General features: G+C 35.8%; 54 protein-coding genes, 6 pseudogenes and 2 riboswitches (2 of these 62 only partly in view). Of the genes and pseudogenes, 54 read left to right on the top strand and 6 right to left on the bottom strand.

The window, feature by feature from the left end; genetic code table 11:
- The 22 genes and pseudogenes from comGA to AC1RNS_RS03265 all read left to right on the top strand — a co-directional run.
- On the top strand, positions 1-183 hold the 3' end of the coding sequence (comGA, locus tag AC1RNS_RS03370; protein ID WP_492990761.1) for a competence type IV pilus ATPase ComGA. Its footprint begins 837 nt before the window's first position; 183 of the gene's 1,020 nt are visible here — the last part of the coding sequence; its start codon lies off the left edge, out of view; it ends in the stop codon at positions 181-183.
- Positions 161-1,234: a competence type IV pilus assembly protein ComGB gene (gene comGB / locus AC1RNS_RS03365; RefSeq protein ID WP_492990759.1), complete on the top strand. Its 1,074-nt coding sequence runs from the start codon at positions 161-163 to the stop codon at positions 1,232-1,234. Before comGA ends, comGB begins: the two co-directional genes overlap by 23 nt.
- Before the next feature lie 10 nt (positions 1,235-1,244).
- Entirely contained in the window at positions 1,245-1,586 is a 342-nt protein-coding gene (gene comGC, locus AC1RNS_RS03360; RefSeq protein WP_492990757.1) for a competence type IV pilus major pilin ComGC, read from the top strand.
- A gap of 2 nt (positions 1,587-1,588) precedes the next feature.
- Positions 1,589-2,029 (top strand): competence type IV pilus minor pilin ComGD, encoded by a 441-nt coding sequence (comGD, locus tag AC1RNS_RS03355; RefSeq protein WP_492990755.1) that lies wholly within the window; start codon positions 1,589-1,591, stop codon positions 2,027-2,029.
- Positions 2,022-2,339: a hypothetical protein gene (locus AC1RNS_RS03350; protein ID WP_492990753.1), complete on the top strand. Its 318-nt coding sequence runs from the start codon at positions 2,022-2,024 to the stop codon at positions 2,337-2,339. The genes comGD and AC1RNS_RS03350 overlap by 8 nt, the downstream gene beginning before the upstream one ends.
- Complete coding sequence (comGF, locus tag AC1RNS_RS03345) at positions 2,332-2,757, top strand: competence type IV pilus minor pilin ComGF (protein ID WP_492990751.1); 426 nt, start codon at positions 2,332-2,334, stop codon at positions 2,755-2,757. The genes AC1RNS_RS03350 and comGF overlap by 8 nt, the downstream gene beginning before the upstream one ends.
- Complete coding sequence (locus AC1RNS_RS03340; RefSeq protein ID WP_492990749.1) at positions 2,735-2,935, top strand: hypothetical protein; 201 nt, start codon at positions 2,735-2,737, stop codon at positions 2,933-2,935. The genes comGF and AC1RNS_RS03340 overlap by 23 nt, the downstream gene beginning before the upstream one ends.
- Positions 2,936-2,954: 19 nt before the next feature.
- The gene (locus AC1RNS_RS03335) at positions 2,955-3,470 is read left to right on the top strand and encodes a shikimate kinase (protein WP_492990747.1); all 516 of its coding nucleotides are present in this window, start codon (positions 2,955-2,957) and stop codon (positions 3,468-3,470) included.
- Positions 3,471-3,614: 144 nt separating this feature from the next.
- Positions 3,615-3,707, top strand: a riboswitch (glycine riboswitch).
- Between the two features lie 260 nt (positions 3,708-3,967).
- Positions 3,968-5,071, top strand: coding sequence for a glycine cleavage system aminomethyltransferase GcvT (gcvT, locus tag AC1RNS_RS03330; protein WP_492990746.1), 1,104 nt, complete (start codon positions 3,968-3,970; stop codon positions 5,069-5,071).
- 25 nt (positions 5,072-5,096) lie between these two features.
- Positions 5,097-6,443: an aminomethyl-transferring glycine dehydrogenase subunit GcvPA gene (gene gcvPA, locus AC1RNS_RS03325; RefSeq protein ID WP_492990745.1), complete on the top strand. Its 1,347-nt coding sequence runs from the start codon at positions 5,097-5,099 to the stop codon at positions 6,441-6,443.
- The gene (gcvPB, locus tag AC1RNS_RS03320) at positions 6,436-7,899 is read left to right on the top strand and encodes an aminomethyl-transferring glycine dehydrogenase subunit GcvPB (protein ID WP_492990744.1); all 1,464 of its coding nucleotides are present in this window, start codon (positions 6,436-6,438) and stop codon (positions 7,897-7,899) included. The genes gcvPA and gcvPB overlap by 8 nt, the downstream gene beginning before the upstream one ends.
- A gap of 283 nt (positions 7,900-8,182) precedes the next feature.
- A pseudogene (locus tag AC1RNS_RS03315) lies at positions 8,183-9,118 on the top strand (phage minor capsid protein); the annotation flags it as partial.
- A 150-nt stretch (positions 9,119-9,268) separates the two neighbouring features.
- Positions 9,269-9,732, top strand: a pseudogene (locus AC1RNS_RS03310) (LXG family T7SS effector ribonuclease toxin YxiD); the annotation flags it as partial.
- Positions 9,729-10,172: an SMI1/KNR4 family protein gene (locus AC1RNS_RS03305; RefSeq protein ID WP_492990743.1), complete on the top strand. Its 444-nt coding sequence runs from the start codon at positions 9,729-9,731 to the stop codon at positions 10,170-10,172. The pseudogene AC1RNS_RS03310 and the gene AC1RNS_RS03305, both read left to right, overlap by 4 nt.
- Positions 10,173-10,853: 681 nt before the next feature.
- Positions 10,854-11,408 (top strand): hypothetical protein, encoded by a 555-nt coding sequence (locus AC1RNS_RS03300; RefSeq protein WP_492990741.1) that lies wholly within the window; start codon positions 10,854-10,856, stop codon positions 11,406-11,408.
- 27 nt (positions 11,409-11,435) lie between these two features.
- Positions 11,436-11,651, top strand: coding sequence for a hypothetical protein (locus AC1RNS_RS03295; protein ID WP_492990739.1), 216 nt, complete (start codon positions 11,436-11,438; stop codon positions 11,649-11,651).
- 595 nt (positions 11,652-12,246) lie between these two features.
- Positions 12,247-12,936: an Imm3 family immunity protein gene (locus tag AC1RNS_RS03290; RefSeq protein WP_492990738.1), complete on the top strand. Its 690-nt coding sequence runs from the start codon at positions 12,247-12,249 to the stop codon at positions 12,934-12,936.
- A 284-nt stretch (positions 12,937-13,220) separates the two neighbouring features.
- A pseudogene (locus AC1RNS_RS03285) lies at positions 13,221-14,171 on the top strand (phage minor capsid protein); the annotation flags it as partial.
- A 93-nt stretch (positions 14,172-14,264) separates the two neighbouring features.
- Positions 14,265-14,906, top strand: coding sequence for an HNH endonuclease (locus AC1RNS_RS03280; RefSeq protein WP_492990855.1), 642 nt, complete (start codon positions 14,265-14,267; stop codon positions 14,904-14,906).
- Between the two features lie 17 nt (positions 14,907-14,923).
- The gene (locus AC1RNS_RS03275) at positions 14,924-15,391 is read left to right on the top strand and encodes a DUF6985 domain-containing protein (protein WP_492990737.1); all 468 of its coding nucleotides are present in this window, start codon (positions 14,924-14,926) and stop codon (positions 15,389-15,391) included.
- Positions 15,392-15,666: 275 nt separating this feature from the next.
- Positions 15,667-15,753 (top strand): annotated as a pseudogene (locus tag AC1RNS_RS03270) (ribonuclease toxin immunity protein CdiI); the annotation flags it as partial.
- 279 nt (positions 15,754-16,032) lie between these two features.
- Positions 16,033-16,722: an Imm3 family immunity protein gene (locus AC1RNS_RS03265; RefSeq protein WP_492990736.1), complete on the top strand. Its 690-nt coding sequence runs from the start codon at positions 16,033-16,035 to the stop codon at positions 16,720-16,722.
- Between the two features lie 320 nt (positions 16,723-17,042).
- Here the strand turns inward: AC1RNS_RS03265 and AC1RNS_RS03260 are convergent, their stop codons facing one another.
- Complete coding sequence (locus tag AC1RNS_RS03260; RefSeq protein ID WP_492990735.1) at positions 17,043-17,360, bottom strand: hypothetical protein; 318 nt, start codon at positions 17,358-17,360, stop codon at positions 17,043-17,045.
- A 353-nt stretch (positions 17,361-17,713) separates the two neighbouring features.
- Here AC1RNS_RS03260 and AC1RNS_RS03255 point away from each other — a divergent pair, with 353 nt between their 5' ends.
- Positions 17,714-20,884, top strand: a complete 3,171-nt coding sequence (locus AC1RNS_RS03255; RefSeq protein WP_492990734.1) for a hypothetical protein — start codon at positions 17,714-17,716, stop codon at positions 20,882-20,884.
- A gap of 63 nt (positions 20,885-20,947) precedes the next feature.
- Here AC1RNS_RS03255 and AC1RNS_RS03250 read toward each other — a convergent pair whose 3' ends face one another.
- Positions 20,948-21,871 (bottom strand): DMT family transporter, encoded by a 924-nt coding sequence (locus AC1RNS_RS03250; protein WP_492990733.1) that lies wholly within the window; start codon positions 21,869-21,871, stop codon positions 20,948-20,950.
- 237 nt (positions 21,872-22,108) lie between these two features.
- Between AC1RNS_RS03250 and AC1RNS_RS03245 the strand changes: the two genes are divergently transcribed.
- Positions 22,109-22,600, top strand: a complete 492-nt coding sequence (locus AC1RNS_RS03245; protein ID WP_492990732.1) for an Lrp/AsnC family transcriptional regulator — start codon at positions 22,109-22,111, stop codon at positions 22,598-22,600.
- 98 nt (positions 22,601-22,698) lie between these two features.
- Here AC1RNS_RS03245 and AC1RNS_RS03240 read toward each other — a convergent pair whose 3' ends face one another.
- On the bottom strand, positions 22,699-23,334 hold the full coding sequence (locus tag AC1RNS_RS03240; protein ID WP_492990731.1) for a hypothetical protein: 636 nt from the start codon (positions 23,332-23,334) through the stop codon (positions 22,699-22,701).
- A gap of 360 nt (positions 23,335-23,694) precedes the next feature.
- Between AC1RNS_RS03240 and comX the strand changes: the two genes are divergently transcribed.
- From comX to AC1RNS_RS03200, 8 genes are all read left to right on the top strand, one after another.
- Entirely contained in the window at positions 23,695-23,853 is a 159-nt protein-coding gene (gene comX / locus AC1RNS_RS03235) for a competence pheromone ComX (RefSeq protein WP_492990729.1), read from the top strand.
- A 92-nt stretch (positions 23,854-23,945) separates the two neighbouring features.
- Complete coding sequence (locus tag AC1RNS_RS03230) at positions 23,946-26,177, top strand: sensor histidine kinase (protein WP_492990727.1); 2,232 nt, start codon at positions 23,946-23,948, stop codon at positions 26,175-26,177.
- A 143-nt stretch (positions 26,178-26,320) separates the two neighbouring features.
- The gene (locus tag AC1RNS_RS03225; protein ID WP_492990726.1) at positions 26,321-27,022 is read left to right on the top strand and encodes an endonuclease V; all 702 of its coding nucleotides are present in this window, start codon (positions 26,321-26,323) and stop codon (positions 27,020-27,022) included.
- A 65-nt stretch (positions 27,023-27,087) separates the two neighbouring features.
- Positions 27,088-27,612 (top strand): SMI1/KNR4 family protein, encoded by a 525-nt coding sequence (locus AC1RNS_RS03220; RefSeq protein WP_492990724.1) that lies wholly within the window; start codon positions 27,088-27,090, stop codon positions 27,610-27,612.
- 14 nt (positions 27,613-27,626) lie between these two features.
- Positions 27,627-29,162, top strand: a complete 1,536-nt coding sequence (locus tag AC1RNS_RS03215; protein WP_492990722.1) for an SMI1/KNR4 family protein — start codon at positions 27,627-27,629, stop codon at positions 29,160-29,162.
- Between the two features lie 149 nt (positions 29,163-29,311).
- Positions 29,312-32,164 (top strand): hypothetical protein, encoded by a 2,853-nt coding sequence (locus AC1RNS_RS03210; protein WP_492990720.1) that lies wholly within the window; start codon positions 29,312-29,314, stop codon positions 32,162-32,164.
- Positions 32,165-32,906: 742 nt separating this feature from the next.
- Complete coding sequence (locus tag AC1RNS_RS03205) at positions 32,907-33,065, top strand: hypothetical protein (protein ID WP_492990718.1); 159 nt, start codon at positions 32,907-32,909, stop codon at positions 33,063-33,065.
- 79 nt (positions 33,066-33,144) lie between these two features.
- Entirely contained in the window at positions 33,145-34,113 is a 969-nt protein-coding gene (locus AC1RNS_RS03200; protein WP_492990717.1) for a glutaminase, read from the top strand.
- Positions 34,114-34,241: 128 nt separating this feature from the next.
- On the opposite strand, the gene AC1RNS_RS03195 is transcribed toward AC1RNS_RS03200, so the two are convergent.
- Positions 34,242-35,591, bottom strand: coding sequence for an amino acid permease (locus AC1RNS_RS03195; protein WP_492990716.1), 1,350 nt, complete (start codon positions 35,589-35,591; stop codon positions 34,242-34,244).
- A 158-nt stretch (positions 35,592-35,749) separates the two neighbouring features.
- Positions 35,750-35,826, bottom strand: a riboswitch (glycine riboswitch).
- 718 nt (positions 35,827-36,544) lie between these two features.
- On the opposite strand from AC1RNS_RS03195, the gene AC1RNS_RS03190 reads away from it, so the two are divergent.
- On the top strand, positions 36,545-37,459 hold the full coding sequence (locus tag AC1RNS_RS03190) for a tetratricopeptide repeat protein (RefSeq protein WP_492990714.1): 915 nt from the start codon (positions 36,545-36,547) through the stop codon (positions 37,457-37,459).
- A 191-nt stretch (positions 37,460-37,650) separates the two neighbouring features.
- Here AC1RNS_RS03190 and AC1RNS_RS03185 read toward each other — a convergent pair whose 3' ends face one another.
- Entirely contained in the window at positions 37,651-38,034 is a 384-nt protein-coding gene (locus AC1RNS_RS03185) for a rhodanese-like domain-containing protein (protein WP_492990713.1), read from the bottom strand.
- Between the two features lie 254 nt (positions 38,035-38,288).
- Here AC1RNS_RS03185 and AC1RNS_RS03180 point away from each other — a divergent pair, with 254 nt between their 5' ends.
- From AC1RNS_RS03180 to AC1RNS_RS03120, 13 genes and pseudogenes are all read left to right on the top strand, one after another.
- Complete coding sequence (locus AC1RNS_RS03180; RefSeq protein WP_492990712.1) at positions 38,289-39,119, top strand: lipoate--protein ligase family protein; 831 nt, start codon at positions 38,289-38,291, stop codon at positions 39,117-39,119.
- 203 nt (positions 39,120-39,322) lie between these two features.
- Positions 39,323-40,120, top strand: a pseudogene (locus AC1RNS_RS03175) (ribonucleotide reductase barrel domain-containing protein); the annotation flags it as partial.
- A 93-nt stretch (positions 40,121-40,213) separates the two neighbouring features.
- A complete protein-coding gene (locus tag AC1RNS_RS03170) occupies positions 40,214-41,095 on the top strand; it encodes an endonuclease domain-containing protein (RefSeq protein WP_492990710.1) in 882 nt (293 codons plus the stop codon).
- Positions 41,096-41,322: 227 nt separating this feature from the next.
- Positions 41,323-43,104, top strand: a pseudogene (locus AC1RNS_RS03165) (vitamin B12-dependent ribonucleotide reductase); the annotation flags it as partial.
- A 373-nt stretch (positions 43,105-43,477) separates the two neighbouring features.
- The gene (locus AC1RNS_RS03160; RefSeq protein ID WP_492990709.1) at positions 43,478-44,056 is read left to right on the top strand and encodes a TetR/AcrR family transcriptional regulator; all 579 of its coding nucleotides are present in this window, start codon (positions 43,478-43,480) and stop codon (positions 44,054-44,056) included.
- A 255-nt stretch (positions 44,057-44,311) separates the two neighbouring features.
- Positions 44,312-44,839: a sigma-70 family RNA polymerase sigma factor gene (locus AC1RNS_RS03155; protein WP_492990708.1), complete on the top strand. Its 528-nt coding sequence runs from the start codon at positions 44,312-44,314 to the stop codon at positions 44,837-44,839.
- Entirely contained in the window at positions 44,829-45,854 is a 1,026-nt protein-coding gene (locus AC1RNS_RS03150; RefSeq protein WP_492990706.1) for an LCP family protein, read from the top strand. Before AC1RNS_RS03155 ends, AC1RNS_RS03150 begins: the two co-directional genes overlap by 11 nt.
- Positions 45,855-46,044: 190 nt before the next feature.
- Complete coding sequence (locus tag AC1RNS_RS03145) at positions 46,045-46,758, top strand: MraY family glycosyltransferase (RefSeq protein ID WP_492990705.1); 714 nt, start codon at positions 46,045-46,047, stop codon at positions 46,756-46,758.
- An 807-nt stretch (positions 46,759-47,565) separates the two neighbouring features.
- Positions 47,566-48,492 carry an alpha/beta hydrolase fold domain-containing protein gene (locus tag AC1RNS_RS03140; protein ID WP_492990704.1) on the top strand — a complete coding sequence of 309 codons (927 nt, stop codon included), beginning with the start codon at positions 47,566-47,568 and terminating at the stop codon, positions 48,490-48,492.
- Positions 48,493-48,800: 308 nt separating this feature from the next.
- Positions 48,801-49,247, top strand: a complete 447-nt coding sequence (locus tag AC1RNS_RS03135) for a LytTR family DNA-binding domain-containing protein (protein WP_492990703.1) — start codon at positions 48,801-48,803, stop codon at positions 49,245-49,247.
- A 9-nt stretch (positions 49,248-49,256) separates the two neighbouring features.
- Positions 49,257-49,724 (top strand): DUF3021 domain-containing protein, encoded by a 468-nt coding sequence (locus tag AC1RNS_RS03130; RefSeq protein ID WP_492990702.1) that lies wholly within the window; start codon positions 49,257-49,259, stop codon positions 49,722-49,724.
- The gene (locus tag AC1RNS_RS03125; RefSeq protein ID WP_492990700.1) at positions 49,714-50,439 is read left to right on the top strand and encodes an ABC transporter ATP-binding protein; all 726 of its coding nucleotides are present in this window, start codon (positions 49,714-49,716) and stop codon (positions 50,437-50,439) included. Before AC1RNS_RS03130 ends, AC1RNS_RS03125 begins: the two co-directional genes overlap by 11 nt.
- Positions 50,436-51,161, top strand: a complete 726-nt coding sequence (locus tag AC1RNS_RS03120; protein WP_492990699.1) for an ABC transporter permease — start codon at positions 50,436-50,438, stop codon at positions 51,159-51,161. Before AC1RNS_RS03125 ends, AC1RNS_RS03120 begins: the two co-directional genes overlap by 4 nt.
- A gap of 56 nt (positions 51,162-51,217) precedes the next feature.
- On the opposite strand, the gene AC1RNS_RS03115 is transcribed toward AC1RNS_RS03120, so the two are convergent.
- Positions 51,218-52,150, bottom strand: coding sequence for a DUF1385 domain-containing protein (locus AC1RNS_RS03115; RefSeq protein ID WP_492990697.1), 933 nt, complete (start codon positions 52,148-52,150; stop codon positions 51,218-51,220).
- Positions 52,151-52,322: 172 nt separating this feature from the next.
- Between AC1RNS_RS03115 and AC1RNS_RS03110 the strand changes: the two genes are divergently transcribed.
- From AC1RNS_RS03110 to AC1RNS_RS03075, 8 genes are all read left to right on the top strand, one after another.
- Positions 52,323-52,748, top strand: a complete 426-nt coding sequence (locus AC1RNS_RS03110; RefSeq protein WP_492990696.1) for a hypothetical protein — start codon at positions 52,323-52,325, stop codon at positions 52,746-52,748.
- 61 nt (positions 52,749-52,809) lie between these two features.
- On the top strand, positions 52,810-53,244 hold the full coding sequence (gene aroQ, locus AC1RNS_RS03105) for a type II 3-dehydroquinate dehydratase (protein ID WP_492990695.1): 435 nt from the start codon (positions 52,810-52,812) through the stop codon (positions 53,242-53,244).
- Between the two features lie 2 nt (positions 53,245-53,246).
- Positions 53,247-54,308 (top strand): M24 family metallopeptidase, encoded by a 1,062-nt coding sequence (locus tag AC1RNS_RS03100; protein ID WP_492990694.1) that lies wholly within the window; start codon positions 53,247-53,249, stop codon positions 54,306-54,308.
- A 17-nt stretch (positions 54,309-54,325) separates the two neighbouring features.
- Positions 54,326-54,883: an elongation factor P gene (gene efp, locus AC1RNS_RS03095; RefSeq protein WP_283868609.1), complete on the top strand. Its 558-nt coding sequence runs from the start codon at positions 54,326-54,328 to the stop codon at positions 54,881-54,883.
- A gap of 202 nt (positions 54,884-55,085) precedes the next feature.
- Positions 55,086-56,093, top strand: coding sequence for an NAD(P)H-dependent flavin oxidoreductase (locus AC1RNS_RS03090; protein WP_492990693.1), 1,008 nt, complete (start codon positions 55,086-55,088; stop codon positions 56,091-56,093).
- A gap of 133 nt (positions 56,094-56,226) precedes the next feature.
- Entirely contained in the window at positions 56,227-56,436 is a 210-nt protein-coding gene (locus AC1RNS_RS03085) for a hypothetical protein (RefSeq protein WP_012295089.1), read from the top strand.
- A gap of 6 nt (positions 56,437-56,442) precedes the next feature.
- Positions 56,443-56,820 (top strand): hypothetical protein, encoded by a 378-nt coding sequence (locus tag AC1RNS_RS03080; protein ID WP_492990690.1) that lies wholly within the window; start codon positions 56,443-56,445, stop codon positions 56,818-56,820.
- Positions 56,821-56,832: 12 nt separating this feature from the next.
- Positions 56,833-57,671, top strand: partial view of a stage III sporulation protein AE gene (locus AC1RNS_RS03075; protein WP_492990688.1) — the 5' portion only. It continues 73 nt past the right edge of the window; the window shows 839 of its 912 coding nt (coding positions 1-839); it begins with the start codon at positions 56,833-56,835; its stop codon lies beyond the right edge, outside the window.

Here is a 57,671-nt window from a genome sequence, read left to right as displayed (position 1 = left end):
CAGTCGCCAATCATTCAGGAAGAACGCCGTGCATTGTTTGAAATATTAAGCGATGTTCATCTTCAGGAGGCCCTCCAAGCAATCATGCAAAATATTAGCTATAAGCTACCACATGATTTAACACTTGCAGGTCAAAGAGATTTAATAGAGGGGCAAAAATATGCAGCTACGAAAATACACTGACAAGATGATAGTGGAATACAAAAAGGCTACAAAATGGCGGGTAAAGGAGCAAGCACATTTCTTCAATCGATTAAGTGTGCTAATGCAGGAGGGTTATTTATTTCCTCAAGCGATTTCAATTCTTTTACCACACCATATTGAGGCACATGAGGAAATCCAGCAACGAATCGATGAAAAGCTTAGACAAGGGATAGGTGTTACAGGGATTTTGGAAACATTACGGCTTGCAAAGCATCATTTAGTGGCAATTGCGGTTGCAGAAAATAATGGTCATATGATTGAGGCCTTAAAAGGAGTAGCAAAGCAAATGGCTGTAAGTGAGGCAACTAAGAAAAAATTAATGAAGCTGCTCTTATACCCAGTAGTACTCATTGTATTTTTGTTGCTATTATTTTTTGTATTTCGTACAGTATTTTTTCCAAATATAGAAAAGATGATTTCAAGTCGAACTACTAGCAATGATCAAACAATGATTGGGCTATCAAAAATGTTCTTGCATTTCCCAGATGCTCTTGTCCTATTAGGTATAGCTTCGATTGGAAGTATTTTGTTTTTTCAGCTCTATCTTAAACGTCAGTCAATTGCCCGTCAGCTTACAATCATCTCAAAAATCCCATTTGTCCAAATTTATGTGCGACTATCTTTGACGAGGCAATTTGCTGCCTATTTAGGGAGTTTGCTAGAAAGTGGTTTTTCATTACAGGCTAGTCTGCAAATCTTGGAAGAGCAGCGATTACAGCCATTTTTACAGTATCTGGCTCGATGTTTAAAGGAGCGTGTTGTTTTTGGAGATACATTGACACAGGCTGTTCAATTAATAGCTGTTTGGCAGAGGGACTTCTCCACATTTGTTGAGCATGGTGAGAAAAGTGGCTATCTAGGAAAAGAGCTTTTACTCTATAGCGAATTATTGACAGACAAGCAGGAGCAACTATTGCACAGAATGCTTGCATTTGTACAGCCAACTTTTTTTATCATCATTGCTGTCTGTATCGTTGCTGCATATATCAGTTTGTTATTACCAATTTATCACATGATTGAACTAGTATAGGAGGGTCATAATGAAAAAAATAAAAAAGCAAGCTGGATTCACGTTAATCGAAATGTTAATTGTGCTTCTCATTATCTCGGTTTTAATATTAATTTCAATCCCAAATGTTACCAAGCATTTTGCCACAATCGATGAGAAGGGCTGTAAAGCATATATTTCCATGGTACAAGGGCAGGTAGAAGCGTATCGTGTGGATTTTATGGCTTATCCAACAGTCGAGGATTTGGTAGTAAAAGGGTACTTGAAGGAAAATGAAACGAGCTGTCCGAATAAAGAAGAAATTATGATTACGAATGAGGGAGAGGTTAAATTGGCAAATGCCTCTTCAGGATCAGACTCTAGTGGTGGATGAACGTGAACAGCGTAAAAAATGATCATGGATATACATTGCTTGAAATGTTAATTGTGTTATTTTTTGTAATGTGTTTAACTGCGATCGTCATGAAGTACTCATTGAAACAAGCAGAAATAAAAGAGCTCGAGCGTTTTTTTACACAAGTGCAATTGGATATTCAATATATTCAAACTTATAGTATGCATCAAAGGGAGTATATCTCGATGAAATTCGAAAGCTCAACAAAACGCTATATTATTAAAAAAGATTTTTATACCCATTTATATGACAGACCTTTTCCGAAAGGGGTTGAATTAATGCCTGCTTCAAGTTCTGTGCAAACGATTATGTATAACTATAGTGGCAATGTGATGACTGCGGGAACTGTAACATTTAAAACGCCTCAAGGCATTAAAAGGCTTGTGATTACGCTTGGACGAGGGAGAGCTAGAATTGAATGAGTCAGGCTATTCATTTGTAGAAACGATTTTATCCATTGGCATCCTTATGTTACTGTGCACGTCGTTATTACCAATCAGCTATACAATGAAAACAAAACTATCTAACAAAAAGCTAGAGGTTATTGCAGCAGAGACTGCCTATGAAGGATTAAAGCTATATTTGCATTCAGGACAACAGGAAGGCTCAAAAACAATTGAAAATGTAAATTTTTATTGGATTTTTGAGGGACAGGGAATATGTGTAACCTTTCAAAAGACACAAGAAATACGTAAAAAATGTATTCAGCTGACAGGTGAAGTCAATGAATGAGAAAGGCTATACATTGTTGGAAGCTTTATTTCAATTAGTCGTGTTTGTACTTGTTGCGCAGCTTGTTGTGTTAATTATGCTTTGGTATGGCGAGATGAAAACGACGGTATTGTCTGATGAACAATCAAAGTGGGAGCTATTTGTTTTCGATTTAAATAGTTATTTTGAAAATATTACCTATTTTACGATTCGACAGAACCAAAAGAGAATAACCTTTGAATCAGCGAATACGATTCATAATATTGATTGCTATAATAATTTAATTCGTGATCAAGTAAACGGAGGGCATGTACCGATGTTAATTGGTATTAACAAATGCCAATTTCAATATGAAAATAATAGGGTCACTGTAGCTATTGAATTTCCAAGTGGTATCCAAAAGGAGCGAACCTTCTATGTACCAATTATTGAAAAATGACAGAGGGGCTATTTTTTTAATCGCAATTGCATTATTATTTTTTGTAACTACTTTTGTTCTTACGTATTGTACGTCTTATGAAATTCAGTATCGAACATATGATTCGCTTGAAATAATGAATGTTCGCGCTACGATAAATTTATTAGGACAAATTTTGTCAGACAGTGTAGAATCGTAGTTATAAGAAGGTGATTCGAATGCGAAAAATATATTTAGTTGGCTTTATGGGCTGCGGGAAAAGTGCGTTAGGAAGACGTTTAAGCTATTTGTTAAAGATGCCCTATTATGATATGGATCATGAAATTGTGAGACAGCAGGGTATGACAATTCCTCAGATTTTTGAAAAATACGGAGAGGCACGGTTTCGGGAAATAGAAACAGAATTTTTGGAAAATTTCCGTGATGAAGCCTGTATTATTTCAACTGGTGGTGGCGTTGCCGTCAATGCTGAAAACAGGAAAATAATGAGACGCAGTGGACTCGTGTTTTTTTTAGATGCGACATTCGAAGATATTTATAAACGAATACAGCATGATCAAAACCGACCGATTGTGCAAAGCTCAACGAAAGAAGAGCTAGAGAAGCTGTATCATTACAGAAGGAAATTTTACCGTGATGCAGGACATATTCAAGTGTTAACAGAGGGCAGAACCATCCGCCAAATTCTTGAGTATTTAGTATTCCAAGTTAAAAGGCTAAAAGGCGAACGATGATATATAAAAATAACGAAAACGTTCGTTATTTATTATAATTTAAAAAATGTTTGCCTTTTCAATATATTTAATGTTAGGATATAGACAAATAAGTAACTAAATGTTCATTGAATACTAAATAGTACCAAGATGTATCTTGGGCGGATGATTGTGCGGGGAGAGCGCGTGTAGACGCCGCCGAAGGAGCAAGTAGCAAAGGGCTATGAATCTCTCAGGTAAAAGGACTCGTACAAGACGCAACTCTGGAGAGAGCTGTAGTATAACAATAACAGCCACCAAAGGGGAAAGCCGGCTGATTGGCATGGAAGTAATGCGAGTCAGTCTGGTGTAACTTTCAGGTGCAAGGACAGAGAATCCCAGAAAAGGGGTTCGTCTGTCTTTTTTTATGTCTTTATCTACTTGTTTAGGTATTGACAGCAAGCATGGACTGTATTTATAAAAAAGCAGACGAACTACTACCAGGTAGAATGTAACTAACAATAAGGGGGCAAAAAAGAATGACGAAAGAATTAAAACGTACACCTCTATTTGAAGAATACGCGAAATACGGTGCTAAAACAGTTGACTTTGGTGGATGGGAATTACCAGTTCAATTCTCTTCTATTAAAGATGAGCATGATGCAGTACGTAATCGTGCAGGTTTATTTGATGTATCTCATATGGGTGAAATTTTAGTAACTGGTCCTGAGGCACTTGCATTTTTACAAAATCTTTTATCAAATGATATTGCGAAAATTGCTGTAGGTCAAGCGCAATACAATGCTATGTGCTATGAAGATGGTGGCGTTGTCGATGATTTATTAACGTATAAATTAGCAGACAATCACTATTTATTATGTGTCAATGCAGCAAATATCGAAAAAGACTATGATTGGATGATGGAAAATCAACATCAATATGATGTGACAATCGACAATCAATCAGATGCTTATGCACAAATTGCTCTACAAGGACCATTAGCAGAAGAGGTTCTTCAATCTTTAACAGCAACTGATATTAGTGCTATTAAATACTTCCGCTTCCAAGAGAATGTAGAGATTGCAGGACATAAAGCATTAGTTTCTCGTAGCGGCTATACGGGTGAAGATGGTTTTGAATTATATGGTGCTCCAGAAGATATTAAAGCTTTATGGGGTAAAGTTTTAGAGGCTGGTCAAGACAAGGGTGTTGTTCCAGCAGGTCTAGGCTGCCGCGATACACTTCGCTTCGAAGCAGGTCTTCCACTATATGGGCAAGAGTTATCAGCAACAATTTCTCCACTTGAGGCTGGTATTGGCTTTGCTGTGAAATTAAATAAAGAGGACTTTATCGGTCATGATGCATTAGTAGCTCAGAAGGAAAAAGGTCTTCCACGCAAACTTGTAGGAATTGAAATGATTGATAAAGGGATTCCGCGTCATGGCTACAAAGTATTTAAGGATGGCCAGGAAATCGGTGAAGTGACAACTGGTACGCAGCTTCCTTCCTCTAAACGTAATGTTGGTCACGCATTAATTGACAGCCAATTCGCAACAATCGGAACTGAATTAGAAATCGAAATCCGTGGTAAGCACTTAAAGGTAATAACAGTTGAAACACCGTTTTACAAGCGTTCAAAATAATAGTTGAAAAGAGGGACCTACATTTATGAAACATCGTTATTTACCAATGACGGAGCAAGATCAAAAAGAAATGTTAGACGTAATCGGTGTATCCTCAGTTGATGAGTTATTCGAGGATATTCCTGAGAAAGTCCGTTTTAAAGGCCTTTATGACATTAAAGAAGCAAAATCAGAATCTGCTTTATTAAAAGAATTAACAGCACTAGCTGCCAAAAATAAGGACACAAATGCCAATGTATCGTTTTTAGGTGCTGGCGTTTATAACCACTATAAACCAGTGATCGTGGACCATGTCATTTCTCGTTCCGAATTCTATACAGCTTATACACCATACCAACCAGAGATTTCACAAGGGGAGCTACAAGCCATTTTCGAATTCCAAACGATGATTGCAGAGCTTACTGGTATGGATCTTGCAAACTCTTCTATGTACGATGGTGGTACGGCATTAGCAGAGGCAGGTATGCTAGCTGCTGGTCATACACGTCGTAAGAAAATTTTAGTTTCTGAAACAGTGCACCCAGAATACCGCGATGTTGTGGCTACATATGCCTATGGTCAATCCATTGAAATCGTGACAATTCCACAAAAAGATGGTGTAACAGATGTTGATGCATTAAAAGCGTTAATTGATGACGACACGGCAGCAGTTATTGCTCAATATCCAAACTTCTTTGGTCAAGTGGAAGACATTCAAGTGATTGGAGATATTGCACATGAAGCGAAGAGCTTATTCGTTGTGTCTTCTAACCCGCTTGCATTAGGTATTTTAACACCTCCTGGTAAGCTAGGAGCTGATATTTGTGTAGGTGATGCACAAGTTTTCGGAATTTCTGAAGCATACGGTGGTCCACACTGCGGTTTCTTTGCAGTAACAAATAAATTAATGCGTAAGGTTCCAGGTCGTCTGATTGGTGAAACAGTGGATGGCGAAGGTCGTCGTGGCTATGTATTAACACTACAAGCGCGTGAACAACATATCCGTCGTGATAAAGCAACATCTAATATTTGTTCAAACCAAGCACTTCTTGCACTTGCAGCTTCTGTAGCAATGACAGCTCTAGGTAAACAAGGTATTCGCGAAATGGCTACACAAAATATTGCGAAAACACGTTATGCGAAAAATGCCTTTGAAGCAGCAGGCTTTACAGTAGCATTCCAAGGTGCACACTTTAACGAAATCGTTGTAAAAACGAATAATTGTGTGAAAGAAATCAATAAAGGCTTAATCGAAAAGGGTATAATCGGTGGATATCCTTTAGGTCAAAATTATGACTCTCTTAAACATCATGTGCTAATTGCAGTTACTGAATTACGCACAAAAGAAGAAATTGATGCACTTGTTGCAGAAATGGGGGCTCTTAATGCATAACGAAAATCAATCACTCATTTTTGAAATTTCAAAAGAAGGTCGCGTTGGCTATAGCTTAGAAGCACTGGATGTACCTGAGGTTGACCTAGCAGATTTATTACCTGCAAACCTAGTACGTGCTGAGGCTGCAGAATTACCTGAAGTGTCTGAGCTTGATATTATGCGACATTACACGGCGCTTTCTCGTCGAAACCATGGGGTAGACTCTGGCTTCTATCCACTGGGCTCATGTACGATGAAATATAATCCAAAAATTAACGAAGCGGTTGCACGTCTTTCAGGCTTTGCCAATGTTCACCCATTACAAGATGAATCAACAGCACAAGGGGCGATGGAGCTTCTCTATGATCTTCAGACTTCTTTAGTAGAAATTACAGGAATGGACGAAGTAACATTACAGCCAGCAGCAGGCGCACATGGTGAATGGACAGCGTTAATGATGATTCGTGCGTTCCATGAAGCAAATGGTGAGGGTCATCGTAATAAAGTGATTGTTCCTGACTCAGCTCATGGAACAAACCCAGCATCAGCAACTGTTGCAGGCTTTGAAACAATCACTGTTAAATCAGATGAAAATGGCTTAGTTGATATTGAAGACCTTCGCAAAGTAGTAGGTTCTGACACAGCTGCCTTAATGCTAACAAACCCTAATACACTAGGTCTATTTGAAGAGAACATCATCGAAATGGCAGAGCTTATCCACTCTGTAGGTGGTAAAGTGTACTATGACGGAGCGAACCTAAATGCCGTTATGAGTAAAGCACGTCCTGGCGATATGGGCTTCGACTGCGTGCATTTAAATCTGCACAAAACATTTACAGGTCCACACGGTGGTGGTGGTCCAGGTTCAGGTCCAGTAGGCGTAAAAGCGGATTTAATTCCATTCCTACCAAAGCCGGTACTAGTGAGAACAGAAGATGGAACATTCCACTTCGATTACGATCGTCCACAATCAATCGGACGTGTGAAACCTTACTATGGTAACTTTGGTATCAACGTACGTGCGTATACTTACATTCGAACAATGGGTCCAGATGGCTTAAAAGCTGTTACAGAATATGCTGTATTAAATGCAAACTACATGATGCGTCGCTTAGAGCCATTCTATGAGTTGCCATATAACCGTCATTGTAAACACGAATTTGTCTTATCAGGTCGTCGTCAAAAGAAACTTGGCGTTCGTACGTTAGATATCGCAAAACGTCTGTTAGACTTTGGCTACCATCCACCAACAACTTACTTCCCATTAAATGTGGAAGAGGCGTTAATGATTGAGCCAACAGAAACAGAATCAAAAGAAACACTAGATGCATTCTGCGATGTGATGATTCAAATTGCCAAAGAAGCAGAAGAAAATCCATCCATCGTTCAAGAAGCACCACATACAACAGTCGTATCTCGTTTAGACGAAACACGCGCTGCTCGTACACCAGTGCTTCGTTATCAAAAAGCATAGAACTACAAGCGTCCGATAAGTATCCGTACTTATTGGACGCTTTTCTTATGGTTTCTGGTGGAGAACAGCTAGAGTGATGGATAGTATTAGTAAAGTGGTGGATTGAAGAAAGTGACGGATAAAAAGAGGCAGAGCAACATACTCAATAACGATATGTATATTTTTTATCGCTGAAAGATTAGAAAAGAGGTCATCACCATTCGAAGCGCACGACATCGCCTCGTCGGGAGGATGGTGCGACGATGATATAGTCCAGCTTGTAAGATAGGAAATTACAAGGTATTTGCCAAAATGCTCGGATTATCAGGGCAAAATTAATTCTCGTTCAGGAACAAGCCAACAATACCCTTCCTTAAAAAGCACCAGTATAGGTCAGGTAGATGGACTTTTTGGAATCAATTGTCGCCATCAGATGTATCCCTATGTAGAGGGGATGCCACGTATGGCACGCCCACAGGATGCCGAGGAAAATCAACGTATCTACAAGGAAGCACAAAGGCACCGTCAATTGGAGCGGGAAATTCGTCAAGCACAGCGAGCACTTGCTGTGCTAGAGGTGCTTGGTGATGAGGAAATGGTCACTAACGCGAAAACCAAAGTACGTGAGAAACAGGCAAGGCTACAGGCATTTGTGGAGCAAACAAAGAGGAAGCCTAAAAACCAGCCTACAAGTAGCCATGTATCTGTGCCAGCTAATACTAGCGAGGTACAGGAGCAGCAACAGGAGCCAGCAGAGCAAGTAACACAGCAGGCTGGTAATGCACATAGCCATATGTTCCCTACAGCAATCATTGATCCAATTGTGGATGAACATATTCTGGATAAGGCAACAGAGGGCAAAAATAGATTATCTAATAGATTGAAAAAGAAGCTTAATTTTGCTTATGCTGAGGTCAATATTTCGGGCATTGCACAGCGGGATTTCTATGCGCATAGTCAAATTAATGAAGCCAATAAAATGCCTGGATCAGAAGGGTTTTCAATTCAACCAGTCAAACCATTATTTAAAACTATTAAAGCACCTATTAATGATAAGTTCGTTTTTCTCAGAGACAAAGATACAGAATATAAGATTTTAAATGATTTGGCTGAGCAAATCGGAACGAAATATCAAGCGCATGGTACAATAACATTATTTACTGAGTTAAATACTTGTGATAGCTGTAATCGAGTGATTTATCAGTTTAATGAGAAATACCCAAATATCACTATTAAAGTACTTCATAGTAAGGGTATCAATGTATCAGATAGTGAGCTTAAAGAGAAACAGAAGGAACTCAAAGGTCAAACTCTTAATGAGCTTCAGGATTTAAAGCATACTAATGAAAATGATTCTGATTCGAACATTGCTGAGAAGGTTGAGAGTAAAGCTAAGGGTACGGGTAAAGTTGTTAATGGTGTGAGTGGGCCTGTAAATAAAATTGATTCTGACTTAATAAAAAAATATGTTAGAGATATAGAGCAACGTACAGGCAGAGAGTTACCTAAAAATCAAATAGAAAATTTGAAGGAAGCGTTAAGAGATAAAGAATATATATAAATATCACCAAAAGAGACTGCAATAAAGTAAAAAATAAAGTAATAAAAGAATGGGAGGAAAATACCGGTCAAGAATGGCCAGTTTATAAGGATAATGTTGTATCAGAAAGAACAGGTAAAATTATTAGAAAAGAAGGAGATAAATATGATGCACACCATATCATTAAAAATTCTTTTGGAGGAGAGCATGAGTGGTGGAATATGCATCCAGCGAAATTCCCAAATGAGCACCAATCTGGTATTCATGGAAAAGGTTCACCAGCCAATGAATTATTTAAAGGAGGTAAAAAATGAAGAGTTATGATTTTATAAAAGCAAACAAAGATAATAGTTTTTATCCAGTGACTGAAAGTGAAATAGAAGAGGTTGAAGAAATCTTGAATTTAAAAATTCCTAATGAGTTAGTTAATTTATATTTACAAGTTGGCTATGGGTTTATTAAAGGATCAGAGTTTAATATTAATCGTGTTATGGACCCATATTCTGTAAGAGATTTTCGATTGAGAATGAATGATTTTGAATTTTATCCAGACATAGAAATATATGACGAATTTGAGAAAAACAAATTAATATTTTTTGAAGGCAGTGAGTCAGCTTTAATGTCAATCGAATTGAATGAAAATAATGAGAATCCAATTTACTATTATGATATTGAAATTGCAACTTCTCTTACCGAATTTTTAATGAGAATAGAAGAAAATGATAAATATTACATTGATTTATTAGTTGATTAACATACTATTTATTCCTTGAAAGGCTATAAGCCAAGGGTTTTTTAAATAATATTTGATACAAATGAAGGTAATATCATCATGAAATTTGGTACTAATACTAGGATAGACATGGCGGATGTAATTATGATATAGAATAACTAAACAAACTAACGAGAATGACAAAGCTCTTGGCGATCAACAAAGGATATAAAAGTTTTTAAATTGTATACAGTTAAAGATATCCTTGAATTTTAATTAATAACTCATGAAGGCAAACCATCAAGAGGTGCTATTTTAATACTAATGTAATAAGAGCGAGAATAGGCGAGATGACATTTTACTTACAAGGACCACTTTGTGGATGTTTTAAGTAAAAACCACATGAGATTACACAAGCTAAAGGGCTTAAATGTTACACTATCTGTGGGGAAAAAATGTAATTTGTCAATGTTAAAATAACTTATAATACTTGCAAATAATAATAAACTTATAAAATTTATAAACTAAAAGCACTTGATGGTCTATAATAAGCGACAAGTGCTTTTTGTATTTCTATATATTGTGTTTATTTATAATGTTATCCATTTTTACAAATTAAGATTTGTAGTAGATATCCAAGAGTAAATTGGTTAAACGGGCGAAGAAGGCAATTAAAAAAGCGGTCCTGACCACGAAAAAAGTTGTGAAAAAACAAAGGCGGCTGTGTCAAAAGCCAAGCAACAGGTAAAGGCCGCTGTCAAACAGACGAAGCAGGTAGTCAAGGAAAAAGTACTACCAGTCATGAAAAAAGCTGCACAAGCAACCAAAAAATCTACGAATAGTTCAAGTGCAAAGGCAAAAACTTCGTCAGTGGATAAAAACAGGATAAAAAGTGAAGCCGAACTAAAAGCCCTATTAGATGAGCACAGAAAAACGAGAGTTATCGTCAGTGATGGTGAGCCAATAACAACGCTTACAGATAAGCGAAAGGTATTAAGTGCTGAATCAACTGCCACTCCAGATGGTTTATACTCATATTTAATGGCAGGCTCTAAAATGACCTACTCCATGTTTATTCAGGAATATCTCACATTAGCTGATGCGAAGGCGCCAATAGGCGAACAATTTGAAGCAACGCTCTCATTACTTAACCCTGTTGGGAAGGCGAAAAAAGGAAAGGATGCATTAGAATCCTTAAAAGATTGGGAAAAAGGAATAGAAGAAGCCTATAATCTTGCCAATAATAACAAAAAGGCAAAGGATACACAGTCTACCTAAAAAGAAATCGATCAATTAGGCCAGTATGTGAAGAAGCTTGATAAGGGTACGGGTGATGCTGCCTCATATCCCCCTAGAACTCCAGAGGCTACTACAAAAGCACAAAATGTGGTCGGTGAGCTGAATAACATACTTGGAGATGGTAAAAAAAGCCCCGAATACAGTCGTTTCTGTAATAAAAAATTAAAGCTTTCAATGAGAAATATGCAAATTTTTGACCTAATTTGGATGTGTCGACGCTGATTTTATAAGGAATTCATGAAATACTACTATAGTAGTTTGAAGTAGACAACGGTTCTGTATAATAGTAAGTAGTAGAAAAATGTGTTACTACAACAAATTGAAACATAAACTGATTCATCATCATTATTCAAATAATCTTCTTATCTAAACTACAACACCACAATGCGAGCTAGCTGCCTTTGTTGTGGTTGCTTGTTTTATCTAATTTTATATCTCAAGTAATACAAACATATAAGCGCTGGCTGTTCAAAGTGACCTTACTCATTGACGACTAAGTGAAATATTCAAAAACTTGAACTTTACTATGTAATAGGATTGTTGAATTGAATATAAAAAAAGTATTAATTTGAGAATTAAGACCTTATGAAGGTTGTACCATCATGGAGTGTGATTTTAATGATAATATAAATTCACAGTGACGAGAAATGAGCAAGATTTTTTATCAGAGCTATAAATGTATTAGAAAGTCACTAAACTGGTGATTATGCTGTAGCTCATGAAGATAAAATCATGAATATAATACTAAACCCCATTTTAAATTATATACAGATAGAGAAATTCTTGAATTTTAAACAGTAAACTGGAGGTAGCTGCAATGGTCTGGAGCTATGAAGAGTATGAAGAATATATCCATGAGGATTTTTATGAACATACAGTGGAAGAAAAAATAAGTAAAAGTGAAGCTTTGGCAATAATGTTTGAAGGGTATTATGCATTGGAAAGGGAAAGTGCCACAAGTAAAGCTATCATTTATGTGTTCATTTCAGAAATTGCTGTTTTACAGAAAAAACTGTTTTATAAAATGAAAGCTGATATGGTGGAAATGCTTAGTGGCTTGGATTTTACATTAATTCAGCAAGAAGATATTATAACAGCAGAACAGTGTCAGGACCTAATGGCTCGAAAGGAACGCATGCTACCAAAATTGCAAGCAATGCCAGTGACATATTATACATCAGCTTGTTGGTATTACGACGAAATAACAAAGGAAGTCCAAAAGTTTATCCAACAGCTACCAATAGAGCAGCATCCAGCCATTGTATCAGCTGTATTGCAGCGATTCCAGCGAGACTGTAACAATACCAATAGTGAAAAATTTATGGTGTATACTGCTTTAGCTGAGCAACTATGGGAGCGAGGCTGGACAGCAGTGGAAGGGATTGAAGCGGTGAAGCAGCAGCTACAAGCATTTGACCCAACCCAAGTAGCGCAGGAGCAGCTGACAGAGGAAGAACAGGAACAACTAGCTGTTCGTATTCAGCAAATTTTAGCGAAAATACCCTAAAGAGGTGTAGTGAATGCCAAAAAGCTACTGACTTAGGAAGATAAGAAATAATATGTTTTTTAGACATAAATTATGCTAGCGAGCAACAATGGGCTACTCAACATAATCAAAAAGCACTTAACTATATGTTTTTAGTAGAGTGCTTTTTTATATGGTGATGGGAGGATGTATGTTTAATCTAAAACCATACAAGCAGCTTTTAAAAGATTTGGATGATAAAGACATAGTTATTAAAGGACAAGGTGAGTACATAACAAGTTGTAAGATAGGAAATTACAAGGTATTTGCCAAAATGCTCGGATTATCAGGGCAAAATTTATTCTCGCTCAGGAACAAGCCAACAATACCCTTCCTTAAAAAGCACCAGTATAGGTCAGGTAGATGGACTTTTTGGAATCAATTGTCGCCATCAGATGTATCCCTATGTAGAGGGGATGCCACGTATGGCACGCCCACAGGATGCCGAGGAAAATCAACGCATCTATAAGGAAGCACAAAGGCAGCGTCAATTGGAGCGGGAAATTCGTCAAGCACAGCGAGCACTTGCTGTGCTAGAGGTGCTTGGTGATGAGGAAATGGTCACTAACGCGAAAACCAAAGTACGTGAGAAACAGGCAAGGCTACAGGCATTTGTGGAGCAAACAAAGAGGAAGCCTAAAAACCAGCCTACAAGTAGCCATGTATCTGTGCCAGATAATGCTAGTCATAGTAGCAAGGCACAGGAGCAGCATCAGCATCAGGGGTCAGCAGAGCAAGTAACACAGCAGTTTGATAATGCACATAGCCTTGTGTTCCCAACAGCAATAATTGATCCAATTGTGGATGAACATATTCTGGATAAGGCAACAGAGGGCAAAAATAGATTATCTAATAGATTGAAAAAGAAGCTTAATTTTGCTTATGCTGAGGTTGATATTTCGGGCATTACACAGAAGGACTTTTATGCGTATAGTCAAATAAACGAAGCTGGAATATTTCCTGGATCAGAAGGATTTTCGATTCAACCTATCAAGCCAATTTTTAAAGTTACTGATGCACCTGATTATAAAGGACATACTTTCTTTAGAGATAAGGATACAGAATATAAAATTTTAAATGATTTGGCTGAGCAAATCGGAACGAATTATCAAGCACATGGTACAATAACACTATTCACTGAATTAGATACTTGTGCCAGCTGTAATCGAGTGATTTATCAGTTTAATGAGAAATACCCAAATATCACTATTAAAGTACTTCATAGTAAGGGTATCAATGTATCAGATAGTGAGCTTAAAGAGAAACTGAAGGAACTCAAAGGTCAAACTCTTGATGAGCCAGAAGGATTTATGCATACTAATGAAAATAATTTTGATTCGAACATTGCTGAGAAGACTGAGAGTAAAGGTACGGGTAATGGACAGGCTGAAGTTCCACCTGCTTTTAGACAAACTAATTTTGCTAGTTCGTATGAAGCGAGACTTAATCAGACGCCTGCATTAGAGAATCCAAAGGTTAAATTTGAGGGACTAAGGGGTGAATCTAAGTGTATACTTAAGCCACCACCAGACAGTCAATTAAAACGAATTTTAGATGAATTTGGGATTGAAGGTATTCAATATAAAAATGGGGTTCCTGACTTTTCACCAACAGCAAAAGCACAAGTTGAAATCGACTATATGCTTGGGGGAAAAGGAACTTATGGAGGGAAAGCTAGACGAACTAATTTTGCTCAATCAGATCAAAAATTAGCTGACCAAATTAATGGTTCGCCTGAATTAGCAAGTCAATTTGGGATGGAGTTTGGTAAAATTAGTGCAAGAGATATAAAAAAATATAGAGAAAAAAATAAATTAACATGGCCTGAGTTAAATGATGTTAAAACAATGCAACTTGTGCCAACAAAAATAAATCGTGAATTCGGACACCTTGGTGGTGTAGGAGAAATAAACGCAGGAGCTTTCAAACCTGAAGGATTTGCTAATAAATAAAAAGAGGAGATTTTAAAATGGCTATAAATGATCCAATTTTTGGTGAACTTGAGTATGAGTATGGTTGGGCTAAGGATACCGTTATTCATTTTTTTGGAAAAGAAACTGAGATATCTTTGATGATAGATGGTGAAGAAGATGGTGAGTTTGATGAAGAGCAATATATGGCATATCAAGCATTAATGCAGAATTGGGAAGATTTACAGCCAAGTTTATTGCAATCAATATTAGACTACTACAAACAAACGCGACATGAACTAGGTTATGATATTGGATTAAATGAAAATTATCCATTAGTTGAAACACTTGATCAAATACTAGAAATGATAACTTTAGATGGAATTGTTGTTCCATATGCAGATATTTTTGAAGGGCGAGATATTGGAATTACATTTAACTGTACATGGGACACAGAAAATGGATTAGGTATTAAGCTTATAAATGAAAAAATAAAAGAAATAGGTTATCAAGATATTGCGATTTAAAAGCTTAGATTCTATGTCTTAAAAAATGAATAATTGGAGTGTCGAAATGCGGGTTAGTAGCTCGCTCGTGTTGCGATATTTTGTTTTTATTGAAGATAGAATTGTGAGGAGTTTTTTTATTATTAAGTCGAATTAATGTGACCATGGAAGATAAAAATAAGGAACTAATCAATTACTTCTTTTAGATTATGGGAGAAATAAAATTTTTGACTTTATTAAAACAGTATGCAAATACAGAAGAATATGGAATTAGGAATATGTGATGCGTTTTTGCAGATGACTATGAAGAATGGGAAGCAGACTACTTTGGTAATGAAGGAATAGCTTTTTATTTTGCTTACCCTGCTGTAAAGGAAGACTAAACTATAGTGTTGGATTACCTTACTATCTACCATTATTTAGAAGAGTCAAGTACGAAATATTTATTAAATCATCCAAATGTTAAAATGAAGCGAAGCTTGATTAGAGGAAATTAGGCAAAAGTTTCGTATATTGTAATGGGTTTATATAGAGAAATAAGTGATTTACTGAACCAACAACTATATGGGATTATTGTAGCCAAAATGATTGCTACTTATAAAAAATATCTAGTAGCCATACACGACATGGTTTTCGCTAAAAGTAAACAGGAGGTAGCTGCAATGGTCTGGAGTTATGAAGAGTATGAAGAATATATTTATGAGGATTATAGTGAATCTATAGACAAAGAAAAAATAAGTAGGTGTGAGGCTTTAGCGAGAATGTCTGAAGGATACTATGCGATGGAAAGAGAAAGTGAAACCGATAAAGCCATAATTGCGGTAATGTTTTCAGAAATCGTGATTACTCATCTAAAAGTTTTAAATACTTATAAAAATTATATGGAAAACATGCTAAAGGAATTGGATTTTCGAATAGTTCGTCAAGAAAATCGTTTAACGGAGGAGCAATGTCAGGAACTGATGGCTCGAAAAGAGCGTGTGTTACCCAAATTGCAAGCAATGCCGTTAACTTATTACTCAAGAGTGTGTTGGTACTATGATGAAATAACAGAGGAAGTCCAAAAGTTTATCCAACAGCTACCAATAGAGCAGCATCCAGCCATTGTATCAGCTGTATTGCAGCGATTCCAGCGAGACTGTAACAATACCAATAGTGAAAAATTTATGGTGTATACTGCTTTAGCTGAGCAGCTATGGGAGCGAGGCTGGACAGCAGTAGAGGGTGTTGAAGCGGTGAAGCAGCAGCTACAAGCATTTGACCCAACCCAAGTAGCACAGGAGCAACTGACAGAGGAAGAACAGAAACAACTAGCTGTCCGTATTCAGCAAATTTTAGCGAAATTACCCTAAAGAGGCGTAGAGGATGCTAAAAAGCTACTGACTTAGGAAGAAAAGAAATAATATGTTCTTTAAAACCATACAAGCAGCTTTTAAAAGATTTGGATGATAAAGACATAGTTATTAAAAGACAAGGTGAGTACATCATGAAGCTTGAAGCACATAACAAGATCATGACAACAACAGGAGCCCTTCTATTTTGGATAGGCTTTTTATTTTCGTCTTTTTAATGCACAGCTTGTAGACGTTAAACAATAAAACGTCCTTACTCTATCGTGCCGTTGCATGTTAAACACGTAGAAGGACATATGACAAAGGAGCAATTAAAGGCATTAGGATTCACAGAGGGACAGGCTCAGCAGGTCATGGATGGCTACGGGGTGATGATTCCTAAAAGTCGCTTGGATGAAAGAATCAAGCATCACAAACTTCCCGTCGACAAACATAGCAAGCATCACCTTGACTAAATAATCTGCTTGGTTCCAAAAAGATGTCCATTCATTGTTAAAGCTTGGATTTTCCTGCATGTAAACTGGGTAAAGGAACCAAATAATATTCGCAAATATGATTCCTAGTAAGGCGAAACCTCTTAAAATATCAAGTGCTTCTATCCGCTCATTGGCAGAAATAGGAGAAAGCTTTTCTATCATTTCCATCCATCCTTTTGTTGTAATTTGACGTTTCTATTTTTGACTTTAAATCCTATTTATCAGGATTTTATAAGGAAGCAGAAATATTTAGGAATTAAGCATAAAATAAATATTGGAAAAAATTCTGATTAATTGTGCTAGAACGAAATCTATTAGAATCGCTCCAAGCATTATCAGAATTAAAGATGGTCTTGATAAAAGGACATTTAATAAAAAAACCTACTTTTTTACTATCACTATCAAAGAGAATTTACTAGTTAGCTATTACTATAAGACTTAGGCAATTATTGCTAATATGCAAAAAATATTGCTATAATGGATGTAGATAGATACATAGTAAGAGAGGCGAGAACATGGATAAAGCTAAACTATTTTTAATGGCAGCAGCTCCAGCGGCTTTAATTGTGCCAATGGAAGTACAAGCGGCTGAAGCAAGTATTGTTAAAATTATTGGAAATAATATTGAAGGGGCTGAAATAACAGCCGAAACTTCTTTGATTCCAAAAGATAAAGAAATTGATTCCTATCAATGGTTTTCTGTTGAGGGAGAAAACCAAACACCAATCAATGTGGTGGGTAATAAGATATCGATACCAGCAGGTTTAGCTGATAAAGCGATTATTGTGAAGGTGACAACAAAAGATGGAACTGAGTATTTAAGTGACAAAATGTTCGTCCATGCTACCTTACAAGCAACTGGAGAAAAATATGTAAATGGTAAGGTCTATCCAGAGATTAATACTCTAAATCCTAAGCCTGTCATGAAGAGCTACCAATGGTATTTCTTTGACAATGGTAAGAAAACACCTATTAAAGCTGCAACAAATATTGAGCTTACCGTTCCAGTTGAAGCAGCAGGGAAACAGCTGGTTGTAGAGGCAAAATCAGAGGAAGGAAAAAACTATACAAGTAACCCAATCTCAATTGATGCGCTGCAGTTAAAGTTAGATCCTGATCCCTCTATCACGCCATTAAAAATTAAGGGGTATTCACCAGAAAAATTTGTATTACCTGGAGATACATTATCCGTTGTTACGCCAACTGTTAAAGATGATACGAGAGATTTAAAAGCAGATCAGGTTTCGTATGCTTACCAATGGATGCATAAAATGGGTGACTCCTATTCCTTTATTTCTGGGGCGACAGGGGCTACCTATAAAATTCCTGCAGATGCATTGGAGAATCAAATTAATAAAATTGTAGTTCGTGTAATAGTAACAGTTGGTACAACAGAAGCAGGTCCTAGTTACTCCGAGGTGGTAGAGGTAGCTAATAACCCAGCTGAAGGATTAGTAAAATCTATTGATGACTTATTAGGGAATTCAAATAAGGCTATCGTCTATAAATCTTTAGGCTTTGAACAATTTGGTAATGAGCTAACAAGCCTAACAAGTAAATATACAGCATTAACAGCAGCAGCTAAAGCGAACGTAACCAACTATGATATTTTAAAGCGTGCTATAGAGGATTATAAAGTGGTGAAGTCTATAAAAGATCAAATACTCGAGGCACAAAAATTAGTGGATGGAACGGCTAAAATCCAAAAGTTTAAAGCGCTAGATGCAGAATATGGAAAGTTAGATTTACTGCAAAGAAGTATTGATATGAGCATTTATCCTGACATTCAGACTGGCCTAGGTAGTGCATCGCAGAATACAGACATTACAGAGGTAATAGAGATTAATAAATCAATCTTAGGGCTATTAGATTTACCAACAACAGGATCTTCCTATGCATTGGTAACATACAAGGATTCACTTTCTAAATTACAGGAGAATATTAAGGCGATAGAGGATCGTATTGCCAAGCTTTCCAGTGAATATAAATCGACTGTTCAGAATCTGGATATTTTATATACAGCAAAGGCAGATATTAAAAAAGTACAGGCTTTCTTAGATAAAGCTAATAAAATAGATGTCAATACTACTGCCAAGAAACAGGTCGCTGCAGCAAAAAGCATTCACACAGCCTATGAAAAGCTTAATGTGAAACAGCAAAGCCTAGTACCTAGTAGCCTTTTTGATACGGGTAGTAATCTTGCCATAGCAGAAACGGCTGAGGAAAAAGATGTTATCTATGTTCAAAGTGTGATAGATAAGTATATTACATTAGGGCCTATTACTGAGTATAAAGGAATCGATTCGATAGATGATATCAAGGAAATCAATAAAGCTCTTACAATGTATAAAACGTTGACGAAGGATAATGCCAGAAAGGTAACGGGTTATACAGAGCTTTTACAATTGCAGAAGGATATAAAAGCTGCAGATAATGTGACGGCACAAATTGAAAAATATAAGCAATTGTTTGATACAGTAGGTGTTAATGATTCAAAATTGACTTCGACGTATAACAGTACATTGAATGCACTCAATAAATTAACGACGCTGCAAAAATCCTTAGTGAAAAATAGTGATAAATTAATCTCACCTTCACCATCTGAGCAACCTCCTGGTGATAAACCATTGCCTGAAGCAGAGGTGAAGGCAAAGGAATTGGGAACTGCTTTTGTTGCTAAAATTAATCTTGTTATTGCGGTACCAAACAGTAGTTTTGCAATCTATGCCCAAGACATAGAAAAATTAGTGAATGAGTATAAAAGCGGGCTTACATCAGCTGCGCGTAAATATGTGACAAATTATAATGAATTAAAAGCGGCAGAAAAAGATGTGAAAGCGGTGCAGTCATTTATAAAGAAAGCTGAAACGGTAGCAATGGAAGCTGATTTGAAAAAGCGCTATGCAAAAATTCAAGGTGTCCAAAAGGCTTATTTAAGCTTATCCGCTAATCAGCAAAAGCTTGCTGGTGCAGATGAAACCTATAAAAATTTAATTGCTTCTTTAACAAATGATGAAATATATACCGATTTGACTGAATTAGATCAAGAGATTGCTATGCTTGCTGATGGTAATGCAGGTATAGAGGATATTAAAAAGCTAGAAGGAAAGTACAAAAATCTTTCAGCAGCGGAGCAAAAGAAAATTATCAATTATTCAATTTTAAAGCAAGCAATGGCAGATGTTAAAAAGGTGGAGGCTTTCATTACTCAATATAATAAAATGCAAGAAAACCCTGCAAAAAATATTCAAAATGTGATAAAAGCATTTAATGCGCTGACAGTACAGCAAGCAAATCTCGTTCCAAGTCAAATGCGGGATAATATCATTCAACAAGAAAAACAACAGCGTGAATCAAATGATGTGGCATTGGACTTAGTAAGTAAAATTGACAATTTAGTGAGCTCTGGCGAGTATATAACCAATTTAAAGGGTGAAGTTGGACAGTTGCGCAGTGAATATGAGGCACTATCAACAGTACAAAAAAGCTTAGTGAAAAATTATTCAAAGCTGACAAAAGCGGAAAATGATTTAGCAAAGGTCGCTGAAGTTCGTGCATTAGAGGAAGCTATTTTAAACGCCGATGACAAACAGGTTGCAAGAAAGGCTTGGCAAAATGCCTTTAATAAACTCTCTAATCAGTTAGAGAAATTATATCTAATAGAGTACCCTACAAGAATCGAATAATTATACAAATAGATAAAACCGTTATTTTGAAAAAGAAACATCAAAATAACGGTTTTCATATGGTTAACTACTATCTCTTAGATTAGTTACGCTAACATTGTCAGTAGAAATTACTTTTAATTTTTTAAAGTATGTGAATAAATAACATCCTATAATTACAATTAATCCTCCAATACCTTGTATCCATGTCAATTGTTCACCTAAAAACAAAAACGCTAGGATGGCGGTGAAAATTGGATTGAAATTCAAATAAATACCAGCTGCTGTGTTACCTAATTTTTGTATCCCAATATTCCAAAGGACAAGGCAAACAACTGTAGAGATAACACCTGTATATAAAATTGATAAAATAAAAGAATAATTGATGTTATAAATATGAAAATCAAAGATATTCATGGGTAGAAGAATAAGAAGTCCGAATAAACCTGAATATAAGGTACACATTAGAGGTGAAGTGGTTTTCATAGCCCACAAGCTGCATACGGAGTATAGCCCCCAAACACCTACAGCTAATACCATTTGTAAATCCCCAATATTATAATCCACTGTAAATAGTAGATGGATCTTTCCTTTGGACAGAACGATCAGGACTCCTAAAAGTGAAATAATCATAGATAAAACTTGTAGTATATTGATTTTTTCTTTTAAAAATAAATATGAAAAAATAGAAATCGAAATAGTATTTAAGGCTGAAATTAACCCAACATTTGTTGAGGTAGTTTGTTCTAATGCCGAAAATTGAAGCAGGTTAAATAAAGCAACACCTGAGATTCCCATCAAAATTAATGGTAAAACTGCATATGAGGAAGGAATTATTTTTTTGTCCTTCCACCAAACCATAGGCAGTAGGACAGCAATAGCAATAATCCACCTTAAGCTTGTCAATGTCAGCGGTGAAGCATGATCTACAAGAGATTTGCCAACTACAAAATTTCCTCCCCATAGCAAGCTTGTTAATAGCAACAATAACACATAAAAATTTGACATATCATTTAGCTCCTTTTTCCCTCTAACGTTGAAAAATAGAAGCCATTGTGCACAATGACATTTCCTATATGGATTTGTTAATTATTATATTGTTTTTATTGATTTTAAGGAATGCTGTTTTGTATAATTCTAAAAAAACGAAATAAAAGAAAATGAAATGTGTAATTTAGAAAATATAATTAATTTATAGTGTATTCTTAAGCTTGTTTTTAGAATAATCATAAAAGGAGAATTTACGTGTTATCATTTGTCAGCAAAATTTTAGATACAATCGATATACAAATTTTGGATATTTTGCAAAAGGAATCTCAAATAAGCAATGCCGAAATTGCAAGACGTGTTAATTTGTCCCCTCCAGCCACCCACACAAGAATTAAACGATTAGAGGGTGAAGGGTTTATTAATAGACAAGTGGCGATTTTAAATCAAGAGAAGCTTGGTTTTGATTTACTGTGCTATGTTTTTATCAGCACAAATATCCATCAAGCCGAACAATTAGATATTTTAGAAAATGCTTTAGAGGCAATGTCGGAAGTATTAGAATGTCATTGTTTAACAGGGGAATACGATTACCTTCTAAAAGTAGTGATAAGAGACAGAAAGGAGCTTGATGGCTTTATAAGAAAGCTAAATAAGCTTGGTATATCTAGAATTCAAACTAACTTATCGTTAAGAGAAATAAAAAATTCTACAGTTTTGCCTATAACTAACGTAGAGTTTGGAAAGTAGCTACAGGAAGATCCATTTTTTAAAAAGTGGTTTATCACACAAGTAACGGTAGAACATGTAAAAGCTTATCTACCGTTACTATTTTAATGTTATTTTTGTTATTCTTCAGCTGCAATTGACCGCAATTCCCCATTTGAATACACAAAGGATTTTCCGTTGATAGAGAAGGGCTGCGTTAAATCAAGACCTACACCTTCCGCAAACCTCGGAAAATTTTGAGCAAAATCAGGTGTATTCATACTTTCAACTGAGCTTTTACCATCAGTGAGACGAACTAAACTCATAAAAATGCTAACTAGTTTATTTGCTTCTTGACGTTCTTGCTGTGAGTAAGATTGATGGATACGCAATGATTCCAATTGTTCCGGAGTTAACCTTGTACCAGATGCACCAGGTGGACGATATAATTTAGGACTAAAATTGGAATTAAAGCCCCCGCCTGTTAGAGGTGTACCGTTTAGTGGCTTACCATTAACAGTACCGATATGATAGTAGACACCATTTGAAATAGTAATAGAATTTGTTTGGGTATTGACTAATTGAGTGGGAGGTGCGCCCTGGAAAATCGCATTACTAGATTGCACAAATTCAGCATGCTTTTTTCTGGAAAGCTCAATCTCTGTCTCCATGGAATCTACATCTTGACTCTTGATTTCAAACGGGGTGGCATTTTGATTCATTTGAAATGAAGAAACAGCTCCTAAATTTGCATATGGGTTTAGTGTAATTTTCATCTATCATTCCTCCTTTGTATTTACGGTTTCTATCGGTATGAGTTTATCTTTTTAAACAATTGTTTTGATACATAGAATGGAGTTTACCAGTTTTTTATTTGCAGCCAGACTCTTACTACAGCAAAGATACTTATAGTCTAGTGGATTATCGATATTTAATATTAAAAGAAAAATTGACGCATTTAGAAGAATTAGCACATAATCTATTATATTTTAGGAATTTTTAGAAAATATTGTTGAATAAATGTAAAAAGATAGTATAATGAAGGTGTAGTTACAATATTGGTTATAAATTCCATAAAGGATATAAATAACATATAAATAGGTGTAACTATAAAACATATGAAATGAGGAGATTTTATGATTAACATGATTCAATATTTGGAAAAAAATCCGTCGTTAGTATCTTTGTTAAAAGAAAAAAAGGCTTCTCTTGTTGGTGTTACAGAACTTGAACAAAAGGCAATTGTAGATTCCTTTGATGAAGATGTATGTTTAGAAAGTGGACTTTGGTACTAAACTCTATAAAAATTAATTGGCTCTGGCTTGCTATAAGTGTCTATTTAATTTTAGGAAGCTATTTGCTTTATGTTACTTATAGCACGCCTTATTTGGGAATAAAACTAAAAGAAGAGAATGGACAATGGGTAGTAATTGATCCAAACTTTAAAGAATGGGCAAATAAGCAAAAAATTTCAATAGGGGATATTATTTTAGAAGTTGATGGTAACAATATTGAGGAATTAAAAAATATTAAATTTAATCCTGTAATTAGAGTGGCTAAAGAATTAACACTGATGAAGCAAGATGGACAGTTAATTTATATAAATACAGACTCGTTTGACATCCCTGAACAGCTTTTAAATGTACTAATTATTCCAGCATGTTATTACTTATTAAGTTTAACTATCTCTCTCTACTTATATAAAAAACAAAAGAATAAGAGTCTAATAAATTTACTTATTTTATTTATTCTTACAGTCTCAATAGCTTATGCTAGTATTGGTGCATCTGGAAGGTTAGATAGTATTGGAACAATTGTGAATCGAAGTAGTATGATTCTTTGTCTTGTTCTCTTGATTCATTTTTTAAGAAATTATTTTTTGTACTTAAATTTAAAATGGTTATTTATTCACAATATTAGAATACTATATTCAATACCATTGATTGTAGTTTTTCTAAGTGTCTATAGTATTTTCCACCCATTTACTAGTCCTGTATTCTCTAATATTACTTTGTGGTTATTTTTTATTTTACTAATTTTGATACTTAGTATTTTAGGAAGCGGCTATTTAAAATATAAAACCCCTCAATTAAAAATTTTTTTATTAAGTATTATTATTCCATTTCTACCATTCCTTTTTCTATTTGCCATGCCTGAGATTATTTTTCATAAGCATATACTCACTGGTGAAGTATGCTCACTGTTTTTAATGCTCATCCCTTTCAGCTTTATCTTTACACAACTCACTGAACGTATATTTGATATGGAATACTACATTACACGCTTACGTCATTATTTTAATTTTTCCTTTGCCTTTACAATTTGGCTAATGATTGGTCTTTATTGGATTACTGATTTATCGATTTCAAGAATGACAGAAATCTTCTTTTTTACTTTTTTATCGTTAATTGCTCTTTTTTATATAAAAGAGAAGATTGATTATCGCAAGCGAAAAATTCTGTTTTCCACAAAGGGAGATTATATCCATCGATTGTATACGACTGTTGATAGTATAGGTAGAGTCGTGAAAATTGAGGATTTACTAGAAAGATTTGTTCAGGAAGTCTCCTTGCATCTGGAGATTCATCATGTTTATGTACTTACCTACGATTTTCACACACATGCTGTTACTTCAACGAGCAAATTAAAAGAATATACACAAAATCAAGTGGATGAAGTATTAATTGAGCAGCTACGGTTAGGAGATATTAAGAAAACGGCTCATTTTTACATTGCCTTTATTCATCAAGATGCCAACTTTAAGCGAATTCTAGTTGTTGATCATAATCAATCTATTTATTTAAAAGAAGAGGAATTACTATGGCTAGAGCTATTGCTTCTGTATTTAAATAATTTTATTGAAAATACGAAAATGGTTGAAGGTCTTTTAGAACAGTTAAAGCACATGAAAGCAGCGGATAAAAGTCAGATGCCATGGCTCAATAAATTACTTTGGCTGCGATTTGAAGAAGAAAAATATCAATTGGCACAAGAGTTACACGATACAAACCTACAAGAACAACTACATATCGCAAGGGAAATGGATGTGCTTGTCCGAACAAAGAATACGGTAGATATTCAAACAAAGCTTTCGAAGATTCATGAACATATGCTAGCTTCTTTGAATGATTTAAGAGGCTATTGTGAAAATTTAAAGCCTCCTTTATTAGATACATTGGGCCTAAATGCAGCCCTTGAGAAGCTTATTCAAAAAATTCATAAACGTGCTGAATTTGTTCTAGTTTATACCATTGATCGTCTTTATTTAGAGGATGAGCGTTTAAACTTAATGATTTATCGTCTTTTCCAAGAGCTATTGAATAATGCCTTGAAACATTCGTATGCTGATACTGTTGAAATTAACCTATTTGAAACAGAAGATGGATTTGAGATTAATTATGTTGATAATGGTGTTGGCTGTAAGATGGATGATATTATTCTTGCTGATTCCATGGGGATTAGGGGGATGCAGGAACGGGTACAGGCTTTTAATGGTCAGTTCTCGATTATTACGAATTTAGGGGAAGGCATGTCCATTCGAATCATGGTGAATGAGGGGAATACTTCCACTACTTATGGCTACGAGCCTTATAATAAAAGGCAAGCTTATATAGGATAATCTATGAATAGAAAGCAAAACATGAACCATTTTTATACCTTCTAATCTATTTGTATTGTGCAGAATTCACAGTACAAGCAAAGATTAGGAGGTTTTTGCTTTGAAATTGACAAGTTTTATGTTTATTTAGTAAAAGAAAGGAGATGTTAGTCTTGGAAAAAGAAGAAATGATACTAGACTTTACCTCACAACAAAATGATTTAAAGGAGCGAATTTCTCTACAAAATAATTTCTTAGTAAATCAAATTAGCCTTGTTGCTGGCGTAGATATTGCCTATTGGCATAAAAATAATAAAGAATATGGTGTTTGCTGTATACAAGTTTTTGATTTTAGTTCAAAAAAATTGATAGAGCAGGTTGCGTACATAAATGAAATTACCGTTCCTTATATTTCTGGGTTCTTGGCTTTTCGCGAACTGCCTCTTATTTTAGAAGCTGTGAAAAAGCTGAAAACTCATCCAAGCCTGTATATGTTTGATGGCAATGGTTATTTACATAAGCGTCATATGGGAATTGCCACACATGCTGCCTTCTACTTAAAGAAACCAACAATTGGCATAGCGAAGACATACTACAAAATTGAAAATATAGATTTCACGATGCCTAACAATATTGGGGGAGCGTTTACTAATATCGAAATTGATGGAGAGGTATATGGGCGTGCGCTTAGAAGTAGAAAGGATGTTAAGCCTATATTTGTGTCGTGTGGAAACTGGATTGATTTAGACACAGCCACGAACATAACGATGCATTTTATTGATAAAGATAGCCGTCTACCAATCCCTGTAAGATATGCAGATTTAGCCACTCATCAGGCAAGGAAATTGCATCAAGATGATGTGTAAACATGTCGATATATCTAAGAGATGCGAATTCACTTTTTTAGAATGTAGTATGAGGGGAATCTAAATTGAATACTCAAGCGAATAATTTATGGAAATGTATCATTGAAAAAAAAGGCAAGGATGCATTGAATCTTCAACCTGGCGCGACAGCTGAAGAATTTCAGCTAATTGAAAATACTTTAGGTGTTACACTTCCACAGGAAATGAAAAGTTTTTATAGCATTTATAATGGACAAGTATGGGATTTAGGGATAGAGCCTTTTGTTAGAAATTTAACACTTTCTCCTATTGCGGAAATTATTGATAATTGGATGTTCCTACAGGAGGAATTTGACCCAGATGATCTGCTTCCAGATATAGAGTATGGTGTTGGGGTTCAACCATTGCTTTGGCATGAAAAATGGATACCTATTGCAGAAAATGGTGGAGGCGATTATCTTTGTCTTGATACTGATCCAACAGAAGAAGGAGTGGTGGGACAGGTGTTGTATTTTTGGCATGATTGGGGAAGCCGAACAACCGATGCAAAGAGTCTTTTTGAATTTCTAGAAAAATGTTTACACGAAGAAAATGATTCGAGTTTTGAATAGGGAGGTAAACGACTATGATTAAGCTGACAATGGAAAAATTAAAGATTCATTTAGACCAACTATTTTCGCCTTTTTTAAATCCCCCAGCCTCAGAGGAAGAGATACAGAAGGTTGAAAAGGAGATGGCTATAAAATTTCCTGATGATATAAGAGCGCTCTATCTAATGCATAATGGAGAGACTGAAGACGGACCCGGTTTGTTCTTTGGATTGCCGTTTTTATCATTAAATGATGTTTTGCAGGAATGGCATGTATGGGAGCAGTTAGAAGAGGAGTTTGCAATGGAGGGGAGTTCTTATTCAGTCCCAACTGGATACATAAAAGAAAGGTATATTAATCGTTCATGGATACCTATTAGTAAAGATTTTGGCGGTAATAATATTGGCATCGATGTCGATCCAGATGAAAAAGGGCGAATAGGTCAGGTCATTAATTTTGGGCGTGATGAGGAAGTAAAATATGTCATAGCTACTCAATTATCGGATTTTCTAGAATTTATCACTGAAACCATTTTACAGGGGAATTATCAAATTGAACAAGAGGAAGACTATCTCTACTGGAATTATAATGACAGCACCCATTTTTTAGATGCACTGAAAAGCCTTGAATTGCCTGTTCTAAAACCTATATCTCATATTTCCAAAGCGGACACTAGTAAATGGACGCAAGATTTAGATTCTCTATGGAAAGAAATCATACAAGAGGATTATTCTAATCCAGAGAATTTTATTAAAAGTAAGCAGCTTTACTTAATTGGGAAAAAACTCACGCATATTAAACCGCTACAATTTTGTACAGAAGTAAAAGAATTAATTTTAACTAGCAATCAATTGACTGATATAACTCCTTTAAATAACATGCTTTCTCTAAAGAAACTCTATTTAATTAAGAATCCGTTAAGTGATTTAACGCCATTAGCGAACCTGGAGCATTTGCAAGAATTAAATATTAATTATACAAAGGTTTTCGATATAGCCCCATTAGCCAGTATGCCACGATTGAAAAATCTGGAAATGGATCAAACAGATATTTACGATTTTTCAATCCTTCAACAATGCCAGGCACTTGAATCCTTATCCGTTTCAATTGTAAATAAAGAACAATTAAAACAAATCGCTCAAATTAAGACTTTAAAACAATTAGACATTCATCAGCTGGAAAATATCGAAGAGGAGGATTTATTGCAGTTAGCGCACCTGAATAATTTGCAAATAATAACATTTGAAAAGTGTTATTTGAAAAATCTAGATTGTTTTTCATCCAATCATCAGCTGCGAGAAATCATTTTAAAGAATGCTGTACTTGAGGATGGTACAGTAATTGGAGCACTAAAAAATTTAAAAAGCTTAAAATTAGAAGGGTCAACAATTGAGAATCTTGAGGTTATTGCAAAATCTTCCTCGCTTAAAAAATTTACAGGATCATTCGAGCAATTTTATTACTTAAAAGACCTTTTTCATCAGGCCATTGACTTTTCTACTATTGTAGGTGGAATGACGGCTGAGGAGCAGAAAGTCTGGCATCAGTATTTAGATACTCATAGAGTCTAAAAGTCATTAGTAGCGTAAAAATCATAAAAATATTATTTTGTATTTGAAAATAGGAGAAAATACACTTTTTAGAAATATTCCGTAAAACGAAGGAAATTCCAAAATTATGACCGATATAATTGAATAGATGGATAGAGGAGGTAAAAAAATTGAATAAAAAATTATTTTTCACAGTAGCCGCTATTCCAGCAGCTCTTATTGTACCAACAGTGGCAGGTGCAGAGGAAGCAACAGTGACAGTGTTAGGACAAAATATGGTAAATGGTGTGTTAAAGGCTTCTATTGAGAATTTACCAGCCAATTCAATCGTGAAAGGTTACCAATGGTATTATGTTGAAAATGCCAATACAAATAAACCAATCTCTGGTGCAACTGCTGCATCTTTTACAGTACCAGTAGACGCAGCTGGAAAAACAATATTTGTAGAAGCCATTACAACGAACGATAGTAAATATAAAAGTGCACCACTAACAATAAATACACTGCAACTGGCAATTGCAAAGCCAACATTTGCAGTTTCTTCTAAATATGTTGTTCCTGGGGAAGTGTTAAAGGCCACAGCCGAAGTGACGGATGGTGCAGGTGCCAAATTACAAAGTAGTCAAATTACATATAGCTATCAATGGTTTTATAAAGTTGGTGAGTCCTTCACTATCATTGACGGGGCTACTAGCGGCACATATACAATTCCGAAAGATGCTATAGAAAAAAACATGCAAGACATTATGGTTAAGGTAAGAGCAAAAGTTGGTCCCGCGATTGTAGAATCAGATTTTTCTGATGTCATCACAGTATCAAATGAACCGACAAATTCAATGATTACTGAAATTAAAACATTGCTCAAAAATGACCATCAATACAATGTTTCAAGCCTGGAATTATTTAAGGGTGAAGTAACAGCGATGGACGCTAAGTATCAGGCATTAACAGCTCCTGCGAAGGCAAATGTGACAAATTACGATGTTTTAAAGAGAGCTGTTGCTGATGTGGAATTAATTAGTAAACTTGCTGAGAAAGTAGATAAAGTAAAAGAAGTTAGTGAGAAGGATTTGCAGAAGTATTTAAAAGAGATCGAGGAGTCTTACGATAAGCTGGATTTACTACAGCGAAGCTTGGATGTTAATGATAGTTTATATACTAGCATTAAAAGCCTTCTAAAAGATCCATCTGATATCGAGCAAATTAATGAGGTAAGAAGATTAAATCAAGCCATTGTAGGCTTATTAAAATACGAAAATGCTCTTGTTAAATATGTTCCTGCAAGTAAAGAAGCTTTACAAACGGCTGTAGAGGCAATCGAAAAGGATATAGCCAAACTAAAGCAAAATTACCGCTCTACAGTGCAAAATCAAGCTATTTTAAATGATGCGAAGTCCGATATAAAAAAGATTGAGCAATTTATCAAATCCTTTGAGAAATTATCACAAAATAATACGCCTAACAAGCAGGTAACTGTTGCGAAATCCATTCGATCCGCCTATGAAAAGCTAACATTTAAACAATTACAATTAGTGCCAACCAATTATGTGACAATTTTACTTGAAGCTGAAGACGCAGAAGATAATCAAATCCAAAAGCTGAATATAGATATAGCTGGTTATGTATATGGTGCTATCGATAGCTATCCGATTGATCCTTCTGTCCATTCTTGGCAGAGTCATGTTAACAATATAAATCGCATTATTAATGAATATAAGGGCTTAACGAAAAATTCTGCTGCTAAAATTATTGGGTATGAGGATATCCTAATCCTCCAGAAGGACTTTAAGGCAGCTGAAAAAGTAATTAAGGATATGGATGCTTATAAGAAGCTTAGTCAAACTACTGGTGTAGCGGAAAGTAAACTAAATTCAAATTATACTAGTATTTTGAAAGCCTATAATAAATTAACAAGTCTTCAACAATCACTTGTATATAATGCTGACGATTTTTTATTGAATACACCTAAGGTTACAGTTGACACAGGTGGTAAGGAACCTGCTGATAAGGCTGCAGCCGAAGCGTTAAAGGGTGATATTGCAAAGCTTGCTGATGTTTCAAAATATACATTTACACAATTTGAAACAGCTGTAAATGCTGCAACAGCAACCTATAAAAATTTATCTTCTACTGCACGTAAATATGTAACTAACTATTATTTATTAACAGCCGCTAGTAAGGATTTGTCTGGTGTGAAATCTTTCCATAAAAAGGTGCAAACAGCTAGAGAGGAAACGGATGCTACCAAGCAGGCTAAAAAAATCCAAACAGTTGAAACAGCATATGCAAAGCTGCCTGCAAATCAGCAGCACTTAGCAAAGCAACAATATGATGATTTACTGAATAATCGTATACCAGATGGCAACGCGCCTGATATCTCCAAGCTAAATAGTGAAATTGCAACAATTGTTACGAATGATATGTATACCGTTTCAATCGATAGAATTAATGAACTTTCAGCCCAATATAATAAGCTAAGTTCTAGTGATAAAAAGCGTATTACCAATTCCTCGATTTTAACTACTGCAGTTTCTGATGTGAAGAAAGTAGATTCCTTCATGAAGCAGTATGAAAAATCATTTAATAGCAATCCGACAACTGTTATAAAAGCTTATGCGAAACTTACTGCAAAACAAATGAGTTTAGTTAGCCCTGTCGTTAGACAAGCTATTCTAGATAAAGAAAAGGGACAGCAGCAATCTAATGATACAGCTTTAAATTTAATTGAAACGATTAATGGATTGCTTGAAAATGGTGAGTATATAGCTGATTTGGAGACGAAGGTAAAAGAAATCCGTGCGCAATATGATGCCCTTAGTGCCTCTGAGAAAAAAGTTGTGAAAAATTATTCGAAGCTAACTCAAGCAGAAAGCGACCTGAAAAAGGTAGCGGAGATTCATGCACTTTATGTTCCTGCTGGTGAAGGAAAAGAAGAAGCACGCAAAACTTGGCAAACAGCCTACGGTAAGCTCTCGAAAAAACTAGAAATTCTATATAACAATTTGTATAGCAGTGATGTGTAAGATTCCTTAATTCAATATTGTGTAAAACAAACCTCGAATATGTTTATTATTCGAGGTTTGTTTGTAGAGAAAAGCCTATCATATTCGCTACTATATTTGTCATAAGTGATAAATTTTAGGAGCTTATGCTGTTTAAAATTGGTGTTGTTGAACCAATTAAAACCGTGGCAAAAACTATCGAATTAGCATCTGAAATTGAGCAGGACATGGCGTTTATTCCTTAGATTTATGGTATCCTCACTGAATGAAAGCTATTATGAAGAGTCATATTCAAGATGTAGGCTTTTGGCTTTTTCGGAGGCAATGCCCTGCTGAGGAAAATGGTTCAGGTAAAGCTTTTATCTCGAATGCAGGTCTTTTTGAAATGTTGATATTGTAATATATGGCTTCATGGAATATTTTCAACGGTCATGACTTGAGAAACTACGCAGCTACTTTTAAGTTTACAGAATAAGCGCACACGCAGTAGCGGCACCACATTTAAGAAGAAGTGCATTGCTGTTGAACTTATGAATGTTGGGGTAAACTATTTACACGAGCGTATTATTCCAAAGGCGTGCGTGCATTACGACATTACAAATTCAAGAAGAACATCCCCAAATGTTGTATAGTCTCTTACCAGAATTTATCATGGGCGGATCTACAGATGTCAGATAGAATGTTCCAACTGTTCAGTGTACAATGGGATGTATGGCATTAGGGACACCGATTTATACGTGGCAGTTTTGTCTCACATGGCATTATGCCAATTGCACATAAGGAAATGTTGCAGGCTGCAAAAAATATGGCTTCCACTGCAATTGCTTGTATTCACAATCCAGTACTGATTGAAGAGGCTAAAAAGGAATGGGAAGAACGTCTGGATGGAGAGACTTTTGCATCCTTAAAAGCGTTAGAATAATAGTATAAATTTGGATAGAGCCTTCATAGGTGAACTATGAAGGCTCTGTTTTTTCAAAAATATGAGAGGAGCATATATCATGGTAACTGAACATACAAATTTACATCAACAGCTTGTCTCTAGCTGGGTCGAGGAGTTTCGTCCCTTTGCGAAAAATGGACATTGCGCAAACTATATTCCAGCACTTGCCGAAAAAGATCCACTTCAATTAGCTATTTCGATTGTTGGACCATCCCATAAAGAAATGAAGGCGGGGGACACTGCTGAACTATTTACCCTTCAAAGTGTGTCAAAAGTAGTTACATTTATTTTAGCGTGTATGGATCGCGGATTACCCTATGTTTTGGAACGAGTAGATGTTGAACCAACAGGTGATACCTTCAATTCTATTATTCGCTTAGAAAGCCATCATCCAGGGAAGCCTTTTAATCCCATGATTAATGCAGGGGCTATAACGGTATCCTCTATGCTTACTGGAAATTCACCACAGGAGAAAATGGGGAAAATCCTTTGTTTTTTAGAGCAAATGGTTGGTAAAAGGTTAAAGGTGAATGATGTGGTTTTTCGATCTGAATGGCAAACAGCTAATCGAAATCGATCTTTAGCATATTATTTAATGGATTCTGGTTTTTTAGATTGCTCTGTCGAGGAGGCATTAGAGGTATATTTAAAACAATGCGCCATTGAAGTAAATGTGTCAGATTTAGCGATGATTGGATTAGTGATTGCCAATGATGGCTACCATCCTCAATTAAAAACACAGCTTTTTCCAAAGCAGGTCGCGAAATTAGCAAAAGCCTTGATGGTTACTTGCGGTATGTATAATGCATCTGGAAAATTTGCTGCATTTATCGGGCTACCTGCTAAAAGTGGTGTTTCTGGCGCAATTCTGGCAGCTGTACCTAGTCATGCCAGCATGAATTCACCGTTTCCTGATGGCTGTGGTATTGGCATTTATGGACCAGCGATTGATCCAATCGGCAATAGTGTGGCAGGAGTAAAACTATTGAAGCAACTTGCAACTGAATGGAATATGAATATATTTTAAAGCCATACAAATGTCGTTATATGTAAATAACTTCAGCTAGTTCCATTTTTTGTTTATGGTATTTGGAAATAGCTTTAAAAGAAGCCCTGGATAGGATTACTTTTGTTAACTAACCAGGGCAGTTCATCTTAGCGTATCGGTTTAGTTCTTTTCATTTTATAGATGAATATGAGTAATAGAAACCAAATAGGTGTTAGCAGTAAGGCTGTACGTGTGGCCTCAGAAATAAACATAACTACTAATAAAAATGCGAAAAAGGCAAGTACTAAATAGTTCACAAACGGAGTGAAAGGTGCCTTGAAATTAGATGCCTCATGAAGTGCACGATTCTTTCGTTTATAAATGATATGGGAGATTAATATAATACTCCATACCCAAATAAAACAAATAGCACTAATAGTTGTTACAACGCTAAAGGCATTTTCAGGCATTAATTTACTTAATAAGGCACCAACGGATACTACAATGGCCGACACGATAAGCGCGTTACTTGGTACGCTATTTTTGTTCAGCTTGGCAAAGGATGCTGAAGCTTGTTTATTGCTGCCCAGATTATAAAGCATGCGGCTTGTAGAGAATAAACCACTATTTCCCGCAGACGCAGCTGATGTCAACACAACAAAATTAATAATACCTGCTGCAATAGGAATACCAGCTAACGTAAATACTTGAACGAAAGGACTGCTTGCGGCAGACATCTCATACCAAGGGTTAATACATAGGATGACAAATAATGCCCCTACGTAAAATAGTAAAATACGTAATGGGATTTTGTTGATGGCTGAAGGAATATTTTTCTTAGGATCAGCTGTTTCGGCAGCTGACACGCCAACTAATTCAACACCAACAAAAGCGAAAACAACCATTTGGAATGCCATTAAGAAACCATATACCCCGTTCGGGAACATTCCACCATGCGCCCAAAGGTTTTCCACTGACACAGTGCCTGAGCTTGTTTGAAAGCCTGTAAATAACATGATGATTCCAATAATAATGAGTGCAACAATAGTGATGACTTTGATGAGGGCAAACCAAAACTCTAATTCCCCAAATAATTTTACTGTTAATAAATTTAAGATTAATAGCAGAACTAAGCAGCCTATCGCTGGTATCCATTGTGGTATATCAAACCAATATTTCGTATAAACACCGACAGCAATAATGTCTGCCATGGCTGTCATAATCCAGCAAAACCAATATGTCCACCCAGTGACAAAGCCTGCCCAGGGTCCTATATATTCTGTTGCAAAATCAGTAAATGATGTGTAGCCAGCTTTTGATAATAATAGTTCACCTAATGCACGCATCACAAAAAATAGAGCGATGCCGACAATTAAATAGGCAAAGATAATGGCAGGTCCAGCGAGTGCAATGGCTTTCCCAGAACCTAAAAATAACCCTGTACCAATTGTCCCGCCAATGGCAATAAGCTGCACATGCCGATTTTTTAAATCTCGTTTTAATTGCTGTTGTTCCACGTTAATCCCCCTCAAAGATGTATAAAATTATGACTGGAAAATAAAAAAAGACTAGTCATGACACTAGTCTCATAAACGTCAGAATAACAAATACCATTTTTTGGATGTTAACGATAAGGTAAACATTCGGCTGGTATATCTTTCATGATGAAAGTTGATATTACTCCTCTGTCCTTTTGCCTGAGATAGTGAACCCTTCGGCGACGCAAATTGCGCTCTCTCCAGAACTGCTCCTGCTATAGTTTGATCCATAGCATTCATAGCTTATATTGTCGTGATGACATTATTTTAAGATATTATACATCCTATCAATGGTTGCATCATTATTCAAGTACAAATTTTAGCTATTTTCAGAAAAATAGAAGAATGCGATTTAGATAGGAAAATATATTATAAAAAATAGTATTTTTAGACATACAATTGTTTTCATAATTTTTGAAGAAATATTACGTGGGTCGATTAATAATGGAAGTGAGTGATTAAATAGGCAGTTCGAAACGCTTAAAATAAAGGGGAGAGTGATTAAATAGAGGTTCCAACTGATCAATCAAGCGATAAGAGTGATCAAAAAGAGGTTCCAACTGATCAATCAAGCGATAAGAGTGATCAAAAAGAGGTTCCAACTGATCAATTAAGCGGAAGGGTGATCAAAAAGAGAGTCCAACCGATCAATCAGGCGAGAAGGGTGATCAAAAAGAGTGTCCAACCGATCAATCAAGCGAGAAGAGTGATCAAAAAGAGGGTCCAACCGATCAATCAAGCGAGAAGAGTGATCAAAAAGAGGTCCCAACTGATCAATTAAGCGAGAAGAGTGATCAAAAAGAGAGCCCAACCGATCAATCAGGCGAGAAGAGTGATCAAGAATAGGCTCCAACCTATCAATAAAGGAGTAAGACATTCAATAATCTGGTGCAATTTCTTAATTTATAATAATCTGTTTATGAGGTGAGTATATGGAGCGAATAAAGAAGGCTGCCGAAATATTGGCGAAGGAGGGCGAGTACGAGACAGTTAAACTTATGCTATTAGATGTGCTGGCTGAAGAAAAAAATATCATAGCCCTACATAATTTAGCCGATTTATTGAAGGAAAGAGATGATTATGAGGAAGCATTATACTATGCCAAGCAGGCTGTTGCTATGGAGCCTAAAACTTATTATCCTTATGCATTAGTTGGCGAATTGACGATGCGTCTTGGGGACTTAGATAGTGCACAGCGATGGCTAGAGCAAGCCTACACTTTATTTGAGTCCCCTGTTGTCGCTAATAATTTAGCATGTATTTATAAACATCAACAAAAGTTCAACGAAGCGGCTACATATTTTATCCAATCCTATCAAACAGAGGATTACGCGCTGATGAGGGCTGTTGAATGTTTTGTGTTGGCTGGAGATACTGATAGTGCTTATAAATGGATTGATGTTATTAAGCAGGATCAGGAACGCTTTATTGGGGAAGTCGAGTTAGGGGAGTTGTATGCAAGCCTGGGTAACTATCAAGAGGCTTCTGAATGGTATGCAAAAGGCTATCAGCATTACGCACATACAGCTTATTGGATTTCAAATTATTTATGGGCACTCCATCAGCTTGGACATGAAAAGCAAATAAGAGATATTCGCACTGCTTTTCTGGGAACATTAACAACAGAATTAATGAAATTACCAGAGGATGCTGAGGAATATGAAATGACAAGCGAGGAAATGGAGGAAGAGGAGCTGAGGTTGCGGGCGGATATGGAGCGAGTGAGAAATGCTCATTTGCAGGCTAGCATCTCGAATGATGATGAGCTGTATATTGCATCTCGTTGCTTTACCTTTTTCTGTCCCATGCATGATCAAAGATTTGGTGAGCAAGAAATATGTGAGTAATTATATGTAAATAGATATAATAATAGTAGAAACTCTGAATTTTTTGTAAAAAGGAAACCATCTCATAGTTATTTGGGATGGTTTCTTTTTGTCGAAACGAGGCGGATTAGGTAAATATATTTAAATCTACTTCTCGATTGAGAAAGAAAGATGTCAATTATTATTTGCGCCTTATCGAATCTGCTACATGCTTATTTTTTTGTTTTTATTTTACCTGTCCAAGTACGGAAGCCACCTTGAAGCTGATAAATTTGGTTGTAGCCACGCTTTTTAAGAAACAATGCAGCACGTGAGCTACGGCCTGTATTTTGGCAGTATAAATATACTGGTAAATCTGGGCGAATTTCTTTATAACGTTGACGTAGTGTAGTTGAAGGAACATTACGAGCACCAAGGATATGGCCAGCATCAAATTCTTTCTGCTCTCGTACGTCGATAAGCTGAGCTTTACGATAGCCTTCAATAAATTGTTCTTGTGTTAGGTTTGTCACTGCTTTTTTTAGTCGCATTGCATTTATTCCGATATATGCAATTAGGACTACTAAAACAACACCGATTGTGATAAGTATGTCCAAGATTTTCTTACCCCTTTCTATCTTCTTTATTATTATAAAAGATGCGCTAGCGATAGTCCAATGAGTTTGATAAAATTAACTAGATTGTGGCTAGAATTAAGATAACTATATGCAATGGTATTCGTTGATGATAGTTAATCAAAGCTACAGAGCTAAATGAGTGTCACTATTTATGATAATTCGACATTGAATATTATGTCATATATTGATGCACTTTCGCTAAGATTAATTAAATAGTTGTAGGAGATGAAGATATGACAACTTGGTATTTTCTAAATTCAGGAAAATGTAGTCCTTCTTTTAATATGGCATTGGACGAGGCATTGCTTGATTGGCATAGTGAGGGATTGATTCCTCCCGTTATTCGGTTTTATGAGTGGGAGCCAGCAACTCTGTCCATTGGTTATTTTCAACAAGCAAAGCGAGATATTAATATAGAGGCAGTGCAGCAGCAAGGACTTGGCTTTGTTCGTCGTCCAACAGGGGGCAGAGCCGTTTTACATGAGCATGAGTTGACATATAGCGTCATCGTTACTGAAAGCTACCCGGATATGCCTGAATCAGTGACAGAGGCATATAGAGTGTTAAGTGAAGGCATACTGCAAGGTTTCCATAATCTAGGTATGGATGCTTATTTTAGTGTACCTGATACAGAAGAACAAAGAGCAGACTTAAAGAAACCAAAAAGCGCAGTTTGCTTTGATGCGCCAAGCTGGTATGAGCTTGTTGTAGAAGGTAAAAAAGTAGCAGGTAGTGCACAAACTCGTCAAAAAGGTGTTATTTTACAGCACGGAGCTATTTTACTTGATTTAGATCAAGAAAAATTATTGTCTGTCTTCAATTTTTCAAGTGAAGAGGCGAAGGACCGTATGCGTAGAAAGATGCCAGAGAAAGCGGTTGCTATCAATAACCTTGTTAAAGAACCAGTGACTATTGAACAATGTGTGACAGCTTTTAGAGATGGTTTTGCAAAATCGTTGCAAATTGATTTAAAACCATTTACACTTTCTGAGGAGCAATTAGAATATGTACATGCACTAGAAGAAAAAAAATATGCGTGTGACGATTGGAACTTCAAAAAGTAAAAAATGGTATAAGAAAAATATTTTTTTATCGTTCAAACCTTGTGATGCCAAGCAGTTCTGATTCTATTCGAAATTGCAAGAGTTGAATTAAAAAACTATATATAGTATCTTTTTTTAAGACATATACACAATATGTAGTGTTTAACGACACATGATATTGTGTATTTATTATGTGTAAGGCAGAAAATAAGGGAGGCAAAACGATGGTACTCACAAATCATCAACCCGAAGTAAACAAACAAATTGAACAGTTAAACAAAGATATCGAGCTATTTCCACAGGTTCACCCTGTAACACCTGATATGCATATTACGCATAAAGGCGTATCAAGGCTTGTCATGATTGATCGCTACTCGTTTAAGGATACGGAAAAGAAAACACTTAAAGCTGGTGATTTCGTCGTATTAACAGTGAAGGCAGATCCAAAATTTCCTGCACGTGGTTTAGGGACAATTCAGAAGTTGGACATGGCTACAAAAACAGCAGATATTTTGATTGAGGAAGACTATCGTAGCGCTTTAGATAATCCAAAAGAGCAAGAAACAGGTGTGATTACGCGTTCAATTGACGTGCTAGAAAAGCCTCTTGAAATATTTTATGAACAAATCGCAAAACGAAATGCAACAGGGCTTGCTGCTGTTGAGAAATCACCAGAAAAACGCCAAGAATGGTTCGAGAAGTTTTATGAGCAGTTAGTATCATTAAAATTCATTCCAGCTGGACGAGTTATTTACGGAGCAGGTTCTGAAACAGATGTAACCTTCTTCAACTGTTATGTAATGCCATTTGTAGCGGATTCACGTGAAGGAATAAGTGATCATCGTAAGCAAGTAATGGAAATTATGAGCCGCGGTGGTGGTGTTGGGACAAATGGTTCGACATTGCGTCCACGAAACACACTAGCACGTGGTGTAAATGGTAAATCATCTGGCTCTGTATCATGGTTAGATGATATTGCGAAGCTGACTCATCTTGTCGAACAAGGTGGTAGCCGCAGAGGTAAGCATAATCTAGGTGCTTCTGCGTAAACAAACCTCGTGAATTGCTGGGAACTCTTTAACGGAAATATTGTCACTTTAATCGAGGTGGGAATTATGGATGTTTATGATGCGAAACAGCCACAAACTTGTTTAATATGTGGTTTTACAATAGATCATAATAAACAAGGAAGGTTTACGTCTCATTTGAAAAATGAGCATAACTTAACATTAGATAATTATTTAATATCTTATTTTTATCCTATAGAAATGGTGACTTGCCAATATATTTTATGTCATAAAAAGGTTAAATTGAGGCGGGGCATTCCCAATAAATTTTGTAGTAGAAGCTGTCGAGGAAAAGGTGAGCCTTTAACTTGTGTAATTTGTGGAAGACTATTCGATGAAAAACATCGCCAGACAAAAACGTGTAGTAGAGAATGTGCGAGTAAGCTTCGTTCACAAAATACAGGAAAGTGGCATAATGAAATGCCAGATGAACAAAAGAAGGTTCATTTTAAAAATATCATTTCAAAAACAGCAAACACTAGAAAAATAAATGGAACTCCTTCATGGAATAGCGGTAAGACAGGGGTTTATAGTAAAGAAACAATTGAAAAGATTCGTCAAGCTGCATTAAAACAAATAGAGAGGGAAACATTTAGAAAAACTAGTATTGAAAGAGCTATAGAGCATTTCTTAGTTGAACAATCAATCCCCTATAAATATTCCTTTATATTTGAAGGTGCACAATTTGATTTTTTACTACTAGGGACAAATATTCTAATTGAATGTGATGGTGATTTCTGGCATGGCAATCCGAAATTTTATTCCTCCTTTTATAAGGTTCAAAAGAGGATAAAAGCCAGGGATATCGAAAAAAATCAAATTGCAGCAGCTAATGGATACACTTTACTCCGTTTTTGGGAAGATGAGATAAAAAATGATTTTGAAAATGTTAAAAAGCGCATTCTAAATGCACTGTTAGCTACAACGTAACTGGAAACGGTAAGCGTGAACGCTTAAAAATAACAGTGGGATAAAGACAATCAGCAGCCAAGCCTCTTTTAAGGGGAAGGTTCAACGACCATCGAAAGCACGCTATGTTAGCGGAAGTGAGTAGAGTAGGGGTGAAGCCACTCCGAAGTGCGAGGACATCTAATAAGATGTAAGATATGGTCTCAACTTCTATGGTGACATAGAGAGTGGGTGTAGCGAACCCGCGTAAGGAATCGGCACAAATGATTATGCTGGCAGATTGGCATCCTGATATCGTGGAATTTATTATTTCAAAAATGCAAAATCCACGTATTCTACGATACCTAATCGAAAATACAACGGATGAAACAATCATTCGACTAGCAAAAGAAAAATTAAACTTTAAGCCTCTTTCTTTCCAAGAAGAAGCTATGTACCAAGGCATTGTCAATTATAAAAGTATCGAGGGATTAGGCGGTTTTGATACAGCAATTATCCGTGACGCGGAAAATAAATTGCGTGATGGTGGTACCTATACTGTTCATAATCCAGAGTTTTTAACAGGTGCAAATATTTCTGTTACATTAACAAAAGAATTTATGGAAGCTGTTGAAAATGATGCTGACTTCGAGCTTCGTTTCCCAGCAGTTGAAGAATATTCTAAAGAAGAAATGAACGTTTACAACACGGAATGGCATAAAGTTGGTGATGTTCGTGAATGGGAGAAAATGGGCTATAAAGTACGCACATACCGCACAATTAAAGCAAAAGAATTGTGGAATTTAATTAACGTATGTGCAACATACTCTGCAGAGCCAGGTATTTTCTTCATCGACAACGCAAACGATATGACCAATGCGAAGGCATATGGTCAAAGTGTTGTAGCGACAAACCCATGTGGGGAACAACCACTTGCACCATATTCTGTGTGTAACTTAGCAGCTGTGAATTTAGCGCAGTTTGCGAATAAAGAAAATCAAACTGTGGATTATGAAGCACTACGTGAAACAGTTCGTGTAGGCGTTCGTATGCAGGATAATGTTATTGATGCAACACCTTACTTCTTAGAGGAAAACCGTGTACAAGCTCTTGGTGAGCGTCGTGTTGGTTTAGGTGTTATGGGCTTAGCCGATCTACTTATTTATTGTGAGAAAGAATATGGCTCAGCGTCAGGTAATGAGCTAGTAGATGAAATCTTTAAAACAATTGCTGAAACGGCGTATGAGGCATCTACTGAGCTTGCAAAAGAACGTGGTAGCTTCCCATTCCTAGTAGGTGCTACAGACGAAGAAACAGCTCGTTTACGTAAAGCCTTCACAGAGACAGGCTTTATGCAGAAAATGCCTGCTCACATCAAGGAGCAAATTTTGGCGACTGGTATCCGCAACTCGCATTTATTAACAGTTGCGCCAACTGGTTCAACAGGAACAATGGTAGGGGTAGCAACTGGTCTTGAGCCATACTTCTCATTTACTTACTACCGTTCTGGTCGTCTAGGTAAATTCATTGAGGTAAAAGCTGAAATTGTAAAAGAATATTTAGATCGTCACCCAGAAGTAAATGAGCAAGAGCTTCCTGAATGGTTTGTCACAGCGATGGAGCTAAAACCAGAAGCACATGCTGATGTACAGTGTATTATTCAAAAATGGATTGATTCATCTATCTCTAAAACAGTAAACGCACCAAAAGGCTATACAGTACAACAAGTAGAAAAAGTATACGAGCGACTGTATAAAGGCGGCGCTAAAGGTGGTACGGTCTATGTGGATGGCAGCCGTGACTCACAAGTGCTTACGCTAAAAGCTGAAGAAAATGATATGGATCAGCTATCATTTGAAGAAGAATTAGTAGAAGAACATACAAAACGTCCAGTCGTATTAGTAGATACAATCCAAGCGTTAGAGTCTACAACAGTTATTGGCTCAGACGTAGGGAATACATGTCCAGTATGTCGTAAAGGAACAGTCGAAGAAATGGGTGGCTGTAATACATGTACAAACTGTGGCGCACAGTTAAAATGTGGTCTATAAGATCATAAAAGTGTCAAGCTGTTGTAGATTTGAAATAAAGTTATAAAAAAGATGTACCGTTTTTAATAAAGTTACATCGTTTCACCCCTTTGAATATGATTATCAAAGGGGTGTTTTAATTGGAAAATAAATCTATGGTTAAAAATAAAGATTAAGCATTCATAAAAAGTTTGATTAAAAATCCTGTGTTAATTCGCAGGATTTTTTTGTTCCGCAATTAAGGAGGATTTTGGAAGAACGCATCGAAAGAAAATTGGTATTTGTGATATGAGAGGGTTCACGAATTCAGTTTAATGGAAGGTCTTGACATCAATTTAATTTGGTTTACAATTGAGTAAACACTCAAATTTTTAGACAATTAGAGGTGGATTTATTGATTTCAAAAAAGGATAAGATTGTACAAACAGCATTGAAGCTTTTTACAGAACAGGGATTTAAAGCAACAACAACAAAAGAGATCGCCTTAAAGAGTGATGTAGCAGAAAGTCTTATTTTCTACTATTTTAAAGATAAAACTGAACTACTTAATCATCTAATTCAAGAGTTCTCATTTATAGGGTCAATGTGCAAGGAAATGAAGGGAATATCTGAAATGGATCCTATTCCCGCTTTAATTCAATTAGGACATCTATATTCCGATTTTTTATATCAGAATAAAAATTTCTTGTCATTTATTTGGTCCCCTGAAATGATACAGAACAAAGATGTAAATGCGAAGGTTATTGACCTTATTCATACAATGTCTCAAGAAATCAACATCCATCTGGCAAGGGCTGTTTCTGCTTCTATTGAAAAAGAGACAATTGAATTGGCAGCTTCAATGTTTTTTTCAACCTTATTAACCCATTTTTTAGTTGGAGAAAGAGCATCTGATGAATTTCCTCTTGAAAATGATAACTATATTAAGAATTTAGTAACTCTGGTTTTAAAAGGACTTGATATTTCTAATTAAATATACCTTTATTTTTTTGAACTTTATTGAGTATTTACAAACAATAAGCCTGTATCTATGATTACTTGGTAATCTAAGATACAGGTTTTGTATTTCAGCAATAATTATATGGATGCTTTTCGAAATATTTAAATTAAACACCGATTAGTAAAGAATCTTTGGTAAAAATAAATATTTTTTTAAAATTGAACCTAATATAAATTGATAATCGTCTAATAGCAGAATTTGAAGTAGTTAAAAGGGAGGGTAGGTAGATTGGACAGAGAAGAAAAAGACTTCATATTAGAAAAGATAATGATTGAATATGGTAATGAGTTGGTACGATTGGCATTTTCATATGTGAAAGATACAGAGATAGCCAAGGATATGGTTCAAAATACGTTTATCAAATGCTACAAAAACCTTGATTCGTTTCGATTTGACGCACAAATAAAAACATGGCTCTACCGTATAACAATAAACGAATGTAAAGATTATTTAAAAAGTTGGAATTATAAAATGGTGCAGGTAAAAAGTTTTATAAATGAAACAGCAAAGTCAATATTACCATCAACAGAAAAAACAGTTATCGATAAATACAATAATGAAGAAATAAAAGATACTATCTTTTCTCTTCCAAAAGTGTATCGGGAAGTGGTTTATCTATACTACTATGACTCATTAAACACAGAGGAAATTGCCATAGTTTTGGATACTTCAGTTAATACTGTGAAAACTAGATTAAGAAGAGCAAAACAAAGATTAGAGTCGATGATAAAGGAGGCAGAACTTAATGGAAGATAAACGATTAAGAGATAAATTATATAATATGTCTGAACAAGAGCTAAGATTCACGAAAGAAGACCGTAATGAAGTATTTGAACAAATTCATAAACTGGAGAAGAATAATAATACGCAAAAGAAATCTCTTGTGTCTTCTTCAAAAAAATTCGCTCCACTGACAGTTTCTTTATTAGTAGTTGGCTTGTGTATATTTTTGTTTATGCCATCAATTCTTTCTGGAAGCTTTAATGAAAAATCTAACACAAATATTGCAAGTGAACCAATAGTTAAGGAAGCTGAATTTTTAACCACTTTAATTACGGTGAAGTCGAAAGAGATGGATAATCGAATATATCTTAATCTTTTACTTACTTATAATAAAGATAAAAAGATGATGAAAGTTGTATCGCTCCCTAATGATACGTATGTACAGGTGGCGGATAACAATGAGGGAACTCCATTGTACGATAAATTGCTATTTGCTTATAGTTTTGGCGGTGCTGAAAATGTAAGAACAGCTGTTTCAAAACTATTAAATTTACCAATTGATTATTATGCAGTGATCGATTTAGAGACTATTTCAACGCTAATTGATTCCGTGAATGGGATAGATTACGACTTGCCAGAAGATATTCGAGTAAGAGCGATATCACAAGTGGCATTTGACTTCAAAAAGGGCACAAATCATTTGAATGGAGAACAGATTGTGTCATTAATGATGGCTGCTACAGTTGGAGAGGGAATCAGCTTAGATGAAGAAGATCTATTAAATCTAATGAATGCGGTTTTGAATAAAACAGAAAACAAAATTCCACCAACACAATCAAAAGAACTGTTTACTCAAATAGAAGCCAATATATCGCTTGATTCGTTGTTAGAGAATCAAATAAATATTAATTCTATAAAATCAGTTTCTTTAAGTGATGGAATGATATCAGACGCAATAATAATAAATAGTTCTGAAGGTAAACACATATATAGGTTTGAGCAAGATTTTTTAAATTCTGTTTCAGAAGAATTGACGACATTTGACTAAATAGAAATTGTTTTATTGAAATACTTGTGGATGTAATTTTATACTTTAGAGAAGAAAAGGTGCGTTAATGGAGTATAGATTAACGCACTTTTATCATTGTATTTGGTTATTTTTTACATGTGTTATATAATTACAGATAGGAATATTTAACTTTGAGTATTTCTAAAGAATTATTTTGGGAGGGGAAAATTTGTTATATTTAGCTTTATTAATTGGTATCGTTTTAATTGTAATGACAGATAAACTTACGCAAGCTTTTAAATTATCAAGCATTTGGGGGATGATTGGTCAAATTTGTGCATCACTTGTAATTATAATGGTCGGCAAACTTGAGGTTAGTCATATTAATCTAGGTAGTCACTTTGAATTAGGATATTTGACGATTCCATTTACTTTATTATTACTTGTAGGTTTTACAAATGTAATGAATATAGAAAAAGCGCAAAATCCTTCAATATTGCTGTTGCCATTCGTTTCTTTAGTTTGTTTCTCAATGTCTGCTTTCGTCATAGGCCATTCATTTGTTTTAATAACGGGGATTTGTGCGAGTTTAACGATTATATTTATTCTGCTATACGGCTATTTTTCAGGTAAAGCATTTGTAGGAAGAACTCTTACTACGTCAATAGGCTTCGTAATAGCAGTACTTTCAATATCCCTTATTAAAATATCTATTATAACAATTTATATTCCGATATTTACTTTAGCAATACCATTCACTTTATATTATTTTATTAAAGATAAATTTACGAGTATACAATCAATTACAGATAGCACTTTAACAGCTATTTTATTTGGTGTAGTAATGTTCATAGTTCCTTTTCATATAATGTGGTATCTCGTTGTTGGGTTAACGATTATTTTGGTTATCACGCAATTTTCACGTAAATATCGTATTATATAGAAATTAATGTTCAAAAGTTATTAATTCTAGAAAGAGGAAGAAAGTGAAGTTTTATATTGCATCGGTTTTAGTAATAAGGATGACGTTGGATATGTTAGTGAGAAATTAAAAAATAAAGGCTACGTACACACATATGATTGGACAAAAAATGATAAGGCTTCGACGTATAAAGACTTAAGAAGAATAGGTCAACATGAGAAAAATGCTATTATGGAAGCCGATTTTTTAGTTGTATTATTACCTGCGAGAAAGGGAAGCCATATAGAATTTGGGATAGCTCTTGGACAAGGCAAAAAATATATCTTTACTCACCGAATGAGGAAGTAAATAATTTTGAAACTACAAGCCCATTTTATCATTTACCTGAAGTTGAGATAGTTATTGGAAACATAGATGATTTAATAGAAATATTAATATCAAAGTAATTTACTTATTGAGTTATAGGAATAAGGAATGAAAAATAATCAATCTACTTTTATTAAAAACAGTTATTAGGAATACAAGAAAGTTGTCATTTAATCTTTATCCAAAACGACAGCTTTTTATTATCCACTTAAATCAAGTATTTAAATCAAACTTTTATTCCGAAACTCTTACCATTAGAACGAATAGGCATTCATTTATTCTCATCAGCAAATGTTGTGAATTTTGAAGGAGTTTACTTCAAGATGTGGAAATAAATAAAGTCTGATAAAAAGATCCTACTTTGTGAAGTTGAACTAATAAATCCTCCGTAAATTTAAGGCCTTGTTAAGATTTCTCATACATCAAACTATTTATAAAACAATGTTTAAAGGAGAGAGAAACATGAGTGTAGAAATTTTTAATGGAGATCGTTCTGAAGAAAGTGTTCAATTTGAAAAATTGTTAATTTCCCAAAGTAATAAAATAAGTTTTTCTAGTATTGAAAATACCAAACAGTTCATAAAGCAAAGGGGAATTGAAAATATTCAGCCTTATGTGATTGGGGAAGATGTTAAATTAATAAGTGATGTGAAGGAGCTAACCTACGAGGGTATGCAGGTCTTCACTTTAAATGACCAAAAGTCTTTGAACCAAAAAGTTATTCTTTATATACATGGTGGTGCTTGGACAAATCAACCTTTACATTTGCACTGGATGCTCATGGATAAAATGGCACAATCGTTAAATGCGAAAATTATTGCGCCCATTTATCCTAAAGTACCACATTTTAGCTATAAAGATACCTACCCAAAAATGCTAAACTTATATAAAAAAATTCTTGGAACTGTTGAAAGCTTCGATCAATTGACCATCATAGGAGATTCAGCAGGCGGAAATATAGCACTTGGACTGGTTCAACTTTTGAAGAGGAACGATCTACCACAACCAAAAGATATTATTTTACTATCTGCATGTGTTGATATGGGTTTAGAAAATCCTCTTATACCTGAGTATGAGGAAAAGGATCCGATGCTGGCAAGTGAGGGAATGGAAGTCATTACAAAGATTTGGGCAGCTGATAAACATTTAAAGGACCCGTTGATTAGTCCAATCTATGGTGACTTTAAAGGACTTGGGAAGATGACTCATTTTATTGGAACACATGAAAGTTTATATCCAGATGCAATAAAATTTGATGAACAACTAAGAGAACAAGGAATTGAAATCACTACCTTTGTTTATCCTAAAATGAATCATGTGTTTGTTGCAATGCCTATCCCTGAAGCCATGGATGCTCAGCAGAAAATTATTAATATTATTAGTGAATAAGTGTTGAAATAGGGTAATGCTATATGTTCATTATTCAATTTAAAGAGACTTTAAATAAGCAAGGATCACAAAAATCATCAAACTTTTTTATAACAATTAAGTATAGAAAAAGCGTGTTTTGGATCAATTCAAAACACGCTTTTTCTCTTTTAACAAGATTTATTAAATTCATTTCAGACTTTCATCATAATGCGGATAGGGACCATTTAGTAATTGAACCAGTTATCCTCGGAAAATGACCAGTCGTCGAAAATTTATTTACATTGTTAAAGGAAAAATTTATAGTGAAGGCGTTAGAAGGGACTGTGATGATATTGAAAGTAGAAATTTCTGTTGACCCTAAATGTATAGAGCCAAAGGTCACAATTCATACAGCAGAGATGACAGTTGAAATTGAGCATCTAATGCATTGTATTGCTTCAGCTGGAATCCATACTTTATCGGTGTTATCAGATAGAGGTGTTGAGTTTATCGATTGTCAGGATATCATCCGCATTTATACGGAACAGAAGAAGGTCTTCGTTCAAACTTTAAAGGGAATCTATACGGTACGTTTGCGCTTGTATGAGCTGGAGGAACGGTTAAATTCGCAGATATTTGTACGAATCTCAAATGCTGAAATTGTCAATCGACATATGATTAAACGCATGGATATTAGCAAAACTGGAACAATTGGTGTTGAACTAGTAGGAAGTATCAACACATATGCTTCTAGGCGTTACGTCACAAAAATCAAAAAGCAGTTAGGATTATGAGGTGAAAATGTGAATAAAGACATACTGACACGTATTGTAGGAGGATTTGGAATCGGTGTTTTCCTTGGACAATTTGTACAATTTTTTGTAGCAATGGGGATAGAACAAGGGGGCTATGCTTGGGTTGTTCCAGAATTTCAAGCATTTTTTCCGAGTGAAGCAATGGCCATTATCGCACAGATTTTGTTGACGGGTTTGATTGGCATTACATTTGCTTTAGCTGCACAGTTTTTTGAAATAGCCAGATGGGGGATGTTAAAGCAATATATCGTGCATTTTGCTGTAACGGCAATTGTTTGGATACCAATTGTCATGACGTTATGGATGCCGAAAACGATGGCAAATGTGTTCTCCTTACTCGCAAGTTTTTTAGGAACATATGTTATGACATGGCTATTGCAATATAAATTTTCAAAGCGTGATATTGAACAAATCAATGCGATGTTAAAAAAGGAGGGTGAGTTGCATGACAATTGAAATAAAGGAACTAACGAAATGTTACCACGAAAAAGTAGTAGTGGATCAGTTATCATTCAGCATAAAGCAGGGTGAGTTTTTTGCACTTCTTGGTCAAAATGCAGCAGGCAAAACGTCCACAATTAAAATGCTTTGTGGACTTCTGCTGCCAACAGATGGTGATGCTCTGTTGGATGGAAAAAGTATCGTTCACCATCAGGTTGCGGCAAAAATGATTATGAATATTTCTCCACAGGAATCAGCAGTTGCACCAAATTTAACAGTAATTGAAAATTTACTATTTTTAGGTCGAATTTATGGTTGCTCCAAAACACAGGCAAGGGAACGGGCGAACGCAAATATGGAGTTGTTTGCCCTCTCACAACGTCAGAACGACAAGGCCAAAACACTATCAGGTGGATTTATGCGTCGATTAAGCATTGCAATGGCTATGATGTCAAAACCTAAAATACTTTTTCTCGACGAACCTACATTAGGGCTGGATGTACGTGCGCGCCGTGATTTATGGAAAATACTAAGTGGATTAAAGGGACAGGTAACGATTGTTTTAACAACTCATTATTTAGAAGAGGTTGAGATGCTTGCAGATCGTGTAGGCATCATGCATCATGGAAGGCTATGTGCACTTGGCACAATTCAACAATTGATGCATGAAACAAAACAATCATCCCTGGAAGAAATATTTTTAGCATATACAGAGGAGGGTTTATGTTGAGGGCTAATGTGTTTGCGACAAGAAATCATAAGGAAATCGTTCGTGATCCAGTAACACTGTTAATTGGCTTAGGCTTACCAATTCTGCTTATGAGCTTATTTTCAGTCATGCAAAAAAATATGCCATTTGCCTTTTATGAAATTAGTAATCTAACTCCAGGTGTTATTGTTTTTAGTTTTTCCTTTCTTACTCTTTTTTCAGGAATGCTACTTGGGAAGGATAGAAGCTCCTCCTTTTTAATGCGTATCTTTGCCTCTCCTATGTCAGCAGGAGATTATATTCTAGGCTATGTTCTGCCTTTGTTACCAATTGCATTTTTACAAATTATATTGTGTTTGCTTACTGCCATGTTTTTAGGGCTGCCAATGAATCTCTCTATACTATGGGTGGTAGGGGTACTTATGGTTATTTCCTTACTTTATATAGGATTAGGCTTATTATTTGGGACAATTTTTACGGATAAGCAGGTTGGTGGTATCTTTGCGATATTTGTGAATGTATCAACATGGTTTAGCGGAACTTGGTTTGAGCCTGATATGATTGGTGGTACTTTTCAATCAATTGCGCAATTTTTACCGTTTGTTCATGCCGTGAATGCAGCACGTGCAGTTCAAAGCACAAGCTATACAGATGCTTTCATACCACTCGTTATTGTCATAGGTTATACAATCGTGATATTTATAATTGCTATCCTACTATTCAAACGTAAGATGCGAGGCTAATAAATAAAAAGGGCAGCTCAAACTAGATCGTTCTCCAGTTTGAGCTGTCCTTTATTTTAGTCATGATTTAGTGTTGCTGCAATTTCTGGCTGTTTTTCCACTTGCAGCAGCATATTAAAGGAAGCAATTGCTACTTCCACTTGATCGTCCTTTGGCTCACGAGTTGTTAGTAATTGAAGCCATAGGCCAGGATAGCCAAGGAAGCGTAACACAGGGAGGTTACGGCATGCATTTGTAGCTTGGAGTACCTCGAATGAAATACCAAGCACAACAGGAATTAATAAAATACGGTCGACAATACGTAACCATAGTGGATCAGTGGGCACGAAGAAATATAAAAACATGCCGACAAAGACTGTGAACAGCATAAAACTACTACCACAACGATAATGTAAGCGGGATTGAGCTTGTACATTTTTCACTGTTATCTCCATACCAGCTTCATAGCAGTTTATTACCTTATGTTCTGCACCATGATATTGGAATACTCGTTTAATAATAGGAGTTAACGATATAAAATATAAATAAGTTAATAGTAAAAGTAGCTTAATGCCACTTTCAAGTAGAATTTGTCCAGTTTTACCCTCAATCCATTTTGAGAAAAAGTCCGCTATAAATACAGGAATTAATGTGAAGGCGAATTTTCCAAATAAAAAGGAAAGTATTCCAACAACGGCAACGCCTAAAATCATTTGCAGCTTAGAGCCTTCCTCCTTATGCTCCTCTTCTTCACCAGGTGTAACGTCGTAACGATCGCCTGAAAATTGCATATGACGAGAGCCTAGTCCGGCTGATTCAATCAGCGCCACAACGCCGCGTACAAATGGAACTTTTTTTAATTTTTGTAAAACAGGTTTTTGAACTTTTTTATAATGATAATAATCAATGGAATCATCGTTACGGCGAATGGCTGTAATCGTATGTTCCTTTCCTCCGAACATTACACCTTCTAATTGTGCTTGTCCCCCGTATACAGGTGAATTGCTCAAAGCCAACACCACTCTCTATATATATTTCAACTGTACCATTGTACTAAATTTAAAGAAAAACCTCTAGAGTTACGCATAGTAAAATTTCTATATGGCTACACTATTCGTACAATTAAGGAAATGATGAACAATTAAAAAATCAATCAAGCATACTAAATAAGGAGGATTTTACTTGAAAATAGCTAGTATCACTTCCCTTGTCAGTGCCCTTGTTTTAGCATTTTGCTTAAAGGGCTTACATTACTTTCATCTTATTAAATGGAGTCCAGTAGGTTTTTATAAGAAGTGGGGGCTTTTTGAGGATAGCTCAAAACTCTTTCATTGGAGTTTTCTGATTTTATGTCTATTTATCATAGGCTTTTTATTATTTATAATGTTGAGGTATGTCTATATTATTCCTGCTGTTCTATCTTCATTTTTGCTTGGTCTATTTGTGACGATTACATTAGAATGGGTCGTTCTTGATTTGCCTATGCAGCTTTCCTCCTTTAAAAAATTATCGATTCCCTTTATGGTGGTCGTTATTTGTCTTTTGCGTTTCTTGCTTGAAACAGCAAATTTTCATCAGAAAGAACATACAGCTCAAAAAGGAAATTAGTTGCTGTATACGTCGTGTATGATAAAATAAATGGCAAGTACATAGAAAGAGGCGAAGATGCGTGAAGTTATTATGTTTGAATGGACCTAACTTAAATCGACTGGGTAAACGAGAGCCCCATATTTATGGACATGAAACATTAGATGATGTGAAAGATAATGTTCAGAATCTTGCGGCGTCTCTTGGTGCTACTGTCGATTTTCGTCAATCTAATCATGAAGGAGTACTGATTGATTGGTTGCAAGAAGCAGAGGACGAAAAATATAGTGGAATTATCTTTAATCCTGGAGCATATACCCATACAAGCATCGCGTTACACGACGCCATTGCCGGAATTACTGTGCCAGTTATCGAAGTACATATTTCAAATATCCACAAACGCGAGGCTTTCCGTCATCATTCTTATCTTGCTCCGGCATGCCTTGGCCAGATTTGTGGTCTAGGTACGAAAGGCTATGAACTGGCACTACGCACATTTATTGAGAGGGAGAATTGATTATGTTGAAATTGCAAAAGCTACGTAAGGCACTTCAAGAACAAAACATCGATGGCATTTTAATTACAAACGGGTACAACCGTCGTTATATGACTGGTTTTACAGGTACAGCGGGCGTAGCGATTGTGTCTCAAAATGATGCTGTGTTTATCACAGATTTCCGTTATACAGAGCAAGCGGCTGCACAAGTACAGGATTTCCGAATTGTAAAGCATGAGGCAACAATTATTGAAGAAATTGCAACGCAAGTAACAAACATGGGTATTAAATTATTGGGCTTTGAGAAAGATGCTGTCAGCTATGGCACATATGAACTGTATAAAAGTAAGGTTCAAGCTGATTTAGTGCCGATTTCTGGGCTAATTGAAAAAATTCGCTTGATTAAGACGGAACAAGAGATTAATATTATTAAGGTTGCGTGTGAAATTGCTGATCACGCATTTACACATATTTTAGACTTCATCAAGCCTGGTAAAACAGAGCTTGAGGTTTCGAATGAATTAGAATTTTTCATGCGTAAACAAGGAGCAACCCAGTCCTCATTTGATACTATTGTTGCATCTGGTCTTCGTTCAGCATTACCTCATGGCGTTGCAACGAATAAAGTAATTGACAAAGGAGACTTTGTCACATTAGACTTTGGCGCACTGTATAATGGCTATATTTCGGATATTACACGTACAGTGGCAGTTGGCGAGCCATCTGAAAAATTAGTGGATATGTATAATGCAGTCCTTGGTTCTCAGCTATTAGCGCTTGAAAAGGTAGGTCCTGGGCTGACAGGCATCCAAGCAGATGCGATTGCACGTGACTATCTTAAAGAAAAAGGCTATGGTGAGGCATTTGGTCATTCATTGGGACATGGAATTGGTCTTGAAGTACATGAAGGTCCTGGCTTATCAATGCGTTCAGATGCGGTGTTAGAGCCAGGGATGGCCGTAACGATTGAACCAGGAGTTTATTTACCAGGTATCGGTGGTGTCCGTATTGAGGATGATATTTTAATCGCAGAAACTGGTAATGAACTACTAACACATTCGTCAAAAGAGCTTATTATTTTATAAAATTTGGAGGAACACAAATGATTTCAGTAAACGATTTTCGTACAGGTCTTACAATTATTGTAGATGGCCAATTATATCGCGTGTTAGATTTCCAACACGTTAAACCAGGTAAAGGTGCTGCGTTTGTACGTTCTAAATTACGTAATCTTCGTAACGGTTCAGTGAATGAGAAAACATTCCGTGCAGGTGAGAAAGTTGAAAAAGCACAAATTGATAACCGTAAAATGCAATATCTTTATGCACAAGGTGACGAGCATGTGTTCATGGACTTAGAATCATACGAGCAAACTGAACTAGCTTCAGCTGCTATTGAATATGAATTAAAATTCCTTAGAGAGAATATGGAAGTTTATATCCAATCATACCAAGGTGAAATGCTAGGTGTTGAGTTACCAAACACTGTTGAGCTAGAAGTAACAGAAACAGAGCCTGGTATCAAAGGTGATACGGCTTCAGGTGGTACAAAACCTGCTACACTTGAAACAGGACTTATTGTACAAGTGCCATTCTTCGTTAACCAAGGTGATAAGTTAATCATCAATACTGAAGAAGGCTCATACGTTTCTCGTGCGTAATGCTTTTAAAAAACCTGCTCTTTTCTAAACGAAAGAGTAGGTTTTTATTTATATTTTATACATATAAAGCAAAAAAAACTATTTTTTGTGACATTCGATAGAGGCATAATGTGTTTTTTTACTAGCCTGTCAATTGTTTCTATCATACGATTGATGGTCATACATGGCAGAAATGTTACAATAAACGTAAGGAGTGAGTGCTATGCTACAAACAACATTAGGGATACCTTATCCAATAATTCAAGCACCGATGGCAGGTGTAACATCTCCAAAATTTGTTGCTGCCTGTGCGGAGGAAGGTATATTAGGCTCAATAGGAGCAGGTTATTTAGATGGAGAGCAAACAAAAAGCTTTATCCAGGAAGTGAAAAAGCTTACAAAGAAGCCCTTTGCTGTGAATTTATTTGTTCAGGAAGATCCACGTATTGATATTGAAGTCCTTCAAAAAGCTCGTATGGCCTTACAACCATTTTATGATGAGCTAGGTCTTTCACCTGTACAAAGTGTTATGTCCAAGGAAGTATTTGAAGGACAAGTACAAGCTATTCTCGATGAAGATGTCGCCGTTTGTTCCTTTACATTTGGCATACCTTCTGCAGACGTTATTAAACGTTTAAAGGACAATAAGGTATTTGTTATCGGTACAGCCACTACTTTGGAAGAGGCAAAGCGTGTAGAACAGGAGGGAATGCATGCTGTAGTTCTGCAAAGTCGTGAGGCTGGAGGTCATCGCGGCTCCTTCACTGAACCTATGCAATTAATTACATTGCCTGATTTATTGCAACAAGTAGTTGGACAAATTTCAATTCCGATTATAGCTGCAGGGGGAATTGTCACGAAAGAAGATGTGAAAAAAGCTTTAGCTAGCGGTGCACAGGCAGTTCAAATTGGCACGGCTTTATTAGTGGCAGATGAGTGTGAAATTTCACCGCTCTATAAAAATGCTGTACTCCAATCAGAAGAACAGCAAACCACTATTACTCGTGCATTTACTGGAAAACCAGCAAGAGGCTTAGCGAATGATTTTACAGAACGTATGAAAGATGCACCTGTAGCTCCCTATCCTTTGCAAAATCATTTAACGACTACGATTCGTAAAGAAAGTGCAGAACAGGGAAATGCTGAGTATCTATCCATGTGGATGGGAGAAAATAGCTATTTAGTAAAACAGACTGGCACTGTGAAAAGTATTATTGAAAAATTACTATAGTGATATTAATGTGCTGTGCATCGTTTAAAACGGTATAACAACACGTCATTAAAACTTAGATCTCTATACAAATGTATAGAGGTCTTTTTTTATTGATTGCAACATATATTGCTGTACACGAGGGGGCGTATGCATGGAATTACAAGACGTATTAAGAGTCGCTGGAGTGGGACTAGTAGTTGCGCTTCTTCATGTTTTCTTTGACCAAACAGGAAAAAAAGAATTTTCATTTTTCCTCTTTTTCATTGCTTATTTATACATGACAGCGGAGTTGTTGCGATTTTTACGTCTATTTTTTAATGAAATCCTTACATTCTTTCAATGGCTGACCTCTTCAGGTTAAGTGTAGATGGAAATTGTCATCGTTGCTGTTGTCATGCTGCTTTTATTATTACTTATAAAAGAAGTCATACAGCCACTCCATGCGCTAATAAGTGTAATGTTTGCATTTTTATTGTTCGGTATGTTGTTCTCGACACTCTTATTGCCGTTCATCAAGCAGCTACTCGAGACATTAGCTATTTTGCCTTATGCAAAAGCGATTGTTATAAGTGCCAGTCTTTTTTATGTGGGACAATGGGTGTCAATGTTACTTGTAGAGCACAATTATAAAGTACTTGGAAACATTGTTATTGATGGGGTTAAGATTGTTATTTTATTGTATTGGTTTAAAGAATTTTTGGCTGTTTTACAGGAGGTATCTGCTATTTTACAACGGCTAAACTAAGGAGCGAAGATCATGCAGGAGCAGATACTGTCATTTTTAATTGATCCATTTTTTCTCTTGCTGAAGATGACGCTCACCCTGTGCGGCTATGTCATCATAATTTTAATCGTGAATATGCTCTTACCTACATTTGAAAAAGGGACAAGAATATTATTCTTTCTGATTGTGCTTGGAACAATAGGACCTGTCGTAGTGAAGTCATTTCAACTAATTGATGAAATAGCACAGGGACTTGCCCACATATTTACAGCATTTTATCCCATCCTTACTTCAAGCTTTCTTTTATCGAGTAGTATTACGGCAATTGCTTCCTGGCAGCCTTTCTTACTCTTTTTTGTACAAGTCTTAACGATAGTTAGTAGTAAGTGGCTGATACCGGGCGTGTTATTTGCCATTGTATTTGATGTATGTAGTGTCATTGTGAAAGAAATTTCCTTTACAAGAATTGCTGAATTAATCCGTTTTACCATAATGAGCATCGTCTCTGCATCGGTCATTTGCTACATTATTTTAATGTCAGCAAGTGGTGTAGCGGCATTTAGTGTGAATGCAGCGGTTGCAGAGCCTGTTAAAAAATTAATTGAAGAAAATATTCCTGTGGTTGGTTCTTTTATCGTAGATAGTTTTTCAATGTTCCAGCATATGACGCAATTTTCCTCTTCTATTAGTAGTATTAGTGCCTTTATAGCGGTTATTACTGTGTCATTTATTCCAACGGTACAACTTGTTATCAGTGCTTATTCGTTAAAGCTACTGGCAGCTATTTTAGAGCCGATTGCTTTTGATGATATTTGCAGATTACTAGATCACGTTAGTAAATCTCTATTTACGTTATGTGCAGTATCATTTTT

Source organism: Lysinibacillus sp. GW821-FHT14F06, assembly GCF_058803665.1.
This window is presented reverse-complemented; position numbering and strand designations above follow the sequence as displayed.

Excerpts from the sequence above, each read along its gene's own strand:
- AC1RNS_RS03085 (WP_012295089.1), top strand. The coding sequence starts at position 56,227 with ATGGAATTACAAGACGTATTAAGAGTCGCTGGAGTGGGACTAGTAGTT.
- AC1RNS_RS03150 (WP_492990706.1), top strand. The coding sequence starts at position 44,829 with ATGGAAGATAAACGATTAAGAGATAAATTATATAATATGTCTGAACAA.
- AC1RNS_RS03125 (WP_492990700.1), top strand. The coding sequence starts at position 49,714 with ATGACAATTGAAATAAAGGAACTAACGAAATGTTACCACGAAAAAGTA.
- comGB (WP_492990759.1), top strand. The coding sequence starts at position 161 with ATGCAGCTACGAAAATACACTGACAAGATGATAGTGGAATACAAAAAG.
- AC1RNS_RS03275 (WP_492990737.1), top strand. The coding sequence starts at position 14,924 with ATGGCTATAAATGATCCAATTTTTGGTGAACTTGAGTATGAGTATGGT.
- efp (WP_283868609.1), top strand. The coding sequence starts at position 54,326 with ATGATTTCAGTAAACGATTTTCGTACAGGTCTTACAATTATTGTAGAT.
- AC1RNS_RS03305 (WP_492990743.1), top strand. The coding sequence starts at position 9,729 with ATGAAGAGTTATGATTTTATAAAAGCAAACAAAGATAATAGTTTTTAT.
- gcvPB (WP_492990744.1), top strand. The coding sequence starts at position 6,436 with ATGCATAACGAAAATCAATCACTCATTTTTGAAATTTCAAAAGAAGGT.
- AC1RNS_RS03135 (WP_492990703.1), top strand. The coding sequence starts at position 48,801 with ATGATATTGAAAGTAGAAATTTCTGTTGACCCTAAATGTATAGAGCCA.
- AC1RNS_RS03225 (WP_492990726.1), top strand. The coding sequence starts at position 26,321 with ATGTTAGTCTTGGAAAAAGAAGAAATGATACTAGACTTTACCTCACAA.
- AC1RNS_RS03335 (WP_492990747.1), top strand. The coding sequence starts at position 2,955 with ATGCGAAAAATATATTTAGTTGGCTTTATGGGCTGCGGGAAAAGTGCG.
- AC1RNS_RS03290 (WP_492990738.1), top strand. The coding sequence starts at position 12,247 with ATGGTCTGGAGCTATGAAGAGTATGAAGAATATATCCATGAGGATTTT.
- AC1RNS_RS03170 (WP_492990710.1), top strand. The coding sequence starts at position 40,214 with ATGGATGTTTATGATGCGAAACAGCCACAAACTTGTTTAATATGTGGT.
- AC1RNS_RS03215 (WP_492990722.1), top strand. The coding sequence starts at position 27,627 with ATGATTAAGCTGACAATGGAAAAATTAAAGATTCATTTAGACCAACTA.
- AC1RNS_RS03340 (WP_492990749.1), top strand. The coding sequence starts at position 2,735 with ATGTACCAATTATTGAAAAATGACAGAGGGGCTATTTTTTTAATCGCA.
- comGC (WP_492990757.1), top strand. The coding sequence starts at position 1,245 with ATGAAAAAAATAAAAAAGCAAGCTGGATTCACGTTAATCGAAATGTTA.
- AC1RNS_RS03140 (WP_492990704.1), top strand. The coding sequence starts at position 47,566 with ATGAGTGTAGAAATTTTTAATGGAGATCGTTCTGAAGAAAGTGTTCAA.
- AC1RNS_RS03200 (WP_492990717.1), top strand. The coding sequence starts at position 33,145 with ATGGTAACTGAACATACAAATTTACATCAACAGCTTGTCTCTAGCTGG.
- gcvPA (WP_492990745.1), top strand. The coding sequence starts at position 5,097 with ATGAAACATCGTTATTTACCAATGACGGAGCAAGATCAAAAAGAAATG.
- AC1RNS_RS03100 (WP_492990694.1), top strand. The coding sequence starts at position 53,247 with ATGTTGAAATTGCAAAAGCTACGTAAGGCACTTCAAGAACAAAACATC.
- AC1RNS_RS03180 (WP_492990712.1), top strand. The coding sequence starts at position 38,289 with ATGACAACTTGGTATTTTCTAAATTCAGGAAAATGTAGTCCTTCTTTT.
- comX (WP_492990729.1), top strand. The coding sequence starts at position 23,695 with ATGATTAACATGATTCAATATTTGGAAAAAAATCCGTCGTTAGTATCT.
- gcvT (WP_492990746.1), top strand. The coding sequence starts at position 3,968 with ATGACGAAAGAATTAAAACGTACACCTCTATTTGAAGAATACGCGAAA.
- AC1RNS_RS03265 (WP_492990736.1), top strand. The coding sequence starts at position 16,033 with ATGGTCTGGAGTTATGAAGAGTATGAAGAATATATTTATGAGGATTAT.
- AC1RNS_RS03250 (WP_492990733.1), bottom strand. The coding sequence starts at position 21,871 with ATGTCAAATTTTTATGTGTTATTGTTGCTATTAACAAGCTTGCTATGG.
- comGF (WP_492990751.1), top strand. The coding sequence starts at position 2,332 with ATGAATGAGAAAGGCTATACATTGTTGGAAGCTTTATTTCAATTAGTC.
- AC1RNS_RS03080 (WP_492990690.1), top strand. The coding sequence starts at position 56,443 with ATGGAAATTGTCATCGTTGCTGTTGTCATGCTGCTTTTATTATTACTT.
- AC1RNS_RS03255 (WP_492990734.1), top strand. The coding sequence starts at position 17,714 with ATGGATAAAGCTAAACTATTTTTAATGGCAGCAGCTCCAGCGGCTTTA.
- AC1RNS_RS03260 (WP_492990735.1), bottom strand. The coding sequence starts at position 17,360 with ATGATAGAAAAGCTTTCTCCTATTTCTGCCAATGAGCGGATAGAAGCA.
- AC1RNS_RS03280 (WP_492990855.1), top strand. The coding sequence starts at position 14,265 with ATGCATACTAATGAAAATAATTTTGATTCGAACATTGCTGAGAAGACT.
- AC1RNS_RS03090 (WP_492990693.1), top strand. The coding sequence starts at position 55,086 with ATGCTACAAACAACATTAGGGATACCTTATCCAATAATTCAAGCACCG.
- AC1RNS_RS03240 (WP_492990731.1), bottom strand. The coding sequence starts at position 23,334 with ATGAAAATTACACTAAACCCATATGCAAATTTAGGAGCTGTTTCTTCA.
- AC1RNS_RS03190 (WP_492990714.1), top strand. The coding sequence starts at position 36,545 with ATGGAGCGAATAAAGAAGGCTGCCGAAATATTGGCGAAGGAGGGCGAG.
- AC1RNS_RS03205 (WP_492990718.1), top strand. The coding sequence starts at position 32,907 with ATGCCAATTGCACATAAGGAAATGTTGCAGGCTGCAAAAAATATGGCT.